Source organism: Luteibacter anthropi (genome assembly GCF_011759365.1).
Lineage (GTDB): Bacteria > Pseudomonadota > Gammaproteobacteria > Xanthomonadales > Rhodanobacteraceae > Luteibacter > Luteibacter anthropi.
Window position 1 is genome coordinate 114693 of record NZ_JAARLZ010000011.1, and the last position, 50642, is coordinate 165334.

Consider the following 50642-nt stretch of genomic DNA (forward strand, 5'->3'; position numbering starts at 1 on the left):
TTCGCGCTGGTGTAGATGATCTTGTCTTCGTCATCGACCAGCGTCAGATGCACGCCCAGGTCGGTTTCGTAGACTTCGTTGATACGGTTGACCATGGTCACCACTTCGGCCAGTCCGTCCTGTACGGTCGTGCCAAAGCTGTTGGTGTAGCCGCTGGTGGTGGCCATGGCGAGCCGGTAGTTATACAGCGTGGTGCCACCATTGGCCGCCTTGGCGGCGGCGACGCGGGCGGTGGCCTGCGGATTGGTGAAGGCAGCCAGGTCGGTATCCGAGGGCAGTTCCACGAAGCCCGACTTCGTCAGCGGCAGGTCGGCGCGGCGGAAGCTCCAGTATTCATCGCCGCTGGATGCGGCGGTGCCCACCTTGCCCGCGAGGCGTTCGGCGCGCTGTACGAGCCATACCTCGTGGTTGTCGTAGATGGCGGCGCGAAGACCCTGCGGCGACACGTCCACGCGGACGCGGCGTCCTTCGCTGTCCACGCCCTTGTAGCTCTTCAGCTCCGGATAGCGTGCCGCGAGCGAGGCGGGCAGGGCATCCGATTCGCTGAGCGTGAAATAGGTCATGCCGCCGCCGGGTAGTGGCAGGGCCAGGTTGTTGGCCTGCCCACGGCGAATCGAGCGCGAGCTGGCTTTCAGCTCCGTGCCAAGACTGCCGAAGTCGAGCGTGAAGGCGCGGTAATGCGATGGCGTATTCGTCGGCGTCGCCACCGAACGGGCACTGCGTGCCGATGCGGCGGCAGCCGGTGCCTTCTGTGGCAGTTCGTGCCAGAACCCTGCCGTGTCGGCCGCACTGGCGACTGACGCATACAGGAAGCCGCCTGCGATGAGCGCGCTCAGCAGGCGCTTGCGTGGATGATGCATGTTTTCCTCCTCCCGAAATGGCCGTCCATGCGGCCGTGCGTAAGATCCTTCGTTCTCCCCTTGCTTCTAAACGCAAGGACGCACGAGCACCCCACCCGTCACCGGGCAGGGCAGCTCATTTCGTGAGGCAGGTCTCATCAGGCCCGGCGCAGGCCCGTGCTTTCCGTAGGGCTGCCTTCGATGGACAGCATCTGGTCGAAATGCACCGTGACGTCGAGGTCGTAGGTGAGGTCGTGGAGTACCAGGGTGCGCGCGTCCCAGTCGATGGCACAGAGCCGGCCGCGCTCCACGGTGACCCTGTGCGCGTCGTGGTGATACCCCCTTATCGCCAGATGGGTGCCGGGAGGCATGGCAGCCAGCCGGGTCTCCAGCACGGCGGCCGTGGGGTTGGGAAAGCGGCGCATGGCGGCGATATCGGCGAAGCGAATGGTGAGGGAATCGGGGTCTGCCTTGCGGCGGGGGCGTGGCTGGATATCGGGCCAGGCGACGACCAGCTCGTCCCGGCTATCCTCCACATGATCGACCATGCCCAGCAGCACCTTGCGATTGCGCAGCCAGAGTCGCACGCAGGTGCCGGGGGCGAGATGGCGGAGCAGGTCGTCCGCGACCGGGTTGCCTGTAATTTCCATGGCGCTTCCTGTGGTGGGCCGTGTGTACCATCGTGGTCACATCGTCGTGTCGTGGCATGCACGAATTCCGGCATGCACATGGATTTCACGTATTTTCAGAGCTTTCTGACATGTCCGGACCCCGCCCCGTGCCCGAACCGATGCTTCGCCCCGCTGGCCCTGCCGACGAGGCTGCTGTGTTCAACCTGCTGATGCAGACGTACCGCGCTACCTGGGAGCCGCATCTGAGTCCTGCGGCGGCGGCCCGTTTCGCCTCGGGTTCGGAAACCCGTGACTATGTTCGCGCGCATCTGGCCGAAGTCATTGTGGCCGAATATGAAAGCCGGGTCGTGGGCATGGTTCACGCAAAGGGCAATTTCATCGACGCGCTTCACGTGTTGCCGGATATGCAGCGTGCCGGCATCGGAGGCCGGCTGCTGGCCCATGCGGAAGAGCGTATGCGCCAGGCCGGCCACACCCAGTCCCGGCTGGAAACGGACACCTTCAACGAACGCAGCCGCGCTTTCTACGCCAGGCACGGCTACACCGAGATCGACACCTACCCCGACGAGGAATGGGACAGCGGCTTCACCACCGTCCTCATGACCCACCTCCTGTAGGAGCGCGCCTCGCGCGCGACCGGTTGGAACGTTGCGCTCCGTAGTAAAGCAGCCCGTGTGGTGTTTCGCTCCGTAGGAAGGGCTCGCCTTTCGGCCTCGCATCGGCGCTGGAACGTGGCGTTGCAGAGGCGGCGGGAGCGGCCCTTGTCGCTCCGGCCTGCGGTGTCCCTCGGGAAAGGAGGAGCCGCTGCGCGGCTCAGTGTCTTATGGCTTCGCCCCTTCGGGCACGGGGAGCGTGCGGGGTTTTTCGACTCGGCTCCTGCCTCGGCGAAAAAGGCCGGCCTTCCTGGCCGGCCCCGCTACGCGGCCTTATCCGCCCGCTCCCCTCACCTCCATCAAGTCGCGCCAAGGGCCGCCCCCGCCGCCTCTCCCTATCTCACGGTGATCTTGTAGGAGCGCGCCTGCGCGCGACCGGTCATCGCGAACACCATCATCGTTTCGATTCCACCGGTCGCGCGCAAGCACGCTCCTACAGAGATGCGGTGTCGCAAGATGGATCGCCGATGCGACCGGCGACACCTCACGACTAACCTGGCGTAACTACTGTCGTGTAGGAGCGCGCCTGCGCGCGACCGGTTATCGCGAACACCATCATCGTTTCGATATCACCGGTCGCGCGCAAGCACGCTCCTACAGGGATACGGTGTCGCAAGATGGATCGCCGATGCGACCGGCGACACCTCACGACTAACCTGGCGTAACTACTGTCGTGTAGGAGCGCGCCTGCGCGCGACCGGTTGTCGCGAACACCATCATCGTTTCGATTCCACCGGTCGCGCGCAAGCACGCTCCTACGGGGATGCGGTGTCGCACGATGGATCGCCGATGGGACCGGTGCCACCTCACGACCAAGCTGACATAGCGACTGCCATGTAGGAGCGCGCCTGCGCGCGACCGGTTATCGCGAACACCATCATCGTTTCGATCCCACCGGTCGCGCGCAAGCACGCTCCTACACGGCTTACTGGCCGGCGGTGTTGCTGCTCCAGATGGGTCCGTTGGCGTCGTAGATGACGACGTTGCCGTCGCCCTGGACGAAGAGGCGGGCATCGGGGTGGCCGCCGGAGCTGGACTGCCACAGTTTCGTGCCCAGCGAACCGTAGACGACGAGGTTACCGTCCGGGTCGAGGCGCAGCTCTCCTGCGCCGCGGTTATAGGTGCCGGTGGTCCATAGCGATACCCCCGTTGCCTTGTAGAGCACGCCGTTGCTGTCGTTCTGCAGATCCAGGTGATAGCCGCCGTCGCAGGAGGTCACGCTTTGTCCCGGCAGGATGCCCTCGCCCGGGCCGATCGAGCCACAGCCCGTGGGTGGGGCAATGGCTGGCTGGCCCGGTGACGTGAACAGGGTCAGGTCGATGGCGTTCGCGATGGCCTGGTGGCCTGCATCGTTGGGATGCAGGTGGTCGCCCGAGTCGTAGGCGGGCAGGTATTGCGTGGGGTTGGCGGGATCGTGGGTTGCCGCGTCCTGGTCCACGATGCCATCGCAGCCGCTGTCCGCACTGCGGATGAAGGCGTTGATCTTCTGGCGCGCGGTTTCACCCTCCTGCGACCAGCTGCCTGATCCCTGGAAGGGTGTAAGCGTGGAGCAGAGGAAGCGGAAGCCGGCGTTGTGGGCGCGGGTGATCAGCGACTGTTCGGCTGTAATCAGCGCATCGGCCGACGGTACGGGGCGGTCGCCCAGGTCGTTGATGGGATCGTCGGAGAAGATGACCCAGCGCGCGCCCGGTTGGCCGAGTACGTCGTGATCGAAACGGTTGGCGGCGCTAGGGCCGGAGCCATCGCGCAGCAAGGTGTTGCCCGCGATGCCTTCGTTGATGACGCCGACGTTCTTGCCTGCGTTGACCAGCCTGGCCGCGAAGTCGTTCGACCAGCGGGTGTTTTCGTTGAAGGATGAGCCGGTGCCGTTGGAGATCGAGGCGCCAAGCAAGACGACGGCGCCCTGTGGCGCGGCGCCTTGCACGTCGAGGTTGGTGACGAACACGTAGTTCTGGCTGGCACCGGCGTTGATGGTGGCTTGCCCGGCCACGTCGCCAGTGGCGTCGTAGCGCGTCTGACCGCTGAAATCGTGGCCGGTCAGGGCGGCCGGCGCCTGCGATACATAGAAGCTGATACCGACATCGGAGAGGGCAGGAACCGCCATGTCGATGCCGTCGGTGTCGACTTCCTGGCCAGCGGCCAGGGTGACGCTGGATAGTCCGTTGACGGTCAGCAGGTGATCGGTTTCCGGGCGCACGGAGGAACCGCCGGCGCTCACCGCGACGTGGATGTCACTGATGGTGAGCGGGCCGTCGCCGTAGGCATTGCTCAGGTGCACGCGGGCGGACGAGCCACCGATGCTCGTGTGCACGATATGGCGCAGGGTCTTGCCGGTGGGCGATGCATCGCCGATGGGTTTCTGCGCCACCGCCCAGCTGCCGACCCAGGGTGTCAGCGTTGAGGCGGCCTGTGCGCCTGCGCTGAAGAGAAGGAGGGTTCCGAGGGCGAGCGCGAGCTGCCGTCGACGTGGAGACGGGCCTTGCATGGTCATGGTGGTCGCCTGGCATGAATGGGCTGCCAGTGTTTCGTTACGCTGCGGGCGGGGTTTTGTACGAATCCGCCATGTCGTGCGATTCTGCGGACTGGATCACGCCAGACCTGAAGCCGTACGCATTCACGACGGCCGTCTGTCGGGCAGGACGACGGCCTTTCGTGCAAGACTCCGGCGTCGTTATTCGTGTATCAGCTTGCTGGCATTTACTCACTCCGTTTCCGGGCTATCGACAGACGCATGAGCGTGACCACCGACACCGAAGTCATCGACCGCCGCCCCCTGGGCCGCAGCGATGCGAAAACCCTTCTGCTCTCCGCACTGGGCGGCGCCCTGGAGTTCTACGACTTCGTGATCTTCGCGTACTTCGCGAAGGTGCTGGGGCACCTGTTCTTCCCGTCCGGCACGTCGGATTTCGTGGCCCAGTTGCAGGCCTTCGGCATCTTCGCCGTGGGTTATCTCGCGCGTCCGCTGGGCGGCGTGGTGATGGCGCACTTCGGCGACAGGGTGGGGCGCAAGCGGATGTTCACGCTCAGTGTCTTCCTCATGGCGGTGCCTACGTTGCTCATCGGGTTGCTGCCTACGTATGACAGCATCGGCGTGTTTGCGCCCGTGCTGCTGACACTGCTGCGCATGGTGCAGGGCATTGCCATTGGTGGTGAGATTCCCGGTGCCTGGGTATTCGTCGCCGAGCACGTGCCCCGTCGTCGCGTGGGTCTGGCCTGCGCAAGTCTTACCTCCGGCCTTACTGCGGGCATCCTCATCGGTTCGCTCGTGGCGGCAGGGCTGAGCAGCCACCTCTCCGAGGCGGAGATGCTGGATCACGGCTGGCGCATTGCCTTCATCATCGGCGGTGTATTCGGTTTCTTCGCCGTGTACCTGCGTCGCTGGCTTAGCGAAACGCCGGTGTTCGCACGGATGCGTGCACGCAAGGAGCTGGCGGAAGAACTGCCTGCGTGGCTCGTGCTGCGTGATCATTTTCCTGCCGTGCTGCTGTCGATGGTGATTACCTGGGTGCTCACCGCGGCCATCGTGGTGGTGATCCTGATGACACCCACGCTGATGCAGACTACGTTCCACATCGAGCAGTCCCGTGCGTTCACCGGCGGCAGCCTTGCCGCGCTGGCGCTGTGCTTCGGCTGCTTCGGTGGCGGCCTGCTGGTGGATGCGGTGGGGCGTGGCAAGGCGATGCTTATCGGTTCCCTCGGGCTGGTGGCGAGCACCTACGCGCTTTATTTCGACCTGCGCGCGGGCGGCGCCAACCTCCTGCCGCTGTATTCGCTGGCGGGTTTCTTCGCAGGCGTAGCCGGCATCATCCCGGCGATCCTCGTCACGGCATTTCCGCCCGCCATCCGGTTCTCCGGGATTTCGTTGTCGTACAACGTGGCTTACGCCATTTGTGGCGCCGCCACGCCCGTCGTGGTGGGCCTGCTGGCGAAGCAGTCGGGCGGCATGGGGCCTGCACACTACGTGGGCCTGGTGTCCCTGGTCGGCGTGCTGGCGGGGCTTTACCTCATCTTTGCCCGCCGGGCACCGCACCACCCCTGAGCCTCCGCTTCACGGGTGTTTCACCCGTGTGACGGTGGTGGCCGGGGGCCACCACCGTCCTGTTGCATTCGCGCCCCTGCCTTCGGCATCCTTGCGCCGTCTTCCCCCGCCCACGTTCCGCACCAGACCCCATGACTGATGTCATCACCCTTGGCTGGCGCGAACGGCTTGCACTTCCGTCGCTCGGCATCCCCGTCCTCAAGGCCAAGCTCGATACGGGCGCGCGCTCGTCGTCGCTGCACGTCGAATGGCTGGAAGTGGACGAGCGCCCGGACGCGACATGGCTACGGTTCCAGGTGCGCACCACGCGCCGGGGTGGCGTGTCCGAGCCCTGCGTGGCGCAGGCCATCGGCCGGCGCGGGGTCACCGATTCGGGCGGTCATTCCACGCTGCGCTGGTTCATCCACGCCGACGTCGAACTGGCCGGCCAGAGCTTCCGCGTCGAGGTGAACCTCACCGACCGGGGCCGCATGCTCTTTCCCCTCCTGCTCGGCCGGACCGCGCTCGAGGGGCGCTTCCTGGTCGATCCGTCGCTTTCCTACTCGCAGACGCCGCGCCGCGCCGTCCGGGAACCCACATGAAAATCACCATCCTGTCGCGCAACGCGCGGCTTTACTCCACCCAGCGTCTGGTGGAGGCGGCGCGCAAGCGCAAGCACACCGTGCGTGTGATCGATCCGCTGCGCTGCTACATGAGCATCGCGCCGCAGTCGTTCGCGATCCACTTCAAGGGCAAGCCGCTGGGCCCGGTGGACTGCGTGGTGCCGCGCATCGGCGCCTCCAGCACCTTCTACGGCACCGCCGTGCTGCGCCAGCTCGAACTGATGGGGGTGTACACCCCCAACCCGTCGGATGCCGTGCTGCGTGCCCGCGACAAGCTGCGCTGCCTGCAATTGCTGGCGGCAAGGGGCATCGACATGCCCCTGACGGCCTTCGGCGACAACCCGGACGACACCTCCGACCTGCTGGCGATGCTCGGCGACCCCCCGCACATCATCAAGCTGAACGAAGGCACCCAGGGTGCCGGCGTGGTGCTGGCCGAGAAGCGTTCGGCCTCGCAGAGCGTCATCGAGGCCTTCCGTGGCCTCTACGCCAACTTCCTGGTCCAGGAGTTCATCCGCGAGGCCAAGGGCAGCGACCTGCGTTGCTTCGTGGTGGGCGACCGGGTGGTGGCGTCCATGCAGCGCTCGTCCGCCCCGGGCGAGTTCCGCGCCAACCTGCACCGTGGCGGTACGGCGGCGGCGGTGGAGCTGACCGACGACGAGCGCCGTGTGGCCATCGAAGCGGCTTCCGCGCTGGGCCTGGAGGTGGCCGGCGTCGACCTGCTGCGCTCCAGCCGTGGCCCCCTGCTGCTGGAAGTGAACGCCTCGCCGGGCCTGGAAGGCATCGAGGGCAGCACTGGCGTCGATGTGGCCGGTGAGATCATTGCCCACTGCGAATCCCGCATCGCGGCCAGGCCGGTCGCCCCGAAGCCGCGCCGGACAAGGGCTGCGAAGGGATTAACGTCGATTTAAACGATGCTGCCCTATAAAGGACCCACTGTGATTCCGCGAAGCGGGGTGACGGTATCGGGGCAGTAGTTCTTTCGGCCCGGGCGGTCCTTCCGCCCGGGCCTTTCTTTTGGGCGTTCATCGGCCCCCTGTAGGAGCGCGCCTTGCGCGCGACCGGGGCTAGCCGCAAACCCCGGTCGCGCGCAGGCACGCTCCTACGTAATCAAATGCTGTCCGTTTAACGGGTTCCCCGTTAAGCTTCCAGTCGCAATACTGTTAAGACTTAGCGACCGCTCAACGGAGTGCCCAATGCGCGTTCTGGTCATCGAAGACAACACCGACATCGCGACCAACATCGGGGACTACCTCGAGGATCGCGGCCATGTGGTCGATTTCGCCGGCGACGGCGTCACCGGCCTGCACCTTGCTGTGGTCCACGATTTCGACGTGATCGTGCTCGACCTCACCCTGCCGGGGATGGACGGCCTGGACGTGGCGAAGAAACTCCGCCACGAGGCGCACAAGCAGACGCCGGTGCTCATGCTCACCGCCCGCGACTCCCTGGATCACAAGCTCATCGGCTTCGAGTCGGGCGCCGACGACTACATGACCAAGCCCTTCGCCCTTCAGGAACTGGCGGCGCGCCTGGAAGTACTGGCCCGTCGTGGCAAGGGTCCGCAGAGCCGTAGCCTCAAGGTGGCCAACCTCACCTACAACCTCGACACCCTCACGGTGAACCGTGACGGCAAGTCGATCCAGCTCAACCCCATCGGCCTGAAGCTGTTGCAGGCACTGATGGAGGCCAGCCCGTCCGTGGTGACGCGCCAGGACCTCGAACAGCGCGTGTGGGGCGAGGAGCTTCCCGACTCCGATTCGCTTCGCGTGCATATCCACGGGCTGCGTGCGGCCATAGACAAACCTTTCGACAAGCCGCTGATTCACACGCGTCACGGTATCGGATATCGCATGGTCGATCCGGATGCGGTCCAGGCGTAAGTTACGGTTCCGGCTGGTTGTCACCTTCACGCTGTTCGGTTTCGGGCTGAGCGCGCTTTTCGCGTACGCGGCCATCAACATCCGCGCGCGCGTCGAAGAGCAGCTGATCAACTCGGCCCTTCAGGATGAAGTCGATTCGCTCAACGAGAAGGTGCGCGCCAAGGAGCCCATCAGCTTCGAGATCCTGAAAGGCGCCACCTTCAGCGACCGCACCATCTACAAGGCGCCCTTGCCGTGGCAGCCGCTGGACTCGGGTGTCCACGACATCTACGAGACCACGAAAGACGGCAAGGATCACCACTACAAGGTGGCCGTGCGTCGCAACGAAGGCATCATCAGCTTCCTGCAGTTCGATGTATCGCGCGACGAGCTTGGCAAGCGCCAGCTGCTCACGAGCGTGATCGCGGCGGTGTTCCTGTTTGGCCTGTTCTCGCTGGTGCTCGGCGTGTGGCTGTCGTCACGCGTGCTGCGTCCGGTGACGGACCTGGCACGGCGCCTTCGCGACTTCCGTCGCGTGGGCAAGGCGGAGCCGCTGGCTCCCCATTTCGCGGATGACGAAGTCGGCGAGCTGGCGGTGGCACTGGATGAATACGCGATGCGGCTCACCTCGGTGGTGGAGCGCGACCGCGAATTCAATTCCGACGTGAGCCATGAGCTGCGTACCCCGCTTGCGGTGATCGCCAGCACCACCGAGCTGTTGCAGGGCTCCCCTGACCTTACCGACAAGCTGCGCGAGCGGCTGAAGCGTATCGAGCGTGCGTCGCGGCAGGCCACGGAGCTTATCGAGGCCCTGTTGCTGCTTTCCCGTGCGGAGCGTCGCGGGCCCACGCGCGGTGAAACCACCGATGTGGCGAAGGTCGCCTCCGATGTCATCGAGAGCCAGCGTCCGCAGATGGGCGGCAAGCCCATCGAGATCGAGCTGGTGTCCGATGGCTCGGTCACGGTCAACGCGCCGGCGTCGGTGCTCTCGGTGGCGCTGACCAACCTCATCGGCAACGCCATCAAGTACACGATGGAAGGCACGGTCACGGTGCGCGTTGCCGAAGGACGCATCGACGTCATCGACACGGGGCCGGGCATCAAGCCCGAAGACGCCGAGAAACTCTTCCAGCGCGGCATCCGTGGCGAGAGCGCCACGGGCGGCGGGGCAGGCCTGGGCCTGGCCATCGTACGTCGCCTGTGCGATCTCTACGGCTGGGACGTCTCGCTGCGTCCGCGCGCCGAAATGGCCGGTGCGATCTCCACCATCGACTTCCGCTGAGAGCCGCGCTGCCACAGGGCAGCACGGCTTTTGTCACGGAATCTGATGCTGGTTGTCATCGGCCTTGTCATGAAGCTTTCATTTGTTCGCAGGAACATGCGGGCCTTCCACGGCGCGTGATGGGCGGTCTCAGGGGAGACCAGCCGCGACGCGTCCGAGTTGTGTAAGGACGCAGCCCTTGTTCAAGCAGACCGTTCTGGCCGCCGCCCTCGGCATGGCCTTCGCTTCCGCTGCCTACGCCGCGGACACTGACACCACCGCGACCGATACCGACACCACGAGTGCATCGGCCCGTCGCGAGAAAGCGCAGGATCTCGACACCGTTTCCGTGATCGGTGCGGGTGAGACCCGCCAGGTGCAGCGCCTGCGCACGTCCGACCAGAAGGCGCTGCCGCCGGGTACCAGCCTGCAGAAGGTGTTGAACGTGCTGCCGGGCGTGAACGCGCAGTCCGTGGATGCGCTGGGTGCCAATGAGCAGTCGATGACGCTGAGCCTGCGTGGTTTCAGCGGTACGCGCCTGGGTTATACGCTCGACGGCATGCCGCTGGGCGACAGCGCCTACAACAACTACAACGGTCTCTCGGTGAACCGTGCGCTGATCTCGGAGAACTTCGGCGGTGCCGAGCTTTCCGAAGGCATCGGTAACCTTGGCACGCCGTCCACCAGCAACCTCGGTGGCACCATTGCCTACACGTCGAACGATCCGCTGAAGAAGATGGGCGGCCGTGTCACCCAGAGCGTGGGCAGCGACCAGAACCGCCGCACCTTCGCGCGCTTCGACACGGGTGAGTACAACGGTTTCTCGATGTACCTCTCCGGTGCGCGCACCACGTCGGACCTGTGGAACGACCAGACCGCCTACAACAAGTCCACCACCAAGCAGTTCAACGGCAAGGCCGTGTGGGACTTCGACTGGGCACGGCTGACTGCTTTTGCCGATACGTCGCGCACGTCGCAGGCCGACTACTTCTACCTGTCGAAGAGCGAGCTGGCGCGCGGCCTGGGCTGGGACTGGGGCGGCTACGCGCCGAACTGGAACAAGGCCGTGGCCAAGGCGTACTGCAACGCAGGCACGCTCAACGCCAAGCTGTGCGATCGCAGCGGCGCGGATACCGACGCCGATGGCGCCTTCACGGCCGGCCAGATCCTGCGCAGTGATGACGTCTACTACCTCGCCGGCGATTTCTTCCCGAGCGACTCGGTCACCATCCATGCGCAGGTCTATCACCACGAAGATGCGGGCGAAGGCCACAACTGGAACAGCGGCACGTATTCGTTCCCGGGCACGCCGCAGCAGCTGCCGTTGATCTTCCGCAACACGCTGTACACGATCAATCGCACCGGTGCGGTGCTGTCGGCTGGCTGGGACTTCGCCAACCATCACATCGAAGGTGGCGTTTGGTACGAGCACAATATCTCGTCCGCCTCGCGCTACAGCAGCTACGTGACCGGTCCGCGTGATCTCAGCGGACCGATCGACACGCAGCCGGATCTGGGCGTGTTCGACCAGCGTACCGTGTGGAATACGCGCCAGGCGTTCCTCCAGGACACCATGCGTTTCCTCGACGACAGCCTGACGGTAGACGTGGGCGTGAAGAGCCCGCACATCACCTCGCAGGCACAGGCGTTGCCGGGCGTGGCGAAGAAGCCCATCGTGCCGACGTCGAACAACCAGTTCGCCAGCGGCAAGCTCAGCGCCAGCAAGGCCCTGCTGCCGCAGATCGGTGCGCGCTACAAGCTGGCCGAAGGCCAGGAAGTGTTCGCCAGCTTCTCCAAGAACATCGCGATGTTCCAGGGTGGCTTCAAGCTCGGTCCGCAGGCGGTGAGCCAGGCCATCTGGGACAGCCAGGCTTCGCTGAAGCCGGAGAAGTCGCGCAGCCTGGAAGCGGGCTACCGCATCGAGGCCGGTGACGTAGCCGCCTCGGTGGCGGCGTACAACGTGCGCTTCGACAATCGCCTGCTCCAGTACAACCCCTGCGATTCGCGCCAGCCGGTGGGCCCGAGCTGCGGAAACCGTTTCTACAACGTCGGCGGCGTGAACAGCCGCGGCGTGGAGCTGACCTTCGTCTGGACGCCGATCGAAAACCTGCGCTGGTTCAACTCGGCCTCGTACAACCGCTCGACCTATGCGAGCGACTACACCCAGGCCGGCGTCGTGCAGCACACGAAGGGCAAGATCCAGACCGATACGCCGACCAAGCTGTTCGCCACGCAGATCGACTGGAACCAGGGTCCGTGGTTTGCCTCGCTGCGTGGCAAGTACACCGGCAAGCGCTATTACACGTACACCAACGACCAGGGCTTCGGCGGCTTCACCACCTGGGATCTCTCCGGTGGCTACGACTTCGGTCCGGTCTCCATTGCCAAGGATGTGCGCCTGTCGGTGAACATCACCAACCTCGGCGACAAGCGTTACGCCAGCAACCTGGATTCCAGCGCTTTCGTGCCGAGCGATCCGAACGGCACCGCCTACGTGTTCCATGCGTCGGCGCCGCGTCAGGTCTTCGCAAACCTGGACGTCCGTTTCTGATGCGCCGCTGCCTCGCGGGACTCATCATCACCTGCCTCATGGGAAGCGCCATGGCGCAGTCCCTCGAGGTACGCAAACCCGATATCGCCACCTCGCCACTGCCGCGCAGCGTCGAGGATGGCGGAGTCACCTATACTGATCATGGCCTGGCGGCGACCGGTTCGCTGCCGGCAGGCACGGTGGATTTCCTCGGCGATACGCTGGGATCTTTCTCGTCGCTGTCGATCGAGCCGGGCACGTGGAAGCGCGATGGCAGTACCTATACCGGTGTGCTGTGGACGCTACCCGACCGTGGTCGCAACGACCCCGAGCACAACGAGTTCTACGACTACCGCGGGCGCCTGCACCGCTTCCGTTTCACGCTGACTTGTAGGAGCGCGCCTTGCGCGCGACCGGAGGTTGCGGTGGAGAGCGGTCGCGCGCAAGGCGCGCTCCTACAGGAAGCCGGGGTCGTTACCATCGTTCCCGATGGCGGGCGCGAACTGAAGGACTTCGACGGCAAACCCTTCACCGGCGCAGAACCTGCGCAGGGCGTGCGCACCGAACACGGCATCGTGCTTCCCTCGCCAGCCAAGGGCATCGGCGCAGGTCACATCTCCCTCGATGCCGAATCGCTCCAGTTCACCCGCGACGGTGGCTTCTACATCGGCGACGAATATGCGGCCAACGTCTACCGCTTCGATGCCAGGGGCAAGCTTACGGGCATCGTCGTGCCGCCGAAGGCCGTGCGTCCGCTCGACAAGGCCGGCAAGCCGGACTTCACTTCGCTGCGGCCCCCGGCCACGGGACGCCGCAACAACCAGGGCGTGGAAGGCATGGCCCTTTCCCCGGATGGCAAGCTGCTTTTCGTGGCGTTGCAAAGCGCGCTCGTGCAGGACAGTGCTCCCGGCGATGCCTCCGGCCGTACGCTGACGCGCGTGCTGGTGTACGACGTGTCGAAAAATCCGACGCCATCGAAGCCGGTAGGTCACTACGTGGTGTGCCTGCCTGCCTACGACGGCAAGGGTGCCGACGGCAAGCCGGATCGTACTGCTGCGCAGAGCGAGATCCGTGTGCTCGACAGCCATCGTTTCTTGATGCTGGCGCGTGACGGCAACGGCTGGGGCGCCGAGAACGGCCGGCCGCTCGTGTTCAAGCAGGTGATGCTGGTGGATACGGACGGTGCGACCAACCTGGCCGGCACCCGTTACGAGAACGACACCGTTCCCGTCATCGATGCCGACGGCGCGCTGCGTGGCGATATCCACACCGCCAGTTCGCAGCCCTTCGTGAATCTCCTCGACCCCGCCGACCTGAAGCGCTTCGGCCTCGGCCTCGATGCCGGCAAGCAAGGCATCGCGCAGATGTCCGAGAAATGGGAAGCCATGGACCTGGTGCCCGTGCTCGATCCGCAGTGGCCGGATGACTGGTTCCTGCTGGTGGGCAACGACAACGATTTCATCGCGAAGCACTGCGTCATGGACGGCCAGCGCTGCGACTCACCCATCGACAACGACAGCCGCATCCTCGTGTACCGGCTCACCCTGCCGGGCCTTGCGGCTCCCCACGCTTCCCAACCACGCTGAAGGTTTCGAGCATGATGAAACGTACGGTTCTTTCGCTCCTGTCGGCGAGCCTGCTGTTCGGCTCCGTCACCGCCCAGGCCAACTCGCCTGCCTATGTCGACAGCAAGGAATACAAGGCGCTGGTCGATCCCTCGCGCTTCAACAGCAACCCGTCGTCGGCTGCCGCGAACCTGCTTCAGGATCTATCGGTGCGCCTGTCGAACCTGGGTTTCGACAAGACGATCAGCGGTGGTTTCAGCGCCGGTGACCGCGACACGCTGGCCTATTACGACACCGCCGGCAGCTGCAAGCTGGTGAATCGTGGTTACACGGTGCGTACGCGCGCCGGTGCGCATTCCGACATCCAGTTCAAGTTCCGCCATGTGGATGAAGAGCTGTCTTACTGGACCGACGTGACGGGCGCCGGCAAGAAGGCCAGCACCAAGTTCGAAACCGACGTGACCCCGGGCAGCCTGGTGCTCTCGCACTCGACCAAGCAGACCTTCACGACCACGCCGGCCAATGTCAGCGAACTGATCAAGCAGTTCCCGGGCGCGTCGACGCTGTCGGACATTTCGTCGGCGTCGCTGTCGAAGGTGGCGGGCGTGAATGTTACCCAGCAGGAATACACCGGCCCGACGTCGGATATCGGTCAGTCCACGGCCGAGTTCACCCTGACGCTGTGGTACATCGATGGTGCCGCCAACCCGGCGCTGGCCGAGCTGTCGTTCCGCGTGGCGGCCGATGCCGACAAGTACTTCACCACGCCGGTGCTCACCCGCTCGCAGACGCTGAACCAGGCCATCGGCTCGATCGGCAATGGCTGGAACATCGCCAATGATGGCGGCAAGACGAGCTGGCTGTATGCCTATCGTTCGGCCAGCTATCCGAACGGGTTCTGCCAGTAATAGCGTTTCGCGTTGAACGGTCGCGCGCAAGGCGCGCTCCTACAAGACTGCGGTAACCCTGTAGGAGCGCGCCTCGCGCGCGACCGTTCAACGCGACGCTGCATCCTGTAGGAGCGCGCCTCGCGCGCGACGGCCCCGAAGGGGCCAAAACAACAACGCCGCCCAGGGGCGGCGTTGTTGCGACGGTGACCAGCAAAAAGCCTCAGAGCGGCTCCAGCCAGCCCCAGCGGTCCTGCGTCTTGCCGTTGAACAGGCCGAAGAAAAGCTCCTGCAGGCGACGCGTGATCGGGCCGGCCTTGCCGCTGCCGATCTTCTTGCCGTCTACCGAGCGGATCGGCGTGACTTCGGCGGCGGTGCCGCACATCAGGATCTCGTCGGCGAGATAGAGGTATTCGCGCGGCAGGTCGCGCTCGATCACCTCGATGCCTTCCTCGCGGGCCAGCATCATCAGCGTGTGGCGCGTGATGCCGGTGAGGATCGACGCACTGGCCGGCGTGGTGTGCAGTGCGCCGTCGAAGACCAGGAACAGGTTCTCGCCCGCGCCTTCGCTCAGCAGGCCGGTGGAAGCCAGCGCGATGCCTTCGCCGAAACCGAGGCGGCGCGCCTCGCGGGCGATCAGCTGGCCCGAGAGGTAGTTGCCGCCGGCCTTGGCGCCGGCCGGAATGGTGTTGGGTGCGAAACGCTGCCAGCTCGACACGCAGGCGTCGATGCCGTTGTCCAGCGCCTCGGGTCCGAGGTACGGGCCCATGTGCCACGAGGCCACGGCCACGTCGGTGGGGCACTCGGCCGAGAGGCCGAAACCGCCCAGGCCACGGAAGGCGACCGGGCGCAGGTAGGCGGCCTTCAGGTCGTTCTTCTTCACCACGTCACGGCAGGCGGCAGCCAGCTCGTCGATCGAGTAGGGAATCTCGATGTCGTAGATCTTGGCCGACAGGTACAGGCGCTTCAGGTGATCGGTCAGGCGGAAAATGGCCGCGCCATCCGGCGTTTCGTAGCTGCGGATGCCTTCGAACACGGACGAACCGTAGTGAAGGGCGTGCGCCATGACATGGACGGTGGCATCGCGCCAGGGCTTGATCTGCCCGTTCTGCCAGATCCATTCGGGGTAGTTCTGCGACATGTGTGCGCTCCGTAGGGGACCGCCCATGATAACGGCTGGCGCCCGGGCGCACATGGCGCGATGCGTCAGTGCGTGGCCGGATGGTGGCGCGGCAGGGGCCTGACCATGGCCCGGGAGGCCGGGTGGCGGGACTGGCGCCGCCCTGGCGACGGGTGTCTCAGGACAGGCGCTCCAGCACCGCCTCGGTCGTGCGGTAGCGGTTGATCGTATAGAAGTGGATGCCGGGGGCCCCGCCGTCCAGCAGGCGCTGGCACAGCCCGGCCACGACATCCGCCCCCAGTTCGCGGATGGCCCTGGCATCGTCGCCATGGGCCTGCATGCGCTTGACGATCCAGCGGGGGATCTCGGCTCCGCATTGCTCGGAGAACCGGCGCAGCTGGCTGAAGTTGGCGATGGGCATGATGCCCGGCACCACGGGAATCGTCACACCCAGCTTCGTCACGTCGTCGACAAAGCGGAAATAAGCGTCCGGATTGAAGAAATACTGGGTGATCGCGCCGTCGGCGCCGGCGTCGCACTTGGCCTTGAAGTGCTGCAGGTCGACCAGGGCGTTTTCCGCCTGCGGATGGATTTCCGGGTAGGCCGCCACCTCGATATGGAAATGGTTGCCGTAGTTCTCGCGGATGAACGAGACCAGCTCCGCGGCGTAGCGAAAATGGCCGGGCGAGGCCATGCCCGAGGGCAGGTCGCCACGCAGGGCCACGATGCGGCGACAGCCGCTTTCCTTGTATTCGTCGAGCAGGGCGCTGATCTCCGCCCGGGTGCCGCCCATGCATGACAGGTGCGGGGCCACCGACAGGCCGTGCTCGGAGCGGATGCTTTTCACCGTCTCGTTGGTGTAGCTCAAGGTGGAGCCGCCGGCACCGAACGTCACGGACACGTAGTCGGGAGCGTGTTGCTTCAGCTTGCGCACGGTCTTGTCGAGCTGGTCGCGCTGCTCGTCGGTCTTGGGCGGGAAGAATTCGAAGCTGATGGCAGGCATGCGGCGGTCTCGGTCAGTTGGCCGCAGTATATATCCTTCTATCGAGATGAAAAGATGGCTATTGCGGCAACGGGCTCGTCGTGGCGTGGTCCCGGTCGATGCTCTCGTCCAGGATGCGGCGGATTTCCAGGATGGCGGCCGGGGTTTCCTGCACGCTGTGGCCGGAGACGATGACTTTCTCGGAGGCCGCACCGTCCAGGTGCGAGCTCCAGTAGGGCACCAGGCCGTCGTCGCTGGCATCCAGCGGCCCCTCGGCCGAGCGCCGGGCGATGATCGAGTGGTAGCGCACGGAAGGCGAGATAGGCAGGTTGGCCGCGGCGCGGATGAAGGTGTCTTCGGCGCTGAGGTTGTCGATGCTGTTCGGCACCAGCCGCACGCCTTCCTTGGGGGCATCCTTACCCACGCCGTTGATGTCCGCGATCATGCCGCCCAGGGTGGTGAGCACGGCGGGGGGCAGGCGGATCAGGTTGGCGATGAGCCGGGCCAGCTTGTTGCCGGCAAATACGGTGCCCCGATGGGGCGCGGCGATGAAGATCGCTTCGCTGAACTGCGGCATCGGCTGGAATTCCAGATATGGCTTCAGTTTGTCGGCGTGTTTTTCCATGCGCAGGCGGCGCTTGTCGTCGTTCTCGACGATGCCGTTCCATACGGCGTCACCCGACGACGACACCATCAGCCGCGCGATGACGCCGCCCATGCTGTGCCCGACGATGACCATGTCGTGCGAGGCTTCCGCGTTGCCGTCCGGATCGAAGTAATGCAGCGTTTCCAGAAAGGCTTTGCGGATCTCGCGGTGGTTCAGCGGAATCGGCATGTTGGTGGGGTAGTAGACCTGCCACACCTGGTAATGCCGACGCAGGCGTTCGTCGCCGAGGATTTCGTTGGCGACGTTTACCCAGGCCTCCGGACTGCTGGCGAGGCCGTGCAGCAGGAGGATCACGCGGCGGTCGGGATCGTAGGGCTGCATGAGATACACATGCGGCTTGTCGATGCCCTGCATGCGTCCGAACAGGCTGCGGATGGATTGCGTGGCAAAGCCGGAGCGGGCGAGCCACAGGCCATAACCTGCGGTGAAGTTGGCGGCCAGCGGTACGGTGGTGGCGCCTACCTGCACGGTGGATTGCCGGTAAGGGTCGTAGCCGGCAAGCGTCGCCTGATGACTTGCCAGCACGTCGGCCAGCGTGGTGCCGTCGAAGCGAAGGAACGCCGTGGCAGACGGCGTGGGCATCGCACTGAACGGTGCCTTGGTCGAGGTGTCACCCAGGTCCGCGACCAGTTCGGCGCCCAGGCCGTCGCGGCGATAGACGCTGCGGATGCCGACGAAGCGGAGCGCGGAGGCCGGGACCACATCGCGCGGCTGTGCGTTGGCCCAGGACAGGGCGCTGACGTCTTCGTTGACGGTGGTGTCGGCGATGGTGACGGAGGACGGCCGTGGTGCCTTCGGGCCACCGGGTTCCGGCAGGCGCGTCACGCCGATGGTGAGCTGCTGCACCGAATAGTTGTAGTAGTCGCGCACCTGGGTCTGGCGGTCTTCGAACGAGCGCTCCGATGACGAGCGTTCGGTGAAGAACAGGTAGGCATAGGCGTGGCGTGCCGACTGGAGGTACGCCGCCAGCGCCGCGTCCCCCGGCGCCGCCTTCAGCGGCCCCCTGCCGGTCAACGCGCGGCTATAGGCCAGCCACAGTTCGGCCAGCGCCGACTGCCTGCGCTCCTCGTCCATGGGCGAGACCCGGGTGAGGGCGTCGATGCAGGGCAGGGCATCGCGCTCGCAGGGGCGCACCGACACGCCCGCCGTGCGCAGGGCTTCCGCCGTGGCACTGCTGAGGTGCTTCGAGGTGAGGATGTCGCCACGCCGCTGGGCCACGTAATCGGCCGAATCCACCGAGCTGACACTGACCATGGCGCAGCCGCTGGCGAGCAGGGCGAGTGCGGCCAGCATGAAGTGGCGGCTGGCTCGGAGGATGGCGTACACGTCAGGCATGGCCAGGCTGGCGGTGAAGGTAAAGCGGATCGTACGTCAGGTATGCATCTACGAGAACATTACCACCCCCTCACGTCGTCCCTGCGGAAGCTTCGGACCCAGTGCGGTGCGGTGGGTTTTTGCGAGAGGGTTACCTGCACACGAGCCGATGAAACGTGGCGGTGTTTACTGGTGAACCGGGGCGCTGGGTTCCTGCGTTCGCAGGAACGACGGGTTGCGAGATTGCAACTTCCCACCTATCCCTCACGTCGTCCCTGCGAACGCAGGGACCCAGTGCGGTGCAATCGATTGTCGCGACAGGGCCACCTACACACAAGCCGATGCAACGTGGCGGTGTTTACTGGTGGACCGGGGCGCTGGGTTCCTGCGTTCGCAGGAACGACGGGCTATGAGATTGCAACTTCCCACCTATCCCTCACGTCGTCCCTGCGAACGCAGGGACCCAGTGCGGTGCAACAGGTTTTCGCGAGAGTGCCACCTACACACAAGCCGATGCAACGTGGCGGTGTTTACTGGTGAACCGGGGCGCTGGGTTCCTGCGTTCGCAGGAACGACGGGCATGCGTAGCTTCTCGGGGCCCCAAAAAAACACGCCCCCGTCTTTCGACGAGGGCGTGCAAGTTCTATTCTACCGGCCTACAAAACCGCCGATCAGTAGCGGTAATGATCCGGCTTGTACGGACCTTCCACCGGCACGCCGATGTAGTCGGCCTGTTCCTTGGTGAGCACGGTGAGCTTGACGCCGATCTGCTCAAGGTGCAGGCGGGCGACTTCCTCGTCGAGCTTCTTGGGCAGGCGGTACACGGTGTTCTCGTACTTGTCCTTGTTCGCCCACAGGTCGAGCTGGGCGAGGGTCTGGTTCGAGAAGCTGTTCGACATCACGAAGCTCGGGTGGCCGTGGGCGCAGCCGAGGTTCACCAGGCGGCCTTCGGCCAGCATGTAGATGCTGTTGCCCGTGGACGCGAAGGTGTAGCGGTCCACCTGCGGCTTGATGTTTTCGCGGGTGGCGTCCTTCGAGGTGTTGAGGCGGTCGATCTGGATCTCGTTGTCGAAGTGGCCGATGTTGCAGACCAGGGCGTTGTTCTTCATCTTCGCCATGTGTTCCAGCGTGATGATGTCCTTGTTGCCCGTGGTGGTGACATAGATGTCGCCGGTGCCGAGGGTTTCTTCGATGGTGGTGACCTGGAAACCTTCCATCGCGGCCTGCAGGGCGTTGATCGGATCGATTTCGGTCACGATCACGCGGGCACCGAAGCCCTTGAGCGAGTGCGCGCAGCCCTTGCCCACGTCACCGTAGCCGCAGACCACGGCCACCTTGCCGGCCACCATGAGGTCGGTGGCGCGCTTGATGCCGTCGGCCAGCGATTCGCGGCAGCCGTAGAGGTTGTCGAACTTGCTCTTGGTGACCGAATCGTTGACGTTGATGGCCGGCACCAGCAGCTTGCCGGCTTCGGCGAGCTGGTAGAGGCGGTGCACGCCGGTGGTGGTTTCTTCCGACACGCCCTTCCATTCGGCGGCGATCTTCTTGAACCAGCCCGGACGGGCGGCGGCGGTGCGCTTCACGAGGTCCTTGATGACCTGTTCTTCGTGGTTGCCGCTGGGGGTGTTGACCCAGTCGCTGCCGTCTTCGAGTTCCACGCCCTTGTGGATGAAGAGCGTGGCGTCGCCGCCGTCGTCGACGATGAGCTGCGGGCCCAGCTCGCCCGGATGGGTGAGCATGTCGAGCGTGCAGTCCCAGTACTCTTCAAGCGACTCGCCCTTCCAGGCGAACACCGGCAGCTCGCCGGCGGCGAGGGCGGCGGCAACGTCGTCCTGGGTGGAGAAGATGTTGCAGGAGGCCCAGCGGACCGAGGCACCGAGGGCGCGCAGGGTCTCGGCGAGCACGGCGGTTTCCTTGGTCACGTGCAGCGAGCCGGACAGGCGCACGCCCTTGAGCGGCTGCTCCTTGGCGTAGCGGGCACGGATCTGCATCAGGCCGGGCATTTCTTCTTCCGCCATGCGGATGCGGCGGCGGCCCAGGTCGGCCAGCGAAATATCGCGGACCTTGTAGTCCTGGAAAGTGGAATCTTTGGTGACGGCGTTCATGGCGTATCTCCGGATGGTCACGGGGGCGCCGTTGTGCGGCAAGCCGCGCCGAGCCTGGCCATTGGGGGAAAACCCCTCCGGTCGCAGCGCCCCTCGGCGGGCGAAAACGGTCGACCATTGTATCCCGGATTCCGGATGAGGAGATAAACACACTTTTTTGGTTACTCTCAGGGTTCCGCATCATGCAGAGAGCCCGATGGAAGCCGTACGCGATCCAGAATTCCTGCCCCATGACGGTCCTCTTCGCGAGGACGTGCGACGGTTGGGAGCCCTTGTCGGCCAGATGCTTGCGGAGCAGGGCGGGAAACCCTTCTTCGAGCGGGTGGAGCATGTGCGCACTGCCGCGATCCAGCGCCGACGCAGTGGCGCCGGGGTGGATGCCCTGGCCGAAAGCCTGAACGGCCTGGGTGCCGCCGATGCCGAGGCACTGGCCCGGGCCTTTGCCGCCTACTTCCAGGCCGTGAACGTGGCCGAGCGGGTGCACCGCATCCGCCGCCGGCGTGATTACCAGCGCGAAGGGGGCACCGCCCAGCCGGAATCGCTGGCCGCCGTGCTCGCCCAGCTCAAGGATGAAGGCGTCACCCGCGAGGAACTGGAAACCCTGCTGCGTCGCCTCGACGTGGAACCGGTGTTCACGGCGCATCCCACGGAAGCGGTGCGTCGCTCGTTGCTGGAAAAAGAGCAGGAGATCGTCCGCGCGCTGGTCGACGAGTTCGACCCCACGCGTACGCCGCAGGAACTGCGCGACGACGATGCGCGCATCCTCATGGCGTTGTCGGCCGGCTGGCAGACCGCCGAGGCCTCGCCGGTGCGGCCCAGCGTGTCCGACGAGTTCGACCATGTGGGTTTCTACATGGCGCGACCGATCTACCGCGTGCTGCCCGCGCTCTACGAAGCGCTGCACCAGGCCATCGTGGAGACCTACGGTGAGGACGTGACGATTCCGCGCGTGCTGCGCTTCGCCACCTGGGTGGGTGGCGACATGGACGGCAACCCGAACGTCAACGCTGACACCATCGCGGCCACGCTGTCCGCGCAGCGTACGCTGGTACTCGAACGCTATATCGAGGATGCCCACGCCCTGGGCCGCCTGCTCAGCCAGACGGACGATCGCGTCAAGCTGGACGACAAGCTGCAACGTCGCCTGGATGCCTATCGCGAACGACTGGTCGATGCGGCGGCAGGCATCCGGCCGCGGCATGCAGACATGCCTTACCGGGCCTTCCTCACCTTTGTCGCCGCGCGCCTGGAATCCACCCTGGAAGACGGCGCCGATCGTTATGCGTCGGCGCAGGAATTCATCGACGACATCGCCCAGGTCGAGCACAGTCTGCTTCATCACGGCGGTAGGCATGCAGGTGCCTACGCAGTGAACCGCCTCCTGTGGCGTGCACGCACGTTCGGTTTTCATCTTGCCCGACTCGATGTCCGTCAGGACGCACGGGTGCATGACGAGGCGCTTTCCGCACTGTTGGGCGATGCCGACTGGGCCGAGCGCGACGTTGCCTCGCGGGTGAAGACACTACGCCCCTATGCGGCGGGCGAGCGCAGTTTCGTGGCAGGTGAGGATCACGACGCCGCCACCATGCTGCGCCATGTCTTCGCGACGCTGGCCGATTCGCGCAAGCGCTACGGCCAGGAGGCCACTGGTCTCTACATCATCAGCATGGCCGAGACAGCCGCCGACGTGCTGGCCGTGCTGGCGCTTGCCCGTCGTGGCGGCCTGCTGGAAGACGGCCGTGTACCGCTCGACGTGGCACCTTTGTTCGAAACGGTGGACGACCTGAAGGGTGGTCCGGCCACCTTGCAGGCCCTGCTGGATGATCCGATCTATCGTGCGCACCTGAAGGCGCGTGGCGATCGTCAGTGGGTGATGCTGGGTTACTCGGACAGCGGCAAGGATGGTGGCACCGTCGCCTCGAAGTGGAGCCTGCAACGTGCGCAGGTGGAACTGCTCGACGTGGCGCAGAAGGCGGGTATCCGCGTGGCCTTCTTCCATGGTCGTGGCGGCTCGGCCAGCCGTGGCGGCTCACGCATCCTGCCTGCCCTGATGGCATCGCCGCGTGGGTCGGTGGCGGGTGTGCTGCGTGTCACGGAGCAGGGCGAGGTGATCCACCGCAAGTACGGTATCCGTGCGCTGGCCGTGCGTAATCTCGAGCAGACCCTCGGTGCCGTGATGCGCGCGTCGCTGCGGCCGCGTGTGGCCGAAGTGCGCGAATCCGGCTGGAAGGATGTGATGGCGAAGCTCTCCGACGAGAGCCGCAAGGCCTATCGCGCCTTCGTGGATCGCGAGGGCTTCGTGGATTATTTCCGGGGCGCCACGCCGATCGACGTGATCGAGCGCATGACGCTGGGCTCGCGCCCGGCGCGTCGTCGCAGCATGAAGGGCGTGGAGGATCTGCGCGCGATTCCCTGGGTGTTTTCGTGGACGCAGTGCCGCGCGGTGCTTACCGGCTGGTACGGCCTGGGTTCGGCGCTGGAGGCGCTGGCGAAGGACGGCCACGTGGCGACGCTGGAACGTATGGCGCATGAGTGGCCGTTCTTTGCCACGATGCTCGATGACGTGGAGATGGTGCTGGCGAAGGCGGACATCCATATCGCCGAGGCGTTCTCGCAGCTGGCGGGGCCGTTGCACGAAAAGTTCTTCCCGCTGATTCGCGATGAATTCGAGCGGACGGTGCACTGGGTGCTGAAGCTGAAGGGTTCGGGTGAACTGCTGAGCAGTGAACCGCGCCTGGCGACATCGATCCGCCTGCGCAATCCGTATGTGGATCCGATGAGCCTTTTGCAGGTAGATCTTCTGCGTCGCTGGCGTGCAACAGGAGGCAAGGACGATGCGTTGCTGAGTGCGCTGGTGGCCTGCGTGAACGGCGTATCGCAGGGCTTGCAGAACACCGGCTGACAATCCCTGTAGGAGCGCGCCTTGCGCACGACCGGTCATCGCGATAATCGGTCGCGCGCAGGCGCGCTCCTACAGGGTACGGATCAGCCTTCGAGTTCTTCCCAGCGGGCGAAGGCGATGTCCAGTTCGGCCTGAAGCTTCGCGATCTCGTCGGTCACCTTCGTGATCGACGCGGCATCCTGCTGGTAGAACTTCGGATCGTTCATCGCCTCGGTGTGCTTCGCGATGGCCGATTCCAGTTGCTCAAGCTTCGCCGGCAGCAGTTCGAGTTCACGCTGTTCCTTGAAGGAAAGCTTCTTTTTCGGCGCTGCGACGGGTGCAGGCGCAGGTGCCGGAGCGGCCTTCGACGGTGCGGCAGGCGATTTCACGGAGGCCACCGGCTTCTGTCGCAGCCAGTCGCTGTAACCGCCCACGTACTCTCCGATGACACCATCGCCTTCCAGCACCAGCGTGCTGGTGACCACGTTGTCGATGAAGTCACGATCGTGCGACACGAGCAGCAGGGTGCCGGAGTACTCGCCGAGGATTTCCTCCAGCAGTTCCAGCGTCTCCACGTCGAGGTCGTTGGTGGGTTCGTCCATGACCAGCAGGTTGGACGGCTGGGCGAACAGCTTCGCCAGCAGCAGGCGATTACGCTCGCCGCCCGACAAACGGGTGATCGGCGCTCGCGCACGCTCGGGCGAGAACAGGAAGTCCTGAAGGTAACCGATGATGTGCTTGCGCTGGCCGTTCAGCTCGATGTATTCGCGGCCCTGGGCCACGTTGTCCAATGCGTTCATCTTGTCGTCCAGCGCGATGCGATGCTGGTCGAAGTAGGCGATCTGCAAACCGGTGCCCTGCGTGGCCTCGCCTTCCTGCGGGGCGAGCTGGCCGAGCATGATCTTCAGCAGCGTGGACTTGCCGGCGCCGTTCGGCCCCATGATGCCCACGCGGTCGCCGCGCATGATCGTGGTGCTGAAATCGCGAATCAGCGTGCGGCCGCCGTAGGCCTGGGTGATGTGCTCGACATCGACGACCTTGCGGCCGGATGCCTGCGCCGTGGCCAGGTTCATCTTCGCGTTGCCGGTGGTCTCGCGACGCTCGGAGCGTTCGCGGCGCATGGCCTTCAGCGCGCGCACGCGGCCTTCGTTGCGGGTGCGGCGGGCCTTGATGCCCTGGCGGATCCACACTTCTTCCTGGGCCAGCTTGCGGTCGAAGTGCGCATTGGCCTGCGCTTCGGCATGCAGGCGCTCTTCGCGACGGCGCAGGTAGTTGTCATAGTCGCCCGGCCAGCTGGTGATCTGGCCGCGGTCGATCTCGACGATGCGCGTGGCGAGCGAGCGCAGGAAGCTGCGGTCATGGGTGATGAAGACGATGGCGCCGCTGAAGCCCTTGAGGAAGGTTTCGAGCCAGGCGATGGCCTCGATGTCGAGATGGTTGGTGGGCTCGTCGAGCAGCAGCAGGTTCGGGTCGCGGACCAGCGCCTGGCCGAGCAGCACGCGGCGCTTCATGCCGCCGGAGAGGTCGGCGAAGTCGGTCTCGGCCGGGAGTTCCAGGCGCTCGATCACCTGCTGCACGCGGGAGTCCAGGTCCCAGGCGTTCTGGGCCTCGATCTTCGACTGGACGTCGCCCAGGGCATCCATGTCGCCTTCGGCGAGCAGGTGGTGGTACTGGGCGAGCAGGTGGCCCAGTTCGCCCAGGCCATCGGCCACCACGTCGAACACGGAGCCGCTGGTGTCCTGCGGCACCTCCTGGGTGAGGCGGGCGATGCGGGTGCCGCCCTGCAGACGGATTTCGCCGTCGTCGGGGTGCAGTTCGCCGGCGATGAGCTTGAGCAGGGTGGATTTACCCGCACCGTTGCGACCGACCACGCAGACGCGTTCGCCGGTATCGAGGGAGAGGTTCACCTGTTCGAGCAGGAGGGGGCCGCCGACGCTGTAGTCGACGTTGAGCAATTGGATGAGCGACATACCCCCATTGTAATGCTTATGCAGGAGCGCGCCTTGCGCGCGACCGGTTTTCGCGGGGAAGTCGTGTTTTCGCGAAAACCGGTCGCGCGCAAGGCGCGCTCCTACACGGTATCCAGGCGGTATCGCGTGTGCTGGCGCCAGGTCTGGCCGGGGCGGAGGATCGCCGCTTCGGCTTCCGGGCCGTTTACCTGGTCGGGGTAGGCCTGGGTCTCCAGGGCGAAGCCGGCGAAGGGGCCGTAGGTATCGCCCCGGCGCCCGGGCTGTCCGGTGAGTTTCTGGCCGCTGTAGAACTGCAGGCCCGGCCGGTCGGTATCCACCGTGAGACGCCGTCCGCTGGACGGCTCGGTGACCACGGCCACCGTACGGACCGCGCCGGATGTCCGGGGGATGTAGCAGTGGTCGAAGCCACCGGCGATGCGCAGCTGCGGGTCGGGCCAGTGCAGCCGGGAGCCGATGGGGGCGGCCTCGCGGAAATCGAAGGCCGTACCGGCCACGTTCTCACGCCCGACGGGGATCGCCCCGGCGTCGATGGCAAGGAAGGTGTCGGCATCGATGCGGATCAGGTGGTCGCGGATGTCCTGGCGGCGGTCGTTGAGATTGAAATAGGGATGGGCGGTGAGGCTGAGCGGCGTGGGTGCGTCGCTGGTGGCCTCGTAACGCAGGTCGAGGGCGCCGTCGTCGCCCAGCTGCACGCGCAGCCGGACCGATACCTCACCCGGAAAACCGCCGTCCCCCTCGGGCGATACCAGTCGCAGTGAAAGCGCATCGCCATCCGGCTCTACATCCCAGCGCTGCAGGTGGAAACCGTGCGCGCCGCCATGCAGGTGATTGCCGTGGTCGTTGCGGTCTACCCGGTAGTCGATGCCATCCAGGGTGAAGCGGCCGGCACGGATGCGATTGGCCCAGCGCCCCACGGTGGCGCCCATGTAGGCATCCGAAACCAGGTACTGCGATGCGTCGGCATGGCCGAGCACCACCTCGCCCAGGCGACCCTGGCGGTCCGGTGCCAGCCACGACAGCACGGTGCCGCCCAGGTCGGTGATATCCACCTGGGCGCCGGTGGCGTTGCGCAGGGTCCAGCGGTGCAGGGGGCGGCCGTCGGGCAGATGGCCCCAGGCGGAGGCGGAGGAAACAGGCATCGGTGGAACGGTCCTTGCCGGCGACGTCAGGTCGTCGAGGTCTTGCGGTGGAGGTCGAGGTATTGGCGTGGCGTGCAGTCGTACTCGCGCCGGAATACCGCATACATGTATTGCAGTGACGTGAATCCGCAGCGCACGGCGATGTCGGCCAGCGAGGCATCCGACTGCGCGATGAGCTGGCAGGCGGCATCCAGCTTGTGCTGGAGGATCACCTGGTGGACGGTCTGCTTCAGTTCGCGCTTGAAGTGTTCTTCCAGCACGGTGCGTGACACGCCCACGTAGTCGGCGACCTGTTCGGTCTTGATGCCCAGGCAGCCGTACTGGCGGATGTAATGGCTGGCGCGCATCACATGCGGGCTGCGCAACGGCTGGTATTTGCTGGAGGCCTGCACATTGATGCCCACCGGGGGCACGAGCACGCGGGTGTCGGCGCAATCGGCGCCGCGCAGCATCTGGTGCAGCAGGTGCGCCGCCGTGCGGCCCATTTCCTCGGCACCCTGGATCACGGACGTGAGCGGTATGCGGGTGAGCAGCTGGGCCATGGGATCGTTGTCGATGCCCACGATCGCCACCTGCTCGGGCACCGCGATACCGCCGATCACGCAGGCCTGCAACAACTGCCGTGCGCGCGCATCGGTGGCGGCGACGATGCCGATGGGTTTGGGCAGCGCACCCAGCCACGCCACCAGCAGTTCCACGGCATGGCCCCAGCCGCCTGCGCTGGTTGGCAGGCCCCGGTAGACCAGGCCTTCCACGGACTCCTGCTTCACGATGGCTTCGAAGGCGCGCTCGCGCTCCTGTGCCCAGCGGCTGCCGGGATGCGGAGGCAGGCCGTAGAAGGCGAAGCGTCCCAGGCCCTGCTCGATCAGGTGGTCGTAGGCGAGACGGACCAGGCGTGCGTTATCCGTGGCGATGTAAGGCACGCCCTCCGGATAACCGGCGGGGTCTTCGTACGACCCACCCACGGCGACCACGGGAATATGCAGGTCGCGTAATGCCTCGGGCGCTTCAGGATCGTCGTAGTCGGCAATGATGCCGTCGCCGCGAAACTGGCGGATGTCGCGCATGCGGCTGCGGAAATCCTCTTCCATGAAGAGGTCCCACTCCACGCGCGTGCTGTTGAGGTACTGGCCGATGCCGGCGATGACCTGGCGGTCATACACCTTGTTGGCGTTGAACAGCAGGGCGATGCGATGCGGTGCCATAAGGCCGAACGCTAGCAGGATTCGCCGCTTCCGGCCATGACGCAGCGCGGCAACGAAAAAGCTTCCGGCCGTGTGGGAAATCGCAATTGCGCCACATGGGTGCGTCTGGTCAGCATCGTGGAATTCGTCCCCGCTCCGTGAAGGAAAGCGTTATGTCGTACTTTTCCAGCGTCCCCCCGATCCGCTATGAAGGTCCGGGTTCGGACAACCCCCTGGCCTTCCATCATTACGAAGCCGACCGCCGCATCCTGGGCAAGACCATGGCCGAGCACCTGCGCCTGGCAGCCTGCTACTGGCATACCTTCGTGTGGCCGGGTTCGGACGTGTTCGGCGCGGGCACCTTCGAACGCCCCTGGCAGCAGCCGGGCGATCCGATGACGCGGGCCCGCGAGAAGGCCGATGCCGCCTTCGATTTCTTCTCGCGGCTGGGCGTGCCGTTCTACACCTTCCACGACACCGATGTGGCGCCCGAGGGCGATAGCCTGAAGGACTACCGCAACAATTTCGCCGCCATGACGGACGTGCTGGAGAAGAAGCAGGCCGATACCGGCATGAAGCTGCTCTGGGGCACGGCCAACGTGTTCAGCCACCCACGCTATGCCGCAGGCGCCGCCACCAACCCGCAGCCGGAAGTATTCGCGTATGCCGCCACCCAGGTGCGTCACGCGATGGAAGCCACGCATCGCCTGGGCGGTGCCAATTACGTGCTGTGGGGTGGCCGCGAAGGCTACGACACCCTGCTCAATACCGACCTGAAACGCGAGCGCGAGCAGCTGGGCCGTTTCTTCCGCATGGTGGTGGAGCACAAGCACAAGCTCGGCTTCAAGGGCACGATCCTTATCGAACCCAAGCCGCAGGAGCCCACCAAGCACCAGTACGACTACGATTCGGCCACGGTCTACGGCTTCCTCAAGGAGTTCGGTCTCGAAAACGAAGTGAAGACCAACCTCGAAGCCAATCACGCGACACTGGCCGGCCATTCCTTCCAGCACGAGGTGGCTACATCTATCGCGCTGGGCCTGTTCGGTTCCATCGACGCCAACCGCGGCGATCCGCAGAACGGCTGGGACACCGACCAGTTCCCGAACAGCGTCGAGGAAATGACCCTGGTCACTTATGAAATCCTGAAAGCAGGTGGTTTCACCACGGGTGGCTTCAACTTCGATACCAAGGTGCGCCGCCAGAGCAACGCACCGGAAGATCTGTTCCATGGGCACATCGGCGCCATCGACACCCTGGCCCTCGGCCTGGAGCGCGCTGCGAAGATGATCGAACGTGACACGCTGGCCGAATTCAAGGCCAGGCGTTACGCCGGCTGGGATGCCGAGCTCGGCGCGAAGATCCTCTCGGGCGGTTTCACGCTGGCTTCACTTGCCGACGAAGCGATGTCGCGCGATCTGCACCCGAGGCATGTGTCCGGCAATCAAGAGTTGCTAGAGAACATCGTGAACCGCTATATCTATGGGTGATATGAGACCCGACATGGAAGCTTCGGAATCCCTTTACCTCGGCATCGACCTGGGTACCTCCTCGGTAAAGGCGGTGCTGGTCGATGGCGCCGGAGCCGTGTGCGCCAGTGCATCCAGCCCACTGGAGGTCGCTCATCCGAAGCCTCGCTGGTCCGAGCAGGATCCTGCGTCCTGGTGGACAGCGACCGAGGCCGCCGTTGCGGATGTCCTCAGTCAGGCCGATGCGCGGCGCGTGAAAGCCATCGGCCTGTCGGGGCAGATGCACGGTGCCACCTTGCTCGATAAGTCCGACAACATCCTGCGCCCGGCCATCCTGTGGAACGACGGTCGCTCGGATGTCGAATGCGCCGAACTGGAAAAGGTGCAGGGCTTTCGCGAGATCACCGGCAATCTCGCCATGCCCGGCTTCACGGCCCCCAAGCTCGCCTGGGTGCGTCGCCACGAGCCGGATGTCTTCTCGCGCGTGGCGAAGGTGTTGCTGCCCAAGGACTACCTGCGCCTGAAGCTCACCGGCGACTACATGACCGATGCGTCGGACGCCGCAGGCACGCTCTGGCTCGATGTCCGCAAGCGGGCCTGGAGCGATGCGATGCTGGCCGCCACGGGCCTGGATACCTCGCATATGCCGCAGGTGTTCGAGGGCAGCCAGCCTGCCGGCCGGTTACGCAAGGAGCTGGCCGGACGCTGGGGCATGGATACCGTGCCCGTCGCGGCCGGTGGTGGCGACAACGCCGCCGGCGCCGTGGGCGTGGGTATCGTGCGCCATGGGCAGGCGATGCTCTCGCTGGGTACCTCGGGCGTGTATTTCGCGGTGTGCGATGGTTTCCGGGCCAGCCCGGAAAACGCCGTGCACAGCTTCTGTCACGCGCTCCCCGACACCTGGCACCTGATGTCGGTGATGCTCAACGCGGCAAGCTGCCTCGACTTCACCGCCCGGCTCACCGGCCAGAAGGACGTGCCCGCCCTGCTGGCCGAGGCGGAGCAACGCGGACTACGCGAAAACGGCCCGCTTTTCCTGCCTTACCTCACCGGCGAACGCACGCCGCACAACGATGCCCATGCACGCGGCTCGTTCACGAACCTGGGGCCGGATACCGATCGCGCGGATCTCGCCAACGCGACACTGGAAGGCGTGGGGCTGGGCCTGCTTGATGGTTTGCTGGCCGTGGAGAGCACCGGGCTCACCAGCGACGAGATCACGGTGATCGGCGGTGGATCGCGCAGTGCCTACTGGACACAGATGCTGGCCGACATCCTTGGCAGGCGCCTCGTGCTGCGTAGTGGCGGCGAGGTGGGGCCGGCGCTCGGCGCCGCACGGCTTGCACATCTGGCGGTGAATCCGCATGCCTCGTTGGAGGAGGTATGCCCCATGCCCGAGGTAACCGCCGTGCGCGAGCCCGATGCAGCGCGTCATGCTTATTTCCTGCAAACGCGCCACCCTTTGTTCCGCCGCTCCTACGAGCAGTTGAAACCGCTTTATTCCCACGCCGCCCAGGGCGACGACTTGCGCCCGGCGTGACCGGGTGAAACCACGCATGGAGAAGAGCATGAAGCAGAAGGCCCTATACACGTTGCTGGCCGTATCGATGGTCGCCGCCGGTGTCTTCGCGGCACCGCAGGCACACGCGAGCAAGGACAAACCGGTGATCGGTTTCTCCATCGACGACCTGCGCGTCGAACGCTGGACGCGTGACCGCGATTATTTCAAGGCGGCAGCGGAAGCCAAGGGCGCCACTGTCAAGGTGCAGTCGGCCGATGCCAACGAGCAGAAGCAGTTGCAGCAGATCGAAAACCTGATCTCGCAGAAGGTCGATGTGATCGTCATCGTGCCGTTCAACGCCAAGACCCTCACCACGGTGGTGGCCGAGGCGAAGAAGGCCAACATCAAGGTCATATCGTACGACCGCCTCATCCTCAACGCCGACGTCGACGCCTATATCTCGTTCGATAACGAGAAGGTGGGCGAGATGCAGGCACAGGGCGTGGTCAACGCCACCGGTGGCAAGGGCAATTACTTCCTGCTCGGCGGCGCGCCTACCGACAACAACGCGAAGGTCCTGCGCGAAGGCCAGATGAAGGTGCTCGACCCGCTGGTGAAGAAGGGCGATATCAAGATCGTCGGCCAGCAGTGGACCAACGAGTGGCTGGCAAGCAACGCCCAGTCGATCATCGAGAACGCGCTCACGGCCAACAAGAACAACATCCAGGGCATCGTCGCTTCCAACGATGGCACGGCCGGCGGCGCCGTCGCCGCCCTGCAGGGCCAGAAGCTGGCCGGCAAGGTGGCCGTGTCGGGCCAGGATGCCGACCTCGCTGCGGTGAAGCGCATCAAGGCAGGTACACAGGCCATGACGGTCTACAAGCCGATCAAGATGATCGCCACCGATGCAGCCAATCTTGCCGTGCAGTACGCCAAGGGCGAGACGCCGCAGTTCACCTCGAAGATGAACAACGGCACGAAGGACGTGGATACCGTACTGCTCACCCCGACCCTGCTCACCAAGCAGAACGTCGATCTCGTGGTGAAGGACGGCTTCTACACCCAGGCCCAGGTCGGCAACTGACGTACCCATGTAGGAGCGCGCTTCGCGCGCGACAGGTTTTCGCGAACAACGACACGCTCGCCAAAACCCGGTCGCGCGCAAGGCGCGCTCCTACACGTTAGGTTTTATCCCTGAAGGATGCTCCACGTGAGTGATTACCTCTTCGAGATGCGCGATATCGTCAAGGAATTTTCCGGCGTGCGCGCGCTCAACGGCATCAACCTGGCCGTGCGGCCCGGTGAGTGCGTCGGCCTGTGCGGCGAAAACGGTGCCGGCAAGTCCACGCTGATGAAGGTGCTTTCCGGCGTGTATCCCTACGGCACCTGGGAGGGCGAGATCCTCTTCGACGGCAAGCCGTTGCGGGCGCATTCGGTGCGCGACAGCGAAGCGGCCGGCATCGTCATCATCCACCAGGAACTGATGCTGGTACCGCAGCTTTCGGTGGCCGAGAACATCTTCCTCGGCAACGAGATCAAGAAGTTCGGCGGCGTGATGGATTACGACGCCATGTATGCGAAGGCCGATGCCCTGCTGGCGCGGTTGAAGCTGAAGGACGTGAACGTGGCCGCGCCGGTGATGAACTACGGCGGCGGCTACCAGCAGCTGTTCGAGATTGCCAAGGCGCTGGCCAAGAACGCGCGCCTGCTGATCCTGGACGAACCTTCCTCGTCGCTGACCTCGTCCGAGACCGACACCCTGTTGTCGATCATCGAGGACCTGAAGCGCGACGGCGTAGCCTGCGTCTACATTTCCCACAAGCTGGAAGAAGTGGCACGGGTCTGCGACACGGTCACCGTCATCCGCGACGGCAAGCACATCGTGACCCGGCCGATGAGCGAGATGACCACGCATTCCATCATCACGGCGATGGTAGGGCGCGACATCGAGAACCTGTTCCCGAAGGTGGAACACGACATCGGCGAGGTGATCTTCGAAGCCCGCCACGTTACCTGCTGGGATGTCACCAACCCCAACCGCAAGCGTGTGGACGATATTTCGTTCGAAGTGCGCCGTGGTGAAATCCTGGGCATCGCGGGTCTGGTGGGTGCCGGGCGTACCGAGCTGGTCTCGGCCATCTTCGGTGCCTATCCCGGTCGCTACGAGGCCGAGCTGGTGCTGGAAGGCAAGCCGCTGAAGATCAAAACGCCGGAGCAGGCGATCAAGGCGGGCCTTTCGCTGGTACCCGAGGATCGCAAGCGCCAGGGTATCGTTCCGTTGCTGGGCGTGGGCGACAACATCACGCTGGCCACGCTGTCGCATTACGCACACGCGGGCACCATCGACCGGCAGGCGGAGATGCAGACCATCGATGCCGAGATCAAGCGCCTGCGCGTGAAGACGGCCAGCCCCGAGCTGGCCATCATGGGCCTGTCCGGCGGCAACCAGCAGAAGGCCGTGCTCACCAAGATGCTGCTGCCCGATCCGAAGGTGCTGATCCTCGACGAGCCCACGCGTGGCGTGGACGTCGGTTCCAAGTACGACATCTACAAGCTGATGTTCGAATTGGCCGCCAAGGGCGTGGCCATCATCATGGTCTCGTCCGAGATGCCCGAGGTACTGGGCGTCAGCGACCGGGTGCTTGTCGTGGGTGAGGGACGCCTGCGCGGCAATTTCCAGAATGTCGGTCTCACCCAGGAACAGGTGCTCTCCGCAGCGATCTCGCATGCGGCCGAAGGCCCCGCGCACGCGGCCTGATCCCACGTATCCATCCAGCGCCACTCCACGGAAGCTCCTCCATGCAGGCCCAGAAAATCCAGCAATTGTTCGTTCGCTACAAGATCCTCGCCCTGCTCATCGCGGTGGCGCTCATCTGGGTCTTTTTCCATGTAAAAACCGAATCGGCCTTCATCACGCCGGGCAACCTGTCGAACCTGTTCCGGCAGATGGCGATCACCGGCATGCTCGCCTGCGGCATGGTCTTCATCATCATTGCCGGCGAGATCGACCTCTCCGTGGGTTCGCAGCTGGGCCTGCTGGGTGGTGTGGCGGCGATTCTCACGGTGAACCTGGGCTGGGGAACGTGGCCGTCGATCGGTGCGGTGCTGCTGCTCGGCCTGATCATCGGCGCCTTCAACGGTTTTGTCGTGACGAAGATGCGGGTGCCATCGTTCATCGTGGGCCTGGGCGGCATGCTCGCGTTCCGTGGCATCGTGCTCTACGTGACCGGTAGCTCCACCATCGCGCCGGCACCGGATGATCTTGTGCAGCTGGGCCAGGGCTTCGTGCCGCCGATGCTGTCGCGCTGGATCGGTGCCTTGATCTTCCTGGCGATGATCGGCCTGACCGTGCGTCGCCGGGTGCGTCGTTCGAAACTAGGGTTGCACCAGGTTGCCTTGTGGATGGATATCGGTCGCCTGGTGCTGATCGGCGCGGTCATCTTCGGTTTCATCCGCATGCTCAACGACGCCAACGGCATTCCCATTCCGGTGATGATCCTGCTGGCGCTCCTGGCCGTGTTTACCTATGTCTCAACGCAGACGGTGTTCGGTCGTCACATCTACGCGGTGGGCGGCAACATGGAAGCCACGCGCCTGTCTGGCGTGAACGTGGCGCGCGTGAAGCTGGTGGTGTTCGCGCTGATGGGTCTGATGTGTGCCTTCGCGGGCATCATCACGGTGGCCCGTACGGGTTCGGGTTCGCCGTCGGCGGGCACGGGCGGTGAACTGGATGCCATCTCGGCCTGCTTCATCGGCGGCACCTCGATGCGCGGCGGCTCCGGCACGGTCTACGGCGCACTGATCGGCGCCCTGGTGATGGCGAGCCTCGACAGCGGCATGCAGCTGATGGACGTGGACAACTCCTGGCAGATGATCATCAAGGGCGTGATCCTCGTCCTGGCCGTCTGGGTAGACGTCCTCTCCGGCTCCAACCGCAACGCCTGACCCCTGTAGGAGCGCGCCTCGCGCGCGACCGGTTGAAATGTTGCGTCACCGATTAAAGTGGCCTGCCTACCGAAGGTGTGGAAGCCGATCGCATCGGCGATGTTGCGCTCCGTAGGAACGTCAGCCCTTGGCGGTTTTCGCTTCGTAGGGAGGGCTCGCCTATCGGCCTCGCACTCGGCGCGTGTGGCGTGGCGGTGCAGAGGCGACGGGTGCGGCCCTTGGCGCTCCGGCCTGCGGTGTCCCTCGGGAAAGGAGGAGCCGCTGCGCGGCTCAGTGTCCTATGGCTTGCGCCCCTTCGGGCACGGGGAGCGGGCGGGGCTTTTCGACTCGGCCTCCGTGCCTCGGCGAAAAGGGCCGGCCATCCTGGCCGGCCCCGCTTCGCGGCCTGATCCGCCCGCTCCCCTCACCTCCATCAAGTCACGCCAAGGGCCGCCCCCGCCGCCTCTGCTCAACGTGATCGCAGGCTGTTGTAGGAGCGCGCCTGCGCGCGACCGGTTATCGCGAATATTTTCATCGCCTCGATTTCTCCGGTCGCGCGCAAGCACGCTCCTACAATTGGTGTCAGCGGGTGGGGAGGGACTTGGCCATGTCGAGGTGGTGCTTGATGGTCGGCAGGGTGTTCGTCGCGAATTCCTTCAGCTTGGGATTGGAGCCTTTTTCGATTTCTACCTGGAAGATCGCTACGGCTTTTTCGTGGTCGGCGACCATCTCCTTCGCGTAGGCCTTGTCGAAATCCGCACCTTGCAGGCGCGACATGGCGTCGATGGCTTTTTGTGCATCCGGTGCCGGTTCTTCGACCAGCGAGTAACCCTTGTCACCTGACTTCAGCGAGCGCAGCTCGTCGTTGGCCTTGGTGTGGTCGTCGATCATGTGCTGGGCGAATGTTTTCACCGAAGGCGATTTGGCCTGCTTCAGCGCGACCTGGCTCATCTGGATCTCGGCGACGTTGGCGGCGCTCGCGTTCTGGAAGAAGCCGGCGTCGGTCGGGGTGCCGCCCTGGCTGTCTTTCTCCTGGGCATGGGCCGCCAGGGGCAGTACGGTGGCGAGGAGGGCGAGGGTCAGTAGACGGGGCATGGTGGCTTCTCTGGTGGCGAAGCCCTGGTGTCTCACCGCGGGGATGAAAACGTTGTGACCTGAATGAGAACGGGCGCCTTTCCAGGGGAAAGGCGCCCGTTTCATTTATGCACAGGTCGCGCGCGAGGCGCGCTTCTGCGGATGGCGCTTAGCGCTTCTTGCCGCCGAGGCCGGCGGCGTCACGAAGGATTTCGGCCTTGTCGGTCTTTTCCCACGAGAACGCGGTGTAGGTGCTGCCGTCGGCGCCCTTGACTTCGTACGGCTTGCGGCCGAAGTGACCGTAGGAAGCAGTCGGCTGGTAGATCGGGTGTACCAGGTCGAGCATCTTGATGATGCCGTACGGGCGCAGGTCGAAGTACTTGCGGATCAGCTTCTCGATCTTCTCGTCGGGAATCTTGCCGGTGCCGAAGGTGGTCACGGAGATCGAGGTCGGGTCGGCGACGCCGATGGCGTAGCTGACCTGGATTTCGCAACGGTCGGCGAGGCCGGCGGCGACGATGTTCTTGGCGACGTAGCGGGCGGCATAGGCGGCCGAACGGTCGACCTTCGAGGGGTCCTTGCCGGAGAACGCGCCACCACCGTGACGGGCCCAGCCGCCGTAGGTGTCGACGATGATCTTGCGGCCGGTGAGGCCGCAGTCGCCCACCGGGCCACCGATGACGAACTTGCCGGTCGGGTTGATGTGGAACTTGGTGTCCTTGTGCAGGAGCTTGGCCGGCAGCACCGGCTTCAGGATCAGCTCGCGCACGCCTTCGACGAGGTCTTTCTGCTTCACGCCCGGATCGTGCTGGGTGGAGAGCACGACGGCGTCGATGGCAACAGCCTCGCCGGCTTCGTTGTAGCGCAGGGTGACCTGGCTCTTGGCATCCGGGCGCAGCCACGGCAGCGGCGAATTCTTCTTCTTACGGACCTTGGCCTGCTGTTCCACCAGACGGTGGCTCAGGTGGATGGCGGCCGGCATGTACTCGGCGGTTTCGTTGGTGGCGTAGCCGAACATGAGGCCCTGGTCGCCGGCACCCTGTTCTTCGGGCTTCTTGCGGTCCACGCCTTGGTTGATGTCCGGGGACTGCTTGCCGATGAGGTTCAGCACGCCGCAGGTGGCGCCGTCGAAGCCGACGTCGGAGGAGTTGTAGCCGATGTCGAGGATGACCTGGCGGGTCAGGGCTTCGAGGTCGATCCACGCGCTGGTGGTGATTTCGCCCGCAACGATGGCGACGCCGGTCTTCACCAGCGTTTCGCAGGCCACGCGAGCGCGCGGGTCTTGAGCCAGGATGGCGTCGAGAACGGCGTCGGAGATCTGGTCGGCGATTTTGTCCGGATGGCCTTCGGAGACCGACTCGGAGGTGAAGAGGTAGTTGCTCATCGCTGGGATATATCCTTCTTTACGGATAAAGAGATAAAAGGGGGCGGGGTATGATACACGGCCCCTTGGCCGTTTGCAGCGGGAAGGGTACCGCCCGGGGGTGACGATTGCATGGATGTTCAGGGGGCGGGGTGGGTGGTGGGTGGAAATTCGCTTCGGGCCGGTCGCGCGCGAGGCGCGCTCCTACATGCCCACCTGAGGCTATATACAAATGCCCCACCCGGCCATGTAGGAGCGCGCTTCGCGCGCGACCGGCCCGGAGACGACGCCCCGGATCAAGGGGCGCCCCCGAAGACGGTTCAGAGCCGGTTTCGAACCGCCTTCCCTCCGCCATTTATCTCTATATTCGAATAAAGAGATAAATGGGGCTCACGAGGCAAAAAGTAGCCGTCCGGACGTCCAAAGTCAAATGCGGCACCATGCGGTGGATGAACGGAGATGACCGATGGCGCAACGGCACGTGGTGATCGCGACGGTGGGATCGCAGGGGGATCTTTTCCCCTTCCTTGCCGTTGGCCGCGAGCTAGTGGCACGGGGGCATCGGGTGACCGTGGGTGCCCATGCGATGCATCGTGATGCCGTGGTGGCAGCGGGCCTGGATTTCGTGGTTGCCAGTGGCATTGCCGAGCCCCGGGACAAGGCCGCGTTTGCCGCGCGCGCGTTCCATCCGCTGCGCGGCCCACGCTTCGTGGTGCATGAACTTGCGGCACGCGATGTGGCGGAGAGTCACGCGTTGCTTGCACCGGTGTGCGCCGATGCGGATGTCATCGTGACTACCACGCTCGCATTTGCCGGCCAGATACTCGGCGAAACATCGAACGCCGCATGGCTCTCGGCGGTGCTGTCGCCATCGGTGTTCCTTGCCGCCGACGATCCGCCGGCTACCGGTATCGGGTGGCTCGATCGTTATCTGCGTGGCTCGCCGCGTCGCGGTGCGTGGCTGCGCCAGGTGGCAGAGGCGGTCACGTCATCGTGGACGGTGCCCGTGCGGCAGTTTCGTCGCTCGCTGGGATTGGCGCCGGTGTCGCCGTGGGGCGATCCGTTTCATCGCGGCCAGCATGCGCGCGATGGGGTGCTGGCGATGTACTCGCCGCTGCTTGGTGCGTTGCCTGCCGATGTACCTGAGAAAACGACACAGGTCGGTTGGTGTCGTTACACGGCGGATGATGGATCGCTGGACGATGCGCTCATGCGCTTTCTCGATATGGGCGAGCCTCCGCTGGTCTTCACGCTGGGCTCGGCAGCGGTGCATGCCGGTGAATCGTTCCTGCGCGAAAGCATCGAGGCCACACGCATGCTCGGGCGTCGTGCGGTGCTGCTGGCGGGATCGCCCGGGCTCCGGGAGCGGTTGCCGCCGTTGCCCGCGCAGATCATTGCGGTGGATTACGCATCGCACGGTGCGCTGTTCGAACGCGCAGCGGCGGTTGTGCATCACGGTGGCATCGGTACCACCCACGAAGCCTTGCGCGCGGGCGTTCCGATGCTCGTCGTACCGCATGGTTTCGACCAGCCGGACAACGCGGCGCGTGTGCATCGGCTGGGTGTTGCTGCGGTGTTGCCGTCCGGACGTTACCGGGCCGACCGTGCGGCAGGGGCGTTGCGCCGCTTGCTCGCCGATCCCGACATCGATGCGCGTGCATCGGCCGTGGCGGCATCGCTTCGTGTCGAACAGGGCGCTTCGATGGCGGCATCCACCATCGAAGCCGCCATGTCGTTGTAGGAGCGCGCCTTGCGCGCGACCGGGGTTATCGCAAAAACGGGTCGCGCGCGAGGCGCGCTCCTACACATGCAGGTCAGGCGTGGATGCCATAGCGCGAGGCGGGGCGCGACTTCGACAGCTCGCCGAACAGCGCGCGACGTGCATTTTCCAGCGCGTCCACCAGTCCCTGGTCTTCCACCGCCGGCAAGGTCACCAGTTCACCGGCTTCCAGCCCGGCAAGCGATGCATCCACCATGTCTTCCGCGCTCATCACCCAGCTCGCATCGAGCTGGTTCACGGCCACGCCGGCCGTCGGCCAGAACTCCGTGGCAGTCGCGCCGGGCAATACGGCCTGTACGCGAATCCCCTTGTCGGCAAGCTCGTGATGCATCGACTGGCTCAGTGCCAGCACAAACGCCTTGCTGCCACCGTAGACGCCATTGAGCATGTGGGGCGCGATGGCGACGATGGACGCGATGTTGATCACCGTGCCACCGCCGTGACCGATCATTACAGGCACGGCCTTGTACGCGAGCCGCGTGGCGGCCGTGACGTTGAGGGTGATCATGTCGGTGATGGCGCCGATGTCGGATTCCAGCAGCGGCGTCCGCGAGCCCACGCCGGCGTTGTTGACCAGCACCGTGAGGTGGTCCGTTTCGCCGATGACCTGCTCGACCCTGGCGATGTCTTCGTCGCGGATCAGGTCGGCCACCACGACACGCACGGCGCGGCCGGTATCGGTGGCGATTTTCCGCGCCAGCGCATCCAGCTTGTCCTTGCTGCGGGCGACCAGGATCAGGTCGTGGCCAAGGCGCGCAAGGCGGTCGGCGTAGACGGCGCCGATACCTGAGGAGGCACCGGTGATGAGGGCGGTTCCGGGATTCGTGGTGGTCATGGTCTTGTCTCTGTGTATATGCACATTTATGAATGATATGTGTGTATGCACATATCGGAACAAAAAAAGGCTTTACTCGATCTCGCTCATTTGCAGCAGGGCCTTGCGGGCGGCTGCGGCGGCATCCTCACCACCGAAGCGGGCGACGAACTCGTCCTGTGCGGCCTGCCACAGGGGCGATGCCTCGGCCACCCGCGTCACCCCTGCGAGGGTAAGCGTGTAGCTGTTCTGACGACTGTCAGCAGCCGAACTGCGGACGGCGACCAGCCCATCGCGCTCCAGAGGTTTCAGGGCGCGGATCACGCTGGTTCTGTCCATCACCATGTCTTCCGACAGCTGGCGCATGCCGATCCCGGGCTGCTCTTCGATCAGCACGAGGATCGAAAACTGATTGCTCGTCAGCCCCGTGGCGGCCAGGTGACGCTCGTAGTCCCGGGTAAGGGCGCGCGCCGCCTGGCGGACGGCAAAGCAGTTGCAGAAGTCGAGGCGGCTGGTCATAGCCAGAGAATGGTGTGCGTATGCACATAAGTCAATGGCAGGAAGCTGATCATTCCATGATCGTCGTAGGAGCGCGCCTCGCGCTCGACCGGTCCGGGCGAAGGATTGACGGTCGTGGTATCGGCCGGTCGCGCGCAGGGCGCGCTCCTACAGGGCCCGTGCCGGATCCGCGTACACGGCATCTCTACCTGTCATGTCTATCTTTAGTGGCCTGGAGCGACCCGGCACCTCGTGTGCGAGCCGCGCTATCCATCCTGGAGAAGCGATATGTCATCCCGTCCCCCCTTGCATCGCCCGCCACGCATCAGTGGCGTGGTGATCGCCATCCTTGGCTTCCTCCTTGCCGCCGGAGGCGCCTGGCTGGTGGCCCTGGGCGGTTCGTTCTATTACCTGATCGCGGGTCTCGCGGTGGGTGTCACTGGCGTATTGCTGGCAAGGGGAGCGGCCAGTGCCTTATGGCTCTACGCCGTCACCCTGCTGGCGACCGCCATCTGGGCCATGCACGAGGTGGGTCTCGACGGCTGGTCGCTGGAGCCGCGCCTGTTGGTGCCCGTGCTGCTGGGCATCTACCTGCTCATGCCCTGGGTTCGCCGAGGGCTGCTGCCACCGCGGACCGGTGCGATCGCTGTCGCGGTGGCCGTGCTCGTTGGCATCGGCGTGGGTGTCGCCGGCTTCATGCAGCCGGTGGGTACGCAGGGTGAAAGCGTGGCGCGCAACCTGCCCGATGGCGGTGACAGTTCGGTAGCCGACGGCGACTGGATGTTCTACGGCCGCACGCCGAAGGGCGACCGTTTCTCGCCGCTGGACCAGATCAACGCGGGCAACGTGAAAAACCTGAAGGTCGCGTGGACGGCGCGGACGGGCGACACCATGCGCCCCGGCGAAGACGTTGGCGGCACCGACGCCGGCCACGAGTTCAACTTCGAAAACACCCCCATCAAGGTCAACGACACGCTCTACGTCTGTACCGGGCACAGCTGGGTGGTGGCCTTCGATGCGGCCACCGGACAGAAGAAGTGGAGCTTCGACCCGAAGGCCAACACGGATGCCGACGTCTATCTCGCCTGCCGTGGCGTGGCCTACTACGAAGCTCCGGCAGGCACCCAGACGGACTGCCCGCGTCGCATCATCGCCCCCGTGCTCGATGCACGCGTGCTGGCGCTGAATGCCGACACCGGCAAACCCTGCGAAGACTTCGGCGAACACGGCTTCATCTCGCTCACCCAGTACCTCGGCCACGTGCCGGCGGGCTTCCACTTCGTCACGTCGCCGCCGCTGGTGTTGCAGGATCGCGTGATCCTCGGCGGCTGGGTCTTCGACAACCAGGCCGAGAACGAGCCGTCCGGTGCGATCCGTGCCTTCGATCCGATGAGCGGCAAGCTCGTCTGGGCCTGGGATGTCGGCCACGATCCGCAGAACTGGCTGCCTGGCCCCGACGACCAGCTCACGCGTGGCACGCCGAACGCCTGGGGTGTGTACACCGCCGATCCGGATCTGGGCATGGTCTATCTGCCGATGGGCAATGCCACGCCAGACTACTTCGGCGGCCATCGCCGTCCGTTCGACGAGAAGTATTCAAGCTCCACCGTTGCGCTGGATATCCGCACGGGCGAACCGAAGTGGGTTTACCAGAACACGCACCATGACCTGTGGGACATGGACGTACCCGTCGGCCCCTCGCTGGTAGACCTTCCCGGACAGAACGGCGGCGCAAGTATTCCCGCACTGGTACAGACCACCAAGCGCGGCGAGTTCTTCGTACTCGACCGCCGCACCGGCAAGCCCGTGACCGACGTGGAAGAAAAACCTGTTCCGCAAGGCGCGGTTCCCGGTGACTGGACCTCGCCCACACAGCCCTATTCCACGGGTATGCCATCGCTCACGCCGGCCGACCTGAAGGAAGAACACCTGTGGGGTGCCACGCCGTTCGATCAGCTGATGTGCCGCATCGAATTCCGCAAGGCGGTCTACAAGGGCCAGTTCACGCCACCGCAGCTGAAAGACACCATCGTTTACCCCGCCTTTGACGGCGTGATCGACTGGCACGGTGCGTCCATCGATCCTTACAACAAGCTCATCATCGCCAATGCGAACTACATCCCCTTCATCATCAGCCTCGCGCCGCGTGGACCGGCGGAAGCCAAGGGCCTGGTGAAACCCTGGGATGGCACGGGCAACGAACCGAAGGTCGGCGGTGGTCTCGCCCCGCAATACGGCACGCCATACGTCGGCAAGGTGCATCCGTGGCTGAATCCATTGGGCGTGCCGTGCAATCCGCCGCCGTGGGGCACGATTGCCGCCATCGATCTGGTGACCCACAGGCTCGTCTGGGAACATCCGCTGGGCACCACGCGCGACACCGGCCCGTTCGGCACGCACGTCAATGCGCCGCTGCCGACCGGCATCTTCAACATCGGCGGCAACATGACGACGCGCGGCGGCCTGGTCTTCATCGGCGCCACGGCAGACAACTACCTGCGTGCCATCGACGAGCGCACGGGCAGGGAATTGTGGAAGGCACGCCTGCCGGCCGGTGGACAGGCCAATCCGATGTCGTACTCGGTCAATGGCAAGCAGTACGTCGTGATCGCCGCAGGCGGCCATAGCGGACTGGGCACGACATCGGGTGACTATGTCGTGGCTTATACCCTGCCGTAACGATGAAGCACCGTATCCCTGTAGGAGCGTGCTTGCGCGCGACCGGATGCATCGAAACGATGAATGTATTCGCGATAACCGGTCGCGCGCAGGCGCGCTCCTACAAGATCACCGTGAGATAGGTAGAGGCGACGGGGGCGGCCCTTGGCGCGACTTGATGGAGGTGAGGGGAGCGGGCGGAAAAGGCCGCGTAGCGGGGCCGGCCAGGAAGGCCGGCCCTTTTCGCCGAGGCACGGAGGCCGAGTCGAAAAGCCCCGCCCGCTCCCCGTGCCCGAAGGGGCGCAAGCCATAAGACACTGAGCCGCGCAGCGGCTCCTCCTTTCCCGAGGGACACCGCAGGCCGGAGCGCCAAGGGCCGCCCCCGTCGCCTCTGCACCGCCACGTGCCAGCGCCGATGCGAGGGCGATAGGCGAGCTCTTCCTACGGAGCGAAACACCACATGGGTTGGGTTTCTACGGAGCCCAACATCGCCGATGCGATCGGCTCCCGCACCTTCGGTAGGTGAGCCCCTTTTCAACTGGCGACGCTACGTATCAAACGGTCGCGCGCAGGCGCGCTCCTACAGGGGCTCTTGAAATGGGTGGGGGTGGCCTTATGTTGGCTGCCATCGGTTGCTGCCTGCCCTGGGCAGGCGTAGCATCCGCATCCTGAAACCGGAGTTGACCATGTCATCGTGCAAGCACGCATTGATCCACCTGCCAACGATCGCCCCATGGGCGCGTCGCGGGTGCGCGCGTGCCGTGAATGGCGGAGCCTCGTCGTAAGACGACCCCGACGCCACCGGATACCTCAAAGCACCCGCAAGGGTGCTTTTTTTTGCCTTCCAAACCTGGAGCAACGTGCCGTGAAGAACTGCCGCGAACCCCGATCCTGATCCGTTCCGCTCACGCCAGGGGCGACGGTAAGGACTCGGGGAATGCCTCGCTCGACATCGTTATCGAGCCCCTGGCGATCCCATCAGGAACCGTTATGAGTACCCGCGACACTGTCATTCCCGTCGGCCGTTGGCGCAACCTCGGCATCATCGCCCACGTCGACGCAGGCAAGACCACGCTGACCGAGCGCCTGCTCTACAAGACCGGCACGATCCACCGTACCGGTGAGGTGCACGACGGCGCGACCACCACCGACCACATGGAACTGGAGCGCGAGCGTGGCATCACGATCGGCGCCGCAGCCGTGCGCGCGAACTGGACGCCCGAAGGCGGCCAGCCACATCGCCTGACCCTTATCGACACACCCGGACACATCGACTTTGCCATCGAAGTGGAGCGCTCGCTGCGCGTCCTCGACGGTGCCGTGGTGGTGTTCTCCGGCGTGGCCGGCGTGCAGCCGCAGTCGGAAACCGTATGGCACCAGGCACGTCGGCATGGCGTGCCGCTGATGGCCTTCGTCAACAAGATGGATCGCCCGGGTGCGGACTTCGACGCCACGGTGGCGCAGATGCGCGACAAGCTCGGTGCGAATCCGTGGGTGGTTGCCTTGCCCGTCGTGGAAGGCGAACACATCGTGGGTCTCGTAGACCTGGTTGCGGAACGTACGTGGCGCTTTGACGATGCGGGGCAACCCGAGGTACACGGCTGGAACGACGACGAACGCTCCGCACATGCGGGTGCGCGAGCCGACCTGGTGGCCTCCATCGCGGATCGCGACGAGGCCCTGGCCGAGGCGTGGCTTGCGGAACAGCCCATCGATGCGGTGGCGCTGACCGCAGCATTGCGTCGCGGCACGCTGGCGGGCCTTGGCCAGCCGGTGCTGCCGGGATCGGCTTTCCGCAACGTCGGCATCGAACCGTTGCTGGATGCCTTCGTCGCATACCTGCCGTCCCCCGTGGATCGTCCTGCCGTGCTCGCACATACCGACAAAGGCGACACGATGATTGCGCCGGATGCCGGTGCGCCGCTGGCGGCGCTCGTCTTCAAGGTGATCAACCAGTCGCATGGCCCGCTGGCTTTCGTGCGTATCTATGCAGGCCGCCTGAATGTCGGCGATGCCGTATGGCGCAGCGGTACCGATCGCGTCCAGCGCATCGGCCGCCTTGCCGTCGTGCGTGCGGACGACACGGAAGCCGTGGAGTCTGCGGAAGCAGGCGACATCGTTGCCATCGCTGGCTGGAAGGACGTCGCCACGGGCGAGACCTTGTCGGATTCGCACCATCGCGTGCGGCTGGAGACGATCCAGGCGCAGCCGGCGGTGTTGTCCTGGCGTCTGTCGCCCGAGCGTTCAGCCGACCTGCTCAAGCTCGGCAACGGGTTGGCGCGCCTGGCGCAGGAGGATCCGTCCTTCCGCGTGGGCACCGATCCGGATACCGGCGAAACCCTGGTCTGGGGCATGGGCGAACTTCACCTCGAAGTGATGGTGGAGCGCCTGCGTCGCGAATGGGGCGTGCAGGTGCGCACCGGTTCGCCGCGCGTGGCCTATCAGGAAACACCGGCGAAGGCGTCAGGTGCGATCGAGGGCAAGCTCGCCAAGCAGACCGGTGGCAGCGGCCAGTACGCACGCGTGGTGCTGTCCGTATCGCCGGTGGAAGGCGAGGCGAACCGTTACGAGGATCGCACGACGGGTGGTGTCATTCCGAAGGCATTCCAGGCAGCGGTAGAGAAGGGCGTGCATTCGGCCCTGCTCGAAGGTCCGCGTGGCTATCCGGTGGTGGGTACGGAGATCGTCGTGCTCGACGGACAGGCGCATGCCGTGGACTCCAACGAGATGGCCTTCCATCGTGCAGCGCAGATCGCAGTGAAAGCTGCGCTGGACGTCACCGGTACCGTGCTGCTGGAACCGGTGATGCGGGTGTCGGTGAGTGCGCCGGGTACGGCGGTGGGTGACGTGCTGGGCGACCTGCAACGTCGCGGCGGCCAGATCGTCAACCTCACCGACCGGCAGGAGCGCACGGAGATCGAGGCCGATGTCGCACTGGCGCAGCTCGACGGCTACAGCACCGCGTTGCGTTCGCTGAGCCAGGGACGTGCGTCGGCCACGGTGGCGTTCCATGCCTATCGGCCTGCCGCGGTGCAGGAGCCGGTGCGTCGTACGGCGTGAGGTGGTGGCTGCCCTCGTCGGGAGGATTCGGCAAGGGCAGTCTTTTTCGTCGATACCGGTCGCGCGCAAGGCGCGCGGCCTGGGAAAGCGACATCGTCAATCGATGTTGCCTTCCCAGGCTGCTTCCGGGCTCCCGTCAACGGCGTCGGATGCTGAACAAACGCGCGAAGAATGAGTCGCCCACGATGTTTGTGTTCCATTGACCCATGATGCCCGATGCCGCTACCAGGGATGTGTTGTTGGTGCCAGATTGAAGTTTCTCCGTAGGGCCTCCGCTGTTGGCCAGGGCGCCGGACGTAGCAGCCAGCACCGTATTGAGATCCCCCAGGTCAAAGGCTTTGAGTGCATCCACCAGCGCGGTGGTGCTTGGTGACATCCCGGCTGGCAACAGGTCCTGAGGGCGCTGGAACGGCATGCCTGCCTTGCTGGCTCCGGCCATGCTGTCCAGATCGATAGGAGGCAGCGAGTGAGCGATATCTTCGCTTGAGCGGAAGCTCGCACTCCCATAACCTTTCGCACGGTAGGCCCCAGCACGTCCTCGCAACACGGATCGGCCACGTGAAATAGCGGCGCCCGCGCGATTCATGAGGTTCTTCGCCGCCCGAAAGCCGGATCGCCCCAGTTTGATCGCCAACTGGGCCACCTTCTTTCCGAGGGCGTCTACGCCACCTGCCAGGCCGGTGGCCAGGGATGCCCAGCCCAGGGCATTTGCCAGTTCGGGGTTGCTGTCCTCAAGGGCGGCGGCCGCGATACCGAGTCCGGCAGAGACGGCCGCCAGCCCGACCAGGGCGGCGGTGATCAACAGGGACGCGCCACCGGTCAGGGCGGCGGTCATGACGCCGATGACACCCCAGAGGATTGCACTGAAGAGCCCTCCTCCTTTGCCCATGCCCAAGGGCCCGGGGAGGGTGTCACCCCATATCCTGCGAAGCCCGCGGTTCACCGCGCCCGATCCCACCGCCATGTGCCCGCTCGGATCGGCCATGTTCGCCGGATCGCCATCGAAGCAGCCGTGGGACTGTGGGCCGCCATCCCCGAAGGGGCTCCAGTCATCGGGTACGCCGAACTGCATGCCATCGGGGTGGTACGAGCGATAGCCGCAGCCCAGCGGATACTGGTCGTTGAGGTGGTCGCGGTACTCGCCCTTGAAGCCCAGCAACGAATCGGTCTCGGTGGAGCTGTGCGCACCCCAGGCGGTATAGGTGTGGTACTTCGGTGTTTTCGCCGTGGCATCGAAGGTCAGCAGCACGGTGCCGTCGATATCGCGCAGCTCGAACAGGATACGCAGCACACCTGAGCGCTTGACGGTCTGTACGGTGCACCCTGCGCTGCCGGGCGCCAGCCAGCGACCATCGTTGTCTGGCTTCAGCTCACTGCGCAGGTCGGTGCCGTCGTAGACCAGATGGTGCTCGGCGTTACCCTGGCCGGTGGCCGACAGGCCGTTCAACGGGGTGTAGGTGTAATACCGCGACCCGGCCTGGGTCAGCCGGCCCAGCCAGTCGTAGGTGTAGGTCCTGCCGGTGATGTCCCTGGTGACCCGGCCGTTCGTGTCGTAAACCGGCACTTTCGCGGCCGGGTAGTCGGCATGGTCGTGGGTGACACCGGTCAGCTTGCAGCCGCTGGTCGTATCGTACGTGTAGCGGCTGGTGCAGCTCCCGCCATCGAAGGTGGTCGTGCAGGCGGTGACGTTGCCCAGGCCATCGACGGTGAAGTCTTGCTGGCTGATCGTCTTGTCACCCGGGGTCCGCGGCTGCCAATCGCCGGTATAGCGGCACGACTTGATGCAGCCGGACGCGGTGTAGGTGTAGCTGCGCTTGCCCTTGCTGGTGCTGCCGTCCTGCCACTCCACGCTGTCGATGCGATCATCGCCGAAATAGCGGTGCGTCAGCGTGTAGTCAAAGCCACCGGCACCACTTTTCAGGAAACGCCGGCGGGTTTCCTTGCCCTCGCTGTCATAGGTATAAGTCACGGTGACGGTGTCGGCGCCACGGACGATGGTGTCGCTTGCCAGGCGCCCCTGGGCATCGTAGGCATGCGTGGTGGTGACGTCACCGGCGGTGGTGGTCACGCGCTGTCCCTGGGTGTTGTAGGTATAGCTTGCGGCATGCCCGCCACCGTCGTTGTCCGAGAGCAGGCGTCCAGCCGAGGTGTAGCTGCGCTCCACGGTGCGTGTGACGCCAGTGCGTACGGTGGTCGTCTGTTTGATGATCCGTTCGTTGATGTCGTGCTCGCAGTCGACCTTGGCCGCGCCTTCGGTGGCCGAGGAGGTACGGGTGCTGCCATGCAGGTAGCTGAAGGATTGCGACAGCGCGCCTTGCCTGAGGGATGCCAGCTGATGCCCCATCTCAGGGAGGGTCGTGTAGGTCAGCGAGGTACCGTCGCCGTGTGTCCTGGTGGCGGGAGCAGGCGTGGCGCCGCTGTAGGTATAGGTCTCGGTAATCCCGGCACGGGTGAGCGACGTGCAGCGTCCCCAGGCATCGAAGATGCGCTCGCCCAGGGTTCGGGTGGTGCTGTCCCAGGTCACGGTCCGTTTAGTGGGTTCGTTGATGAGCCAGTCGGTGGGGTACTCGTAGTTGTAATCGTAGGTATGGTCGCCCTCCTCGTGGGCTTCCCTGGTCACCCGGCCGATGGCGTCGTAGCCATAGGTGGTGGTGTGCGTGCCGTGAGGCGTCACACGGGACAGCTTCAGGAGCCAGCCGTTCGCCCGATAGGTATACGTATCGGTGCATGTGACATCACCGTTGGTGTCGACGGATTCGACCTTGGCTACCGAGCCGTTAAGGTTATAGGTGGTGCGCTTGCGTTGTTTGTCGCTGGCGGTGCCTGACCATTCCTCGCGGACGCGGTCGATGGGGTCGTATTCGTTAAAGTCCTTGCGACCATCGCTGTAGGTATGGCGGCAGGCCTCGCCCCAGTCGTCATACTCGGTCGTGCAGGTGCTCTGCAGAGCAGTGCCGTTGGCCAGATAGTCGAATTCCCTGACGACAGATTCGCGCCCGAGAGCGTCGTACGTGATGGTCTTGACGTTGCGCCACGCCGAGGTGTCAGCGTGCCATACCTGTTCAAGGATGGGCTGGTCGCCGCCATCGTGTTCGCTGGCGTGCTTCTGGCCGTCGGGATCGGTGATTTCGACGCGGCCCGGCGACGGGTAGGCATAGGTGGTGGTTTCTGCGTAGGTGGGGCTCTGTGCGCAGACGACGTGGGTGACGAGCCGGCCCTGGGCATCGTAGGCATAGGTTGCCTTGTTGTTATCGGCATCAAGCTGTTCGATGAGTCGGCCGCTGAGCGTGCTGACGGTTTCTCTGGTGGTGCGAGAGATTCCGCTGCGCGTTTCCGTCGTCGTCGTGGTCAGCTCGGTCTGGTCGTCGTTGAGTTCGTAGGCGAATGCCAGAGACGTTCCGGTGCCGGCGACGATGTTTTCGTTACCATCATCGTCAGCATCATCGTCAGCATCATCGTCAGCATCATCGTCAGCATCATCGTCAGCATCGTTGTTGCCTTGGGTGATGCTTTTCTTCAGGCCCTTCCGGAAGTCGTCGTCCTCCCACCATGTAATTTTCTGGATGAGCGTGGCAGCGAGTGTCGGTCCGCAGGCTTGTTTGGTGGTTTCTATTTTCTTTCGGTTCAATCCGGTGATGTTGTGATATTTGTAGTCCTTCCGATAGGTGAAGCCTGATGTATTCATGATCGCCGGTGGAATGATCATGCGTTCATCTAGTGAGGATAAGTGGTCTTGATGGCTTGACTCGTTAAAGAGATCCTCAGGCAACGATGAAACTTGGTTCGGAATTATCATTCCACAACTAAGCGAAAAGAAGTCGGACTGTGTGAGTGTCACGAACGCGCCTATTTCTGCTGTGGGATTGGCATCGTCAAACTCAGGGTTGGAGGATGCATAGGCATAAGCTGTTCGTGACGATACATCCAATTTTAATGGTGATCTTCCGTCTTCAAAGCGGATGTACGAGATGGATGCATGCGTTTTTTTCTCGTCGGCTAATGCCTCAAATTTCTCCTCGTCGGTTTTTGCTTTTACGTAGTTTTCAGCAGCTTCCTTTCGTATGTGTTTGTATGTTTTTAAGCTAGTTGATGATTTTCTCTCTGGGGTGAGTAACTCATGAAACGGATGCGAGATGGTAATGGTCTTCTCATCGGTGACCGTGGTTTCCTCCTTCTCTGCGTGGCTTGATGTGTAGACATGAATCGTCTTTCTGTTGCCCTGCACGATTTCCGTCTGGTAGCCATTGGGCATCCATGACCCAGTTAGCT

33 protein-coding genes and 1 riboswitch (1 of these 34 only partly in view) are annotated in these 50642 nt (G+C 64.7%); of the genes, 18 read left to right on the forward strand and 15 right to left on the reverse strand.

All coding sequences use genetic code 11. The features are described 5' to 3' along the window. Positions 1-860 carry the beginning of a reprolysin-like metallopeptidase gene (locus HBF25_RS18125; protein ID WP_166950949.1) on the reverse strand. Its footprint begins 1219 nt before the window's first position, so 860 of the gene's 2079 nt are visible here — the first part of the coding sequence; it begins with the start codon at positions 858-860; the stop codon falls past the left edge of the window. A 137-nt stretch (positions 861-997) separates the two neighbouring features. Beyond that, positions 998-1489, reverse strand: a complete 492-nt coding sequence (locus tag HBF25_RS18130; RefSeq protein ID WP_166950951.1) for a hypothetical protein — start codon at positions 1487-1489, stop codon at positions 998-1000. 110 nt (positions 1490-1599) lie between these two features. Here HBF25_RS18130 and HBF25_RS18135 point away from each other — a divergent pair, with 110 nt between their 5' ends. Next, positions 1600-2088: a GNAT family N-acetyltransferase gene (locus HBF25_RS18135; RefSeq protein WP_166950954.1), complete on the forward strand. Its 489-nt coding sequence runs from the start codon at positions 1600-1602 to the stop codon at positions 2086-2088. A gap of 961 nt (positions 2089-3049) precedes the next feature. Here the strand turns inward: HBF25_RS18135 and HBF25_RS18140 are convergent. Continuing rightward, positions 3050-4615, reverse strand: a complete 1566-nt coding sequence (locus HBF25_RS18140; RefSeq protein WP_166950957.1) for a GDSL-type esterase/lipase family protein — start codon at positions 4613-4615, stop codon at positions 3050-3052. 240 nt (positions 4616-4855) lie between these two features. On the opposite strand from HBF25_RS18140, the gene HBF25_RS18145 reads away from it, so the two are divergent. From HBF25_RS18145 to HBF25_RS18180, 8 genes are all read left to right on the forward strand, one after another. Next, positions 4856-6163 carry an MFS transporter gene (locus HBF25_RS18145; protein WP_166950960.1) on the forward strand — a complete coding sequence of 436 codons (1308 nt, stop codon included), beginning with the start codon at positions 4856-4858 and terminating at the stop codon, positions 6161-6163. 131 nt (positions 6164-6294) lie between these two features. Further along, complete coding sequence (locus HBF25_RS18150) at positions 6295-6744, forward strand: ATP-dependent zinc protease family protein (RefSeq protein WP_166950963.1); 450 nt, start codon at positions 6295-6297, stop codon at positions 6742-6744. Beyond that, positions 6741-7676, forward strand: coding sequence for a 30S ribosomal protein S6--L-glutamate ligase (gene rimK, locus HBF25_RS18155; protein WP_166950965.1), 936 nt, complete (start codon positions 6741-6743; stop codon positions 7674-7676). Before HBF25_RS18150 ends, rimK begins: the two co-directional genes overlap by 4 nt. Positions 7677-7961: 285 nt before the next feature. Then, positions 7962-8648 (forward strand): response regulator transcription factor, encoded by a 687-nt coding sequence (locus HBF25_RS18160; RefSeq protein ID WP_166950967.1) that lies wholly within the window; start codon positions 7962-7964, stop codon positions 8646-8648. Next, positions 8632-9909 carry a sensor histidine kinase gene (locus HBF25_RS18165; protein ID WP_166950970.1) on the forward strand — a complete coding sequence of 426 codons (1278 nt, stop codon included), beginning with the start codon at positions 8632-8634 and terminating at the stop codon, positions 9907-9909. The genes HBF25_RS18160 and HBF25_RS18165 overlap by 17 nt, the downstream gene beginning before the upstream one ends. A 214-nt stretch (positions 9910-10123) precedes the next feature. Further along, on the forward strand, positions 10124-12439 hold the full coding sequence (locus tag HBF25_RS18170) for a TonB-dependent receptor (RefSeq protein WP_166951029.1): 2316 nt from the start codon (positions 10124-10126) through the stop codon (positions 12437-12439). 50 nt (positions 12440-12489) lie between these two features. Beyond that, entirely contained in the window at positions 12490-14004 is a 1515-nt protein-coding gene (locus tag HBF25_RS18175) for an esterase-like activity of phytase family protein (RefSeq protein ID WP_243853304.1), read from the forward strand. Between the two features lie 11 nt (positions 14005-14015). Beyond that, positions 14016-14891 carry a hypothetical protein gene (locus tag HBF25_RS18180; protein ID WP_166950972.1) on the forward strand — a complete coding sequence of 292 codons (876 nt, stop codon included), beginning with the start codon at positions 14016-14018 and terminating at the stop codon, positions 14889-14891. A 202-nt stretch (positions 14892-15093) separates the two neighbouring features. Here the strand turns inward: HBF25_RS18180 and HBF25_RS18185 are convergent, their stop codons facing one another. From HBF25_RS18185 to ahcY, 4 genes are all read right to left on the reverse strand, one after another. Beyond that, positions 15094-16011: a branched-chain amino acid transaminase gene (locus HBF25_RS18185; RefSeq protein WP_166950975.1), complete on the reverse strand. Its 918-nt coding sequence runs from the start codon at positions 16009-16011 to the stop codon at positions 15094-15096. A 157-nt stretch (positions 16012-16168) separates the two neighbouring features. Then, positions 16169-16993 (reverse strand): methylenetetrahydrofolate reductase [NAD(P)H], encoded by an 825-nt coding sequence (gene metF / locus HBF25_RS18190; protein ID WP_166950977.1) that lies wholly within the window; start codon positions 16991-16993, stop codon positions 16169-16171. A gap of 58 nt (positions 16994-17051) precedes the next feature. Next, the gene (locus HBF25_RS18195) at positions 17052-18974 is read right to left on the reverse strand and encodes an esterase/lipase family protein (RefSeq protein WP_243853305.1); all 1923 of its coding nucleotides are present in this window, start codon (positions 18972-18974) and stop codon (positions 17052-17054) included. A gap of 650 nt (positions 18975-19624) precedes the next feature. Further along, entirely contained in the window at positions 19625-21058 is a 1434-nt protein-coding gene (gene ahcY / locus HBF25_RS18200) for an adenosylhomocysteinase (RefSeq protein ID WP_166950978.1), read from the reverse strand. A 16-nt stretch (positions 21059-21074) separates the two neighbouring features. Then, positions 21075-21159, reverse strand: a riboswitch (S-adenosyl-L-homocysteine riboswitch). A 95-nt stretch (positions 21160-21254) separates the two neighbouring features. Here ahcY and ppc point away from each other — a divergent pair. Further along, complete coding sequence (ppc, locus tag HBF25_RS18205; RefSeq protein ID WP_166950980.1) at positions 21255-23960, forward strand: phosphoenolpyruvate carboxylase; 2706 nt, start codon at positions 21255-21257, stop codon at positions 23958-23960. Positions 23961-24043: 83 nt separating this feature from the next. Here ppc and HBF25_RS18210 read toward each other — a convergent pair whose 3' ends face one another. The 3 genes from HBF25_RS18210 to HBF25_RS18220 all read right to left on the reverse strand — a co-directional run bounded on the left by HBF25_RS18210 (position 24044) and on the right by HBF25_RS18220 (position 28253). Beyond that, positions 24044-25909, reverse strand: coding sequence for an ATP-binding cassette domain-containing protein (locus HBF25_RS18210; protein ID WP_166950982.1), 1866 nt, complete (start codon positions 25907-25909; stop codon positions 24044-24046). 101 nt (positions 25910-26010) lie between these two features. Further along, positions 26011-27048 (reverse strand): aldose epimerase family protein, encoded by a 1038-nt coding sequence (locus HBF25_RS18215; protein WP_166950983.1) that lies wholly within the window; start codon positions 27046-27048, stop codon positions 26011-26013. A gap of 26 nt (positions 27049-27074) precedes the next feature. Then, on the reverse strand, positions 27075-28253 hold the full coding sequence (locus HBF25_RS18220) for a XylR family transcriptional regulator (RefSeq protein WP_166950985.1): 1179 nt from the start codon (positions 28251-28253) through the stop codon (positions 27075-27077). 152 nt (positions 28254-28405) lie between these two features. On the opposite strand from HBF25_RS18220, the gene xylA reads away from it, so the two are divergent. From xylA to HBF25_RS18245, 5 genes are all read left to right on the forward strand, one after another. Then, on the forward strand, positions 28406-29722 hold the full coding sequence (gene xylA, locus HBF25_RS18225; protein ID WP_166950987.1) for a xylose isomerase: 1317 nt from the start codon (positions 28406-28408) through the stop codon (positions 29720-29722). Between the two features lie 13 nt (positions 29723-29735). Further along, positions 29736-31241 carry a xylulokinase gene (gene xylB, locus HBF25_RS18230; protein WP_166950988.1) on the forward strand — a complete coding sequence of 502 codons (1506 nt, stop codon included), beginning with the start codon at positions 29736-29738 and terminating at the stop codon, positions 31239-31241. A 28-nt stretch (positions 31242-31269) separates the two neighbouring features. After that, positions 31270-32286: a D-xylose ABC transporter substrate-binding protein gene (xylF, locus tag HBF25_RS18235; RefSeq protein WP_208392661.1), complete on the forward strand. Its 1017-nt coding sequence runs from the start codon at positions 31270-31272 to the stop codon at positions 32284-32286. Between the two features lie 126 nt (positions 32287-32412). Continuing rightward, complete coding sequence (locus tag HBF25_RS18240) at positions 32413-33960, forward strand: xylose ABC transporter ATP-binding protein (RefSeq protein ID WP_166950992.1); 1548 nt, start codon at positions 32413-32415, stop codon at positions 33958-33960. 41 nt (positions 33961-34001) lie between these two features. Next, a complete protein-coding gene (locus tag HBF25_RS18245; protein ID WP_166950994.1) occupies positions 34002-35147 on the forward strand; it encodes a sugar ABC transporter permease in 1146 nt (381 codons plus the stop codon). 561 nt (positions 35148-35708) lie between these two features. Here the strand turns inward: HBF25_RS18245 and HBF25_RS18250 are convergent. Continuing rightward, the gene (locus HBF25_RS18250) at positions 35709-36221 is read right to left on the reverse strand and encodes a DUF4142 domain-containing protein (protein ID WP_166950997.1); all 513 of its coding nucleotides are present in this window, start codon (positions 36219-36221) and stop codon (positions 35709-35711) included. 148 nt (positions 36222-36369) lie between these two features. Next, a complete protein-coding gene (metK, locus tag HBF25_RS18255; RefSeq protein ID WP_166950999.1) occupies positions 36370-37584 on the reverse strand; it encodes a methionine adenosyltransferase in 1215 nt (404 codons plus the stop codon). Positions 37585-38029: 445 nt separating this feature from the next. Between metK and HBF25_RS18260 the strand changes: the two genes are divergently transcribed. Beyond that, positions 38030-39304 carry a glycosyltransferase gene (locus HBF25_RS18260; protein WP_166951002.1) on the forward strand — a complete coding sequence of 425 codons (1275 nt, stop codon included), beginning with the start codon at positions 38030-38032 and terminating at the stop codon, positions 39302-39304. 73 nt (positions 39305-39377) lie between these two features. On the opposite strand, the gene HBF25_RS18265 is transcribed toward HBF25_RS18260, so the two are convergent. Both HBF25_RS18265 and HBF25_RS18270 read right to left on the reverse strand, forming a co-directional pair. After that, positions 39378-40178, reverse strand: coding sequence for an SDR family NAD(P)-dependent oxidoreductase (locus tag HBF25_RS18265; RefSeq protein ID WP_166951004.1), 801 nt, complete (start codon positions 40176-40178; stop codon positions 39378-39380). A 72-nt stretch (positions 40179-40250) separates the two neighbouring features. Then, positions 40251-40676 carry a MarR family winged helix-turn-helix transcriptional regulator gene (locus HBF25_RS18270; RefSeq protein WP_166951007.1) on the reverse strand — a complete coding sequence of 142 codons (426 nt, stop codon included), beginning with the start codon at positions 40674-40676 and terminating at the stop codon, positions 40251-40253. Positions 40677-40943: 267 nt separating this feature from the next. Between HBF25_RS18270 and HBF25_RS18275 the strand changes: the two genes are divergently transcribed. Then, a complete protein-coding gene (locus HBF25_RS18275; RefSeq protein WP_166951009.1) occupies positions 40944-43334 on the forward strand; it encodes a membrane-bound PQQ-dependent dehydrogenase, glucose/quinate/shikimate family in 2391 nt (796 codons plus the stop codon). Between the two features lie 969 nt (positions 43335-44303). Then, entirely contained in the window at positions 44304-46373 is a 2070-nt protein-coding gene (gene fusA, locus HBF25_RS18280; RefSeq protein WP_166951011.1) for an elongation factor G, read from the forward strand. A 136-nt stretch (positions 46374-46509) separates the two neighbouring features. On the opposite strand, the gene HBF25_RS18285 is transcribed toward fusA, so the two are convergent. Continuing rightward, positions 46510-50625 carry an RHS repeat-associated core domain-containing protein gene (locus HBF25_RS18285; protein ID WP_166951013.1) on the reverse strand — a complete coding sequence of 1372 codons (4116 nt, stop codon included), beginning with the start codon at positions 50623-50625 and terminating at the stop codon, positions 46510-46512. Positions 50626-50642 lie beyond the last annotated feature (17 nt).

Bases quoted from the DNA above. Each gene is read 5' to 3' on its own strand.
- HBF25_RS18215 (WP_166950983.1), bottom strand. From the start codon at position 27,048: ATGCCTGTTTCCTCCGCCTCCGCCTGGGGCCATCTGCCCGACGGCCGC.
- metF (WP_166950977.1), bottom strand. From the start codon at position 16,993: ATGCCTGCCATCAGCTTCGAATTCTTCCCGCCCAAGACCGACGAGCAG.
- ahcY (WP_166950978.1), bottom strand. From the start codon at position 21,058: ATGAACGCCGTCACCAAAGATTCCACTTTCCAGGACTACAAGGTCCGC.
- HBF25_RS18180 (WP_166950972.1), top strand. From the start codon at position 14,016: ATGATGAAACGTACGGTTCTTTCGCTCCTGTCGGCGAGCCTGCTGTTC.
- HBF25_RS18245 (WP_166950994.1), top strand. From the start codon at position 34,002: ATGCAGGCCCAGAAAATCCAGCAATTGTTCGTTCGCTACAAGATCCTC.
- ppc (WP_166950980.1), top strand. From the start codon at position 21,255: ATGGAAGCCGTACGCGATCCAGAATTCCTGCCCCATGACGGTCCTCTT.
- HBF25_RS18260 (WP_166951002.1), top strand. From the start codon at position 38,030: ATGGCGCAACGGCACGTGGTGATCGCGACGGTGGGATCGCAGGGGGAT.
- HBF25_RS18265 (WP_166951004.1), bottom strand. From the start codon at position 40,178: ATGACCACCACGAATCCCGGAACCGCCCTCATCACCGGTGCCTCCTCA.
- HBF25_RS18175 (WP_243853304.1), top strand. From the start codon at position 12,490: ATGGCGCAGTCCCTCGAGGTACGCAAACCCGATATCGCCACCTCGCCA.
- HBF25_RS18285 (WP_166951013.1), bottom strand. From the start codon at position 50,625: ATGCCCAATGGCTACCAGACGGAAATCGTGCAGGGCAACAGAAAGACG.
- HBF25_RS18160 (WP_166950967.1), top strand. From the start codon at position 7,962: ATGCGCGTTCTGGTCATCGAAGACAACACCGACATCGCGACCAACATC.
- HBF25_RS18145 (WP_166950960.1), top strand. From the start codon at position 4,856: ATGAGCGTGACCACCGACACCGAAGTCATCGACCGCCGCCCCCTGGGC.
- HBF25_RS18165 (WP_166950970.1), top strand. From the start codon at position 8,632: ATGCGGTCCAGGCGTAAGTTACGGTTCCGGCTGGTTGTCACCTTCACG.
- HBF25_RS18220 (WP_166950985.1), bottom strand. From the start codon at position 28,253: ATGGCACCGCATCGCATCGCCCTGCTGTTCAACGCCAACAAGGTGTAT.
- HBF25_RS18140 (WP_166950957.1), bottom strand. From the start codon at position 4,615: ATGACCATGCAAGGCCCGTCTCCACGTCGACGGCAGCTCGCGCTCGCC.
- rimK (WP_166950965.1), top strand. From the start codon at position 6,741: ATGAAAATCACCATCCTGTCGCGCAACGCGCGGCTTTACTCCACCCAG.
- HBF25_RS18270 (WP_166951007.1), bottom strand. From the start codon at position 40,676: ATGACCAGCCGCCTCGACTTCTGCAACTGCTTTGCCGTCCGCCAGGCG.
- xylB (WP_166950988.1), top strand. From the start codon at position 29,736: ATGGAAGCTTCGGAATCCCTTTACCTCGGCATCGACCTGGGTACCTCC.
- xylF (WP_208392661.1), top strand. From the start codon at position 31,270: ATGAAGCAGAAGGCCCTATACACGTTGCTGGCCGTATCGATGGTCGCC.
- HBF25_RS18130 (WP_166950951.1), bottom strand. From the start codon at position 1,489: ATGGAAATTACAGGCAACCCGGTCGCGGACGACCTGCTCCGCCATCTC.
- HBF25_RS18195 (WP_243853305.1), bottom strand. From the start codon at position 18,974: ATGCCTGACGTGTACGCCATCCTCCGAGCCAGCCGCCACTTCATGCTG.
- HBF25_RS18135 (WP_166950954.1), top strand. From the start codon at position 1,600: ATGTCCGGACCCCGCCCCGTGCCCGAACCGATGCTTCGCCCCGCTGGC.
- HBF25_RS18250 (WP_166950997.1), bottom strand. From the start codon at position 36,221: ATGCCCCGTCTACTGACCCTCGCCCTCCTCGCCACCGTACTGCCCCTG.
- HBF25_RS18150 (WP_166950963.1), top strand. From the start codon at position 6,295: ATGACTGATGTCATCACCCTTGGCTGGCGCGAACGGCTTGCACTTCCG.
- HBF25_RS18210 (WP_166950982.1), bottom strand. From the start codon at position 25,909: ATGTCGCTCATCCAATTGCTCAACGTCGACTACAGCGTCGGCGGCCCC.
- metK (WP_166950999.1), bottom strand. From the start codon at position 37,584: ATGAGCAACTACCTCTTCACCTCCGAGTCGGTCTCCGAAGGCCATCCG.
- xylA (WP_166950987.1), top strand. From the start codon at position 28,406: ATGTCGTACTTTTCCAGCGTCCCCCCGATCCGCTATGAAGGTCCGGGT.
- fusA (WP_166951011.1), top strand. From the start codon at position 44,304: ATGAGTACCCGCGACACTGTCATTCCCGTCGGCCGTTGGCGCAACCTC.
- HBF25_RS18170 (WP_166951029.1), top strand. From the start codon at position 10,124: ATGGCCTTCGCTTCCGCTGCCTACGCCGCGGACACTGACACCACCGCG.
- HBF25_RS18185 (WP_166950975.1), bottom strand. From the start codon at position 16,011: ATGTCGCAGAACTACCCCGAATGGATCTGGCAGAACGGGCAGATCAAG.
- HBF25_RS18275 (WP_166951009.1), top strand. From the start codon at position 40,944: ATGTCATCCCGTCCCCCCTTGCATCGCCCGCCACGCATCAGTGGCGTG.